Genomic DNA, 56722 nt, shown 5'->3' on the forward strand with positions numbered 1-56722 from the left:
CGGGGCCCCGGCCGCTGGTGTGGGCGCCGCGGGCCCACACGGTCGAGGTCGTGCTTCCGGCGTCCGGCTCCCGGCTCCCCCTGCGCCTCGTCGGCGCCCACGAGCCCGGGTACTGGCGCGCGGACGCCGAGCTCACGCCCGGCACCGACTACCTCTTCTCCGTCGACGGGGGACCGCCGGTCCCGGATCCTTGCAGCGCCTGGCTGCCGCGCGGCCTGCACGGCCCCTCGCGGGTGCTGGACCAGGAGTTCTGCTGGACCGACGGCGCCTGGCGGGGCGTGGACCTCGACACCGGCGCGCTGCTGCGCGTCGACCTGCCCACGTTCACCGCCGCCGGCACCCTCGACGCGGCCGCCGACCTCCTGGAGGACGTCGCGGCGACCGGTGTCCTGGGCGTCGAGCTCTCCCCCGTCGCCGCGCACGACCCCGACCGCGGCCCGGCCGCCGGCGTGCGCCTGTTCGCCGTGCACGAGCCGCTCGGCGGCCCCGGCGCGCTCCACCGGTTCGTGGACCGCGCGCACCGGTGCGGGCTCGCCGTCGTCCTGGACGCGCCCCACCGGTGGGCCGTCGCCGACGACCTCGGCCTGCACGCCTTCGGTCCCTACGCCACCGGTTCGCGGATCGGTCCCCGCACCGGCGCGCGGCCGGGCCCGCCGGGTTCCGACAGCCCGCGGATCAACCTCGACGGCAGCGGGAGCCGCGGCCCGCGCGACTTCCTCGTGGCCGACGCCGAGCGCTGGCTGCGCGACTTCCACGTGGACGGCCTGCTGCTCGACGTCGAGGCGCTCGTGGACCGCTCGGCGGTGCCGTTCCTCGGAGAGCTCGCCGAGGACGTGCACCACCTCGGCGAGCAGCTCGGCCGCCGGCTCCACCTCCTCGTCGACGGGCCGGGGCGCAGCGACCGGCTCACCACCGTCGTGCACGACATCCTCGCCGCGCCGGGCGACGCCGACGCCGTCCAGGACCTGCGTCGGCTCGCGCACGAGGTGTTCCCCCCGACGACGGCACCGTGGCGGCCGCCCAGCCTGCGACGGGCGCACCGCGCCGCGCAGCGGGCCTCCGCGGTGCTCGTGCGCGACCTCACGCGGCTGCCCGCCGCGAACCGCTCCGTCCCGTGGACGCCCGACGCGGGCGAGCCCTCCCTGGAGGCCTCGGGCTCGACCGACGACGACCGGGCGTGCCTGCTGACGTTCGCGATCCTCGCCGGGACGCCGCCGGTGCTCGACACCGAGCACCTCCCCGTCCCCGCCAGGGACGAGCGGGCACGGCGTCTCGTCGACTGGACCAGGACGCTGTTGTCCCTGCGCCCCGCCGCGTCGGAGGACCGAGACCTTCCGGTGGACGTGCGGACCGAGGGGACGACGCTCCTCGGCCGCCGCGGGCGCACCGCCGTCGCGCTGGTCACCGGCACGGAGCCGGCGGACGTCGACGTCTCCTCCCTGCCGGCCGGCACGGAGGTCCTGGCCGCCTGGGACCCCGAGGGGACGACGCTCGCGGACGGCGTCCTGCGGATCCCGCCGCGCGCCCCGGCCGTGCTGCACGCCGGCCCGGTCGAGCCGTAGCGGCCACGGCTCGCCGCGGGCGGGCCGTCACCGAGCCGTCACGACGTCGTCAGCGGCCGTGTGAGGGGGCCGTCACGACGTCGTCAGCGGTCGTCAGGGGGCCGTCACGCCGTCAGGCGCCGACCTTCCTCCGCCAGGGCGCCGAGGCGCGAGAGCGCCCGGAAGTACTTCTTGCGGTAGCCCCCGCGCAGCATCTCGTCGGAGAACAGGTGCTGCGCGCCGTCGCCGGCGAGGAGCACGGGGACGTCGCGGTCGTAGAGGCGGTCGACGAGGACCACGAGACGCAGGGCCACCTCCTGCCGCTGCACGGGGCGCACGCCGGTGAGCGCCACGAGCTCCACGCCGTCGAGGAGGGCGCCGTAGCGGCTCGGGTGCACGGTCGCGAGGTGGGCGAGCAGCCCGTCGAACTCGTCGAGGACCGCGCCGGGGTGGTCGGCCGCCGCGCGCGCGACGACGTCGGCCGCGAGCGGGGACGCCTCGGTCACGACCGCGCGGTGCCGGTAGTCCTCGCCGTCGACGCGCAGCACCTCGAAGCGGGAGGAGAGCGCCTGGATCTCGCGCAGGAAGTCCTCGGCCGCGAAGCGGCCCTCGCCCAGCGCCTCGGGCAGGGTGTTCGACGTCGCGGCGAGGGCGACGTCGCGGTCCGCGAGCTCGCGGAGCAGCCGGGACATCAGCACGGTGTCACCCGGGTCGTCCAGCTCGAACTCGTCGATGCAGACCAGGCGGCGCGTGGCGAGCGCCTCGACCGTGGGGAGGAAGCCCAGGGCGCCCACGAGGTTCGTGTACTCGACGAACGTGCCGTACGCGACCGACCCCTCGCCGAGGGTCGCGGCGACCTCGTGCGCGAGCGAGGTGAGCAGGTGGGTCTTGCCGACGCCGAAGCCGCCGTCCATGTAGACCGCGGGCACCGCGCGACGCCGGCCGAACAGCGCCTTCAGCCCGGAGGACCGGGGCGCCACGATCTCGCGCGCGACCTCCTGCAGGCGGGCGGGCACCGTCGTCTGGCTCGGGTGGGCGGGGTCGGCCCGGTAGGTGGAGAAGCGCGCCTCGGCGAAGTGGCGCGGAGGCACGAGGTCGGCGAGCAGCCGGCCCGGGGAGACGGTCGGGCGCACGGCCGACAGGGACGGCACCGCGCCGCCCCGGGCGGGGGGCGTCGCGACTGCGTCCGCGCCCGTGTCCTGGTCCCGGTCCTCGTCCTGCGTGAGCGTCACGACCGTCAAGGCTACGCCGCGTCAGTACGCTGACCGCTGTGAGATCTGCCACCACGCCCCTCGACCTGCTCGTCCCGGCACCCGAGCATCTCCCGGTCGACCCCGCCGAGACCCGCCTGGCCGCGCTGTACGACGAGGGCACCGGGTCGGGCGTCCGGCTGCGGGCCAACTTCGTCAGCACGGTCGACGGCGGCGCGTGGGGCCCGGACCACCTGTCCGGCTCGATCAACGACGACGCCGACTGGCGCGTGTTCCGCGTCCTGCGCGCCGCGGCCGACGTCGTGCTGGTGGGGGCGGGCACGGCCCGGCACGAGGGCTACACGGCGCTCGACCGGCCCGAGAGCCTGCCCGCCGCCGGCGACCGTCCCCTGGAGCTCGCGCTCGTCAGCCGCTCCGGCCGCGTGCCGCAGCAGCTCGCCGACGGCGACCGGCCGCCGCTGGTCCTCACCGGCGAGGCCGGCGCGCGGACCGCGAGCCGGATGGTCCCCGCCGACCGGGTGCTCACGGTGGCGTCGGCGCACGACCCCGACGAGGTGGACCTGCGCGCCGGCCTCGCCGCCCTCGCCGACCGGGGGCTGCGTCGCGTGCTGTGCGAGGGCGGGCCGACCCTGCTGGCCGCCCTGCTCGCGGAGGACCTGGTCGACGAGCTGTGCGTGACCACGAGCCCGTGCCTCGTCGGGCCGGGACCCTCCCGCATCGTCGCCGCCTCACCCGCCGGGGCCCCCGGCGAGGCCCCTGCGCCGGCCGGGATCCCGGCGACGCCGCCCACGCCCGCCCGCCTCGCGCACCTGCTGCACGCGCCGAGCACGGGCACGCTCGTCGCGCGCTGGCTGCTGCGCTGAGCGATCCCGGGAACGGCGGCGGAGAGGCACGCGTCACGTCCCGGCCCCCGGCAGGCGCCTGGCCTCGCATCCGCGGCCCCGGGTGGCTACGGTGCTGGCATGCCGACGACCGTCGTCCTCACCGAGGACGCCCTCACCGACGCCGACGTGGCGCACATCCTGTCCCTGCACGACGAGCAGGCCGAGCGCTATCGCGTGCTCGTCCCCTCGGACACCGACCGCAACGTGGTCGCCGCGATCATCGACCACCTGTGGGTGGGCGAGCTGCGCGAGGCCGGGCAGGACCTGGTGGGCAAGGAGCCCACGCCCGAGCAGGCGAAGGTGACCGCCGCAGAGCGCCTCGAGCGGTCCCTCGCGGCGCTGCGGGCCGCCGGTGCAGCCGCCGAGGGCACGGTCACCGAGGAGGACCCGCTGCCCGCCCTGAGCGCCGCCGTCGCCGCCCAGGGCGGCCCGGACTCCGTGCAGGACGTCGTCGTGGTGACCTACCCGCACGTGGTCGCCGACACCTTCCGCTCCGACTGGGCGTCGCGCGCGCGCGAGCACCTGCAGGTCCCCGTGCTGCACCTGTACGCCGGGACCAGCGAGATCGGCGACTGAGGCCGGTCCCCTCCGACCCTGACACGCACGAGGGCCCCGTCCGGCGGACGGGGCCCTCGTGCGTGCCGTGCGGCGTGCGGGGCGTCAGCGCACGCGGTGCCCGGCACCCGTGATCGTCGCGCGCACCAGCTCGTCCATGGAGTCGAGGAAGGGCTCCTCGTCGAGCAGGTCGTGGTCGACCGCCGCGACGGACAGCTCCGTGCACCCGAGCACGACGACCGACGCGCCGCGCTCCACGAGCCGGGCCGCCACGCCGCGCAGCGCGTCAGGGTCCGCCGGCCGGCCGGCCTTGACCTGGTCGTAGATCACCGCGTTGACGACGTCCTGGTCCGCCGCGTCCGGGACGACGACGTCGATCCCGTGGGCGGCGAACGCGTCGTCGTACACCTTCGACGCGACCGTGCCCGCCGTGGCCAGCAGGCCGACGCGCCGCAGGCCGGGCACCCGCTCGCGCGCCGCCGCGACCGTCACGTCGATGATCGAGACGAACGGCACCGTCACCGCGTCGAGCACCTGCTGGGTGAAGTAGTGCGCGGTGTTGCACGGCATGACGAGGAACTGCACGCCGAAGTCCTGCAGGCGCCGGGCGTCCCGCGCGAGCACGGGGCCCGGGTCGGCGGGCGACCGCCCGAGCACGAAGTCCGTGCGGTCCGGGATGGTCGCGTGGTTGAGCACGACGAGGTCCACGTGGTCCTGGTCCCGCTCGGCGTCGGTGCGCTGCACCACCCGCTGCAGGAAGTAGGCGGTGGCCAACGGGCCGACGCCGCCGATCACGCCGACGGGGCGGTCGTCGACCGCCCCGTCGGCGTCGTGCCCGGCCTCCGGGGTCACGCGCCCTCCCGGGTGCCCTGCCGTGCGGCCGGGCCGGTCCAGGCGAGGGCCCGCGACTGCGCCACCGGGTAGTGCCTGGCGTACTTGCGGAACTGGTTGAGCTGCGCCACCAGCAGGTACGCGACCCGGCGGGGGTCCCACTCCTTGCGGTACCAGAGCGGGTTGGACGCGCGGCGCGTCAGCTGCAGGCGCCGCGTCCTGGAGCGGATCGCGGGGTCCGCGACGTAGCGCCGCAGCAGGGCGCCCGGCAGCACCGTGTACAGGTGCTCCGTGGTGACCTCGCCGTCGCCGGAGAGCGGGACGTCGGGCCCGAGCGCGGCGCGCGGGTCGGGGTCGAGCCCGCGCAGGTGCTCGTGCACGTAGAACTTCACCGGGTTGGCGCCCGTCGACGTGACGTAGTAGTTCGAGCGGCCCAGGCGCGGGTTGAGCTCGAAGAACACGTACCGGCCGTCGCGCGGGTCGTACTTGAGGTCGAAGTTCGCGACGCCGGTCCAGCCGACGTGCTCGAGCAGGCGGCGCGCCTGCTCCACGACCTCGGGCTGGGTGCCCGTGACGATCGCGGCCGGGTTGCCGAGGGCACCGGGGGCGTGCTCCTCGAGCAGGACGTGCCCGAAGGAGGAGAACCGCACCTTGCCCTGCGCGTCGCTGTAGCAGGTGAGGATCCGCATGCCGGAGTCGTCGCCCGGGATGTAGTCCTGCACCACGAACGAGCCGACGTACCCGGCGTCCTTCACGCGCCCGAGCAGGTCGAGCAGCTCGGCGCGGGTGTCCACGAGGAAGACCTTCTTCTTCCCCGCGAACTCGACGTCGTGGTACGCCGCGGTGCTGGCCGCCTTCGCGATCACGGGGAACGTGAGCCCGCTCGTGTCCGGCTCGCTGCCCGACGCGACGTCGTGCACGACCGTCGTCGGGTGCGCGAGGCCGAGCTCGGCGCACAGGGCCCCGAACTCCTCCTTGTCGGTGAGCCGCAGCAGCAGCTCCTCGCCCACGTAGGGCACCAGGTAGCGGTCCTCGAGGCGGTCGCGGTGCTGCACGAGCATCCGCACCAGCCAGTCGGCGGAGCCCACCACGACCAGGTCGGCGTCGGTGTGCTCGTCCGCGATCCGGCGCAGGCGCGCCACGATCGCCTCGGGGTCGTCGATCCGCGGCTCGGCCACGTGGGTGAGGATGCGCGAGTGCCGCACCAGGCCCGTCGACGCGCCGGACACCACCACGGAGCGCACGCCGTACGCCTCGTGGAACGCCCGGGCCAGGCTGTACGCGCCGATGTCGCCGCCCAGGACGACGGGCTGCAGCCGCCGCTGCGGGGTCTGCGTCACGATGCCTCCTTGGCGCCGGTGGTCGACGACGTGCCGGCCGCGCTGTTGGCCGCGTAGTTCCGGCGCAGCGCGTCGGCCGGGTAGAACTGCCGGTACTTGCGCACGTGGTTGAGCATCGCCGTGAGGACGTACAGGCGGCGCCGCGGCGACGCGTCGGCCTTGTAGCGCAGCGGGTGCACGGTGCGCCCGGAACGCTGCAGCCGCACGACGCGGGCGCGCAGCTCGGGGTCCAGCACGTACGAGCGCAGCAACCGCTTCGGCACGACGGCGTACAGGACCTCGCGGTCCGCCGTCACCGGCTCGCGACGCACGCCGTGCACGACGTCGTCCACCAGCGCCTCGGTCGGGTTCTGCCCGCCCGCGGTGAGGTAGTAGTTGTTCCGACCGATGCGCGGGTTCTGCTCGAAGAACTTGAACACGCCGTCGCGCGGGTCGAGCTTGACGTCGAAGTTCGCGAACCCGCGCCAGCCGGTGTGCTCGAGGATCCGCTGGGCGGCGTCGAGGATCTCGTCGATCGGCTCGACGATCATCGCCGACGGGTTGCCCCGCGCGGCCGGCGTGCGCTCCTCGAGGAGCACCTGCGCCGAGGAGCGCAGCGTGACCCTCCCGCTCGAGTCGGCGTACGCCGTGACCGACCGCATCCGCGTGTCGTCACCCGGGATGTTCTCCTGCACCAGGAAGCGCCCGCGGAAGCCGGCCTCGCGCAGCGAGATCATCAGCCGGTCCAGCTCGGCCGGCGTCGCGATCTCGTAGATCTTCTTCTTCCCGGCGAACTGCACGTCGTGGTAGTCGGCGCTGCTCGCGGGCTTGGCGATGACCGGGAAGTCGAAGCCGACGGGCAGCGGCTCCCAGCCGGGCTCGGCCGCCCGGGCGAAGTCCTGGATCACCGTGGCCGGCGTCGGGATCCCGAGCTCCGCGCACACCTCCTGGAACTCCGCCTTGTCGGAGATCCGGTCGATGAGCGCGGCGTCCGCGAACGGGACGACGTAACCGGCGGCCTCGAGCTCCGTGCGGTGGTGCACGAGCACGCGCACCACCCAGTCCATGTTGGTGAGGAGCACGAGGGTGCGGCCGGGGGCCGACATCCGGCCCGCGACGTCCTGGAGCGCCGCGACGATCTGCTCGGGCGCGGTGCCGGACAGCTCGGTGTCGATGATCTGCGAGTGCGCGATCGGGCCCGGCTCGGCGAAGGCGACGACGGTGGTGCGCACGCCGTAGCGCTCGTGGAACGAGCGGGCGAGGGCGTACACACCGATGTCCGAGCCGACGATGACGGGCTGGAACCCGGGGCCGGCGTCGGTGCTGGTGGTGCTCACGGGTGCGCTCATGCCTCCTGCTCGGAGCGGTCTGCCGACCACTCGGTGTGGAAGGTGCCCTCGCGGTCGGTGCGGCGGTAGGTGTGCGCGCCGAAGAAGTCGCGCTGCGCCTGGATGAGCGCGGCGGGCAGCCGCTCGGCGCGCACGCCGTCGTAGTAGGCGAGGGACGAGGAGAACGCGGGGGTCGGGACGCCGTTGAGGGCGGCCTGCGACACGACCCGACGCCAGGCGGCGAGGCCGTTCCCCACGGCGTTCGTGAAGTACTCGTCCGCGAGCAGCAGCGGCAGCGCGGCGTCGCGCTCGTACGCCTCGGTGATGCGGTTGAGGAAGCGGGCGCGGATGATGCAGCCGCCGCGCCAGATGCGGGCCATGGCACCGCGGTCGATGTCCCAGCCGTACTCGGCGGAGGCGGCGGCGATCTGGTCGAAGCCCTGGCTGTACGCGACGACCTTCGACGCGTACAGCGCGAGGCGCACGTCCTCGATGAAGGCGTCGCGGTCCGCGATCTCCCAGGTCCCGGCATCGGCGGGCAGCGCGGCGCGGCCGGCCTCACGCTGCGGCACGGAGCCGGACAGCGCGCGGGCGAACGTCGCCTCGGCGATGCCGGTGATCGGCACGCCGAGGTCGAGGCCGTTCTGCACCGTCCAGCGGCCGGTGCCCTTCTGCTCGGCCTGGTCGAGCACGACGTCGACGAACGCGCTGCCGGTGGCCGCGTCGACGTGCTGCAGCACGTCGGCGGTGATCTCGATGAGGAACGACTCGAGGTCGCCGGTGTTCCACTCGGCGAAGATCTGCCCGATCTCGGCCGCGGACGCGCCCAGCCCCTGCTTGAGCAGGTCGTAGGCCTCGGCGATGAGCTGCATGTCGGCGTACTCGATGCCGTTGTGCACCATCTTGACGAAGTGCCCGGCGCCGTCGGGGCCGACGTAGGTGCAGCACGGCGTGCCGTCGACCTTGGCCGAGATGTCCTCGAGGATCGGGCCCAGGCTCGCGTACGACTCGCGGGTGCCGCCCGGCATGATCGACGGGCCGTTGAGCGCACCCTCCTCGCCGCCGGAGACGCCGGTGCCCACGAAGTGCAGGCCCTTCGCGCTGAGGTCCTTCTCGCGGCGGATGGTGTCGGGGAAGTGCGCGTTGCCGGCGTCGACGACGATGTCGCCCTCCTCCAGCAGCGGCACGAGCTCGTCGATGACGGCGTCGGTCGCGGCGCCCGCCTTGACCATGATGACGACCTTGCGGGGCCGCTCCAGGGAGGCGACGAAGTCGGCCATCGACTCGGACGGGACGAAGTCGCCCTCGTGCCCGGCGTCGGCGATCAGCGACTGCGTCTTGGCGTACGACCGGTTGTGCACCGCCACCGTGTAGCCGTGCCGCGCGAAGTTGCGGGCGAGGTTGCGGCCCATCACCGCAAGGCCGGTCACGCCGATCTGGGCACGAGCTGTCATCGTTTCCCTGCTTCCGTCGGTTCTCGGTTCGGGTCGGGCGGCCGGGTGGCGGCGACTGGCGCACGCTCCCCGCCCGGGAGCCGGGACCAGCGTAGTCGTCGCGGCGGCCGAGGTGTACGGACCATCACGATCCGGACACGACCGGCCCCCCGGTGCGTCGTTTCACCCGACCGACCGCACCGCGCCGTACGGTGGCTGGCGTGACCGGCGATCGCACGGGTGACTCGAAGCGGGATCCGCAGCAGGATCCCAGGCAGCAGGTGCCCGCCCCGTTCGCGGCCGCGCTGGCGTCCCTGCGCGAGCGGCGGCTGCGCGGCGAGGTGCACCTGGCGGAGATCCCCGGCCCCACGCGCGTGGCCCCGTTCTCGGTGGCCCTCGAGGGCGAGGTCGCCGAGCCCGGGGGCGAGGAGGTCGCCACGGGCCGGTTCGTCGTCCTGCACGACCCTGAGGGGCAGGAGACCTGGCAGGGCACGTTCCGGGTCGTCACGCTGGTGCGCGCCACCCTCGAGCCCGAGCTCGCTGCCGATCCCCTGCTGGCCGACGTCGCGTGGACCTGGGTGACGGAGTCGCTCGACGCCGCGGGCGTGGACGCCCTCGCGGTCGGCGGCACCGTGACGCGCGTCCTCTCCCAGAGCTTCGGCGCGCTGGGCGCCACGCCCGACGCCGTGGACCTCGAGATCCGCGCGTCCTGGACGCCCACCGACACCGACCTCGGGGTGCACCTCGCCGTGTGGGGAGACCTCATGGCGACGGCCGGCGGCCTGCCCCCGCTGCCCGACGGCGTCGCCTCGCTCGCCGCACGCTCGGGCGGTCGCGGGCACCCACGCCCCGGGTCCCGACCGCATACCGTGGGGCCATGAGCTCAGCAGTCCCCCCGACCGCCACCGACGTCGTCCCGCTCACCGAGCCGGCGGACGGCGTCGGGCGCGTCGTCGACACCCCGGCCGCCCTCGACCGCGTGGTCGAGCGGTTCGCGGCCGGCACCGGCCCCGTCGCCGCCGACGCGGAGCGCGCCTCGGGCTACCGCTACGGTCAGGCCACCTACCTGGTCCAGCTGCGGCGCGAAGGCGCCGGCACGGCGCTCCTCGACCCGGTCGCGCTGCCCGACCTGTCGGCGATCGGCGACGCCGTGGGTGACGCCGAGTGGGTGCTGCACGCTGCCTCCCAGGACCTGCCGGGCCTGGCCGAGCACGGGCTGCGGCCGGCGCGCGTCTTCGACACCGAGCTCGCCGCCCGGCTGCTGGGCCTGGAGCGCGTGGGGCTCGCCGCCGTGGTCGCCGAGCTGCTCGGACTGGGCCTGGCGAAAGAGCACTCGGCCGTCGACTGGTCCACGCGGCCGCTGCCCGAGGACTGGCTGCGCTACGCCGCGCTCGACGTCGAGGTGCTGGTGGACCTGCGCGACCGCCTGGCGGAACGGCTGGACGCGGACGGCAAGGCGGAGTGGGCGGCCCAGGAGTTCGAGGCCGAGCGCACCGCGCCCCCGCCGGCACCGCGCGTCGACCCGTGGCGGCGCACGTCCGGCACGCACACGTTGCGCGACCGTCGCCAGCTGGCCGTGGTCCGCAGCCTCTGGCTGGCGCGCGACGCGAGCGCGCGCGCCCGCGACGTCTCCCCCGGCCGGGTGCTGCCGGACCGCGCCATCGTGGCCGCCGCCCGCGCGCTGCCGCGCACCGTGCCGCAGCTCACCGCCCTGCCGGAGTTCGCCGGGAAGGCCACGCGCCGGCGCGCGCCCGCCTGGCAGCGCGCGATCGACGAGGCCCTCGCCCTGCCCGACGACCGGCTGCCGAGCCAGCGCGGCCCGCGCACCGACGGGCCGCCCCAGCCGCGCACCTGGGCCGACCGAGACCCCGTCGCAGCCCGGCGGCTCACGACGGCCCGCGACCTTCTCGCCACGATGTCCGGCGACCTGCACGTGCCCGTGGAGAACCTGCTGCAGCCGGACGCCCTGCGCCGCCTGTGCTGGACGCCGCCGGACCCGGCCCGCTCGGCAGAGATCGCGGAGTTCCTCCGGGGCCGCGGAGCCCGGCCGTGGCAGATCGAGCTGGTCGCGACCCCCCTCGAGGACGCCTTCTCCACCGTCTCCTGACCCCCGACCTGTCAGGACCACACGCAGGTAGTGGTGCTCCTGGCCCTGACAACTCGTGTGAGACGGGGTCTCAGAGTGGTCTATCCTGGTTCCCGGTACTCGCGGTAGCGTGTACCTTGGCGCCGGCCCTACCGGGTCGTCGCCCGAGAGCGGCGTCGCTCGTCGGACGCCGAAGTCCCGACCCCCGCCTGCGGATGGAGCTTCCATGACCACACGGAACCCGGCCCGCCGCGCGCTGCGCGACGTCGTCTTCGTCGAGGGCGTGCGCACGCCGTTCGGCAAGGCCCGGCCCGACGGCCTGTACGCCGAGACCCGAGCCGACGACCTCGTCGTCAAGGCCGTCCGCGAGCTGCTGCGCCGCCACCCCGAGCTGCCGGGCGAGCGCGTGGACGAGGTGGCCATCGCCGCCACCACCCAGCAGGGCGACCAGGGCCTGACCCTCGGCCGCACCGTGGGGATGCTGGCCGGCCTCCCCCAGACCGTCCCGGGCTTCGCCATCGACCGGATGTGCGCGGGCGCGATGACGGCCGTCACGACGACCGCCGCCGGCATCGCGACCGGCAGCGCCGACGTCGTGATCGCGGGCGGCGTGGAGCACATGGGCCGCCACCCGATGGGCTTCGACGCCGACCCGAACCCGCGCTTCCTGTCCGAGAAGCTCGTGGACCCCGAGTCGCTCAACATGGGCGTCACGGCGGAGAACCTGCACGACAAGTTCCCGCACCTCACCAAGGAGCGCGCGGACGCCTACGCCGTCAACAGCCAGGCCAAGTACGCCAAGGCGCTCGCCAACGGCGACGTCGGCCCGGAGCTCGTCCCGGTCGCCGTCCGCTCCGCCGAGCAGGGCTGGGGCCTGGCCACCGCCGACGAGCTCCCCCGCCCCGGCACCACCGTCGAGGGCATCGCGAACCTCAAGACGCCGTTCCGCCCGGGCGGCCGCGTCACCGCGGGCAACGCGTCCCCGCTGACCGACGGGGCCACCGCCGCGCTGCTCGCCTCGGGCGACACCGCCGCCGAGCTGGGCCTGCCCGTCGCGATGCGCCTGGTCTCGTCCGCGTTCGCCGGCGTCGACCCGTCGATCATGGGCTACGGCCCGGTCCCCGCCACCGACCGGGCGCTCGCCCAGGCCGGGCTGACCATCGACGACATCGGCCTGTTCGAGATCAACGAGGCGTTCGCCGTGCAGGTGCTGAGCTTCCTCGACCACTACGGCATCGCCGACGACGACGAGCGCGTCAACCCGTACGGCGGCGCCATCGCCATGGGCCACCCGCTGGCCAGCTCGGGCGTGCGCCTCATGACGCAGCTCGCGCACCAGTTCGCGCAGCACCCCGAGGTCCGGTACGGCATCACCACCATGTGCGTGGGCCTGGGCCAGGGCGGCACCGTGATCTGGGAGAACCCGCACCACGCCGACTACTCCGGCCACACCACCGCGACGACCGCGACGGACGAGGAGAACTGACCACGATGCCCTCGAACACGACCGAGAACACCTCCGGCGTCCGCGCCGAGCGCGTCACGCACTCCCTCGTCCGGGACGTCGAGCTCCCGGGCGGCGCGGGCACCCTCGCGCTCGTCACGCTGGACAACGGCCTCGACCACACCAAGCCCAACACCCTGGGCCCCGAGGGCATGGCCGAGCTCACCGCGGCGCTGACCGCTCTGCAGGAGCGCGCGGGCCGCGGGGAGATCGCCGCCGTCGCCGTCACCGGCAAGCCGTACTTCCTCGCCGCGGGCGCCGACCTGCTGCAGGTCTCCACCGTCACCTCGCACGAGCAGGCGCTCGAGCTGGGCCGGTCCGGCCACGCCGCCTACGAGCTGCTGCACACGATGGGTGTGCCCACGTTCGCGTTCGTCAACGGGCTGGCACTCGGCGGCGGCCTCGAGGTCGCGCTCAACTGCGACTACCGCACGGTGTCGGCCGACGCCCCCGCGCTCGGTCTGCCCGAGACCGGCCTCGGCCTCATCCCGGGCTGGGGCGGCGCCTACCTCGTGCCGCGCCTCGTGGGCATCGAGAAGGCCGTCGACGTCATCCTCACGCGCCCCGCGACGCAGAAGCCGTTCAAGGCGGCCGAGGCCGCGCAGATCGGCCTGGTGGACCAGCTCCTCGAGCCTGCCGACTTCCTCGAGCAGTCGATCCTGTGGGCGTCGCGGGTGCTGCGCGGCGACGTCGAGGTTCCCCGCCGCGAGCTCGACCCGCAGCCGGTGTGGGACGCCGTCGTCGCGGCCACGCGCCAGCGGCTCGACGCCGACGTCGCGGGCTCTCGCCCGGCGCCGTACCGCGCCCTGGACCTGCTCGCGGCGGCCCGCACGGCCACCCGCGCGGAGGCCTTCGCGGCCGAGGACCGGGCGCTGGCCGACCTCATCATGTCCGACGAGATGCGCGCCAGCGTCTACGCCTTCCAGCTCGTCTCGGGCGGCAAGAAGCCCGTCGGCGCCCCGGACAAGAGCCTCGCCCGACCGGTCACCCGGGTCGGCATCGTCGGCGCCGGCCTCATGGCCGCGCAGATCGCCCTGCTCGTCGCGCAGCGCCTCGGCGTGCCCGTCGTCATGCGCGACCTGGACCAGGAGCGGGTCGACAAGGGCCTCGGCTTCGTCCGGTCCACGGTCGAGAAGCTCGTCGGCCGCGGACGGATGGCGCCCGAGGCCGCCGCGCGCATCGTCGCGAGCGTGCACGGCACCACCGACATCGACGAGTTCGCCACCTGCGACGTGGTGGTCGAGGCCGTGACCGAGGTCATGGGCCTCAAGAAGAAGGTCTTCGCCGAGCTCGAGGGCATCGTCCGCGAGGACACGATCCTCGCGACGAACACCAGCGCGCTGTCGGTCACCGAGATGGCGGCCGACCTCCAGCACCCCGAGCGGGTCGTGGGCATCCACTTCTTCAACCCCGTGGCCCAGATGCCGCTGGTCGAGGTCGTCAAGGCCGAGCGGACCTCCGACGAGGCGCTGGCCACGGCGTTCGCCATCACGAAGAAGCTGCGCAAGACGGCGGTGCTCGTGGCCGACCGGCCCGGCTTCGTCGTCAACCGGCTGCTCGTGCTCGTCATGGGCAAGGTCGTCGAGGCCATCGAGAACGGCACGTCCGTCGAGGTGGCCGACACCGCGCTGGCGCCGCTGGGCTTCCCGATGCCGACCTTCGAGCTCTTCGACCTCGTCGGCCCGGCCGTCGGCCTGCACGTGCTCACCTCGCTGCGCGAGGACCTGGGCGACCGGTTCCCGACCTCCCCCGGCCTGGAGAAGCTCGTCGCCGACGGCACGCGCGTCGTGCTCGACCGTCCGGCCCCCGGGCTGCCCAAGCCGGTCGACCCGGCGATCCAGGCCGTCTTCGGCGAGGTGCTCCCGGCAGGCGAGCAGGGCCGGCACGGCACCCCGGTGCTCGACGCCGCGGGCGTGCTGGACTCCGTGCTCACGGCGCTGACGGTCGAGATCGGCCACATGCTCGACGAGGGCGTGGTCGCCGGGCCGCAGCAGATCGACCTGTGCATGATCCTCGGCGCCGGGTGGGGCTTCCACACCGGCGGCATCACGCCGTACCTCGACCGCGCCGGGTACTCGGTGAAGGTCCTGGGCCGCCGGATCCTGCCCGACGGCGCCGCGAACGTCCCCGAGGCCGTCGCCTGACACGCCCTCCTCGGAGACCCGAGCCCCACGGCTCAGGACGCTCCGGTGGCCCGGTCCCTCGTCGGGACCGGGCCACCGGAGCGTGCCTCGACCCGCAGACCTGCGCCGTGGACTACGACGAGGCCGGGCCTCGGACCGCGCGCCGGACCGCCTCGACCGTCCTCGCGACGTCGTCCTCGTCCGTGGACCAGTTGCTCACCGAGACCCGCAGGACGTCCTGGCCGCGCCACCGGGAGCCGGAGATCCATGTCTCGCCGTCGGCGAGGAGCCGCACGCCGGCCGCCCGCGTCAGGGCGTCGTCGTCCAGCGCGAGGCACACCTGGGTGTAGACGACGTCGTTGACCACCTGCACGCCGTCGATGCGCGCCACGCCCTCGGCGATCGCCCGGGCGCGATCCGCCAGCCCTCCGACGAGCCGAGCCAACCCCTCCCGCCCGAGGGAACGCAGCGCGGCCCAGGTGGGCACGCCGCGGGCACGCCGCGAGAGTTCGGGCGCCTTGTCGTAGGGGTTGCCGGGGCCGGGCGCGTCCACGAGGTACGCCGTGTGCACGCCGAACGCGGCGCGCACGGAGGCAGGGTCAGCCACGACGGCGACGCCGCAGTCGTAGGGCACGTTCAGGGTCTTGTGCGCGTCGGTCGCCCAGGAGTCCGCGCCCTCGATCCCACGCACGAGGTGAACGAGGCCGGGTGTCGCGGCCGCCCAGAGGCCGAACGCGCCGTCGACGTGCACCCAGGCGCCGTGGTCGTGCGCGAGCGGGATCGCCTCCGCGAAGGGGTCGAAGGACCCGGAGTGCACGTTGCCGGCCTGCAGGGCCACGATCGTCGGCGTCCCGGGCGACCCCTCGGCGAGCGCGGCGGCGAGGGAGTCCGTGCGCAGCCGGCCCTGGTCGTCGGCCGCCACCTCCGTCGGGGCGCCGAGCCCGAGGTAGCGCAGCGCGAGATCGACGGAGTCGTGGCGCTCGGCACCGACCAGCACGCGCACCGGAGGGCCGCCCGTCAGGCCCCGCTCGTGGACGTCCCACCCCGCGCGGGCGAGCACCGCACCGCGCGCCGCGGCCAGCCCGGTGAGGTTCGCCGTCGTCGCGCCGGTCACGAAGCCCACGTCGGAGCCCGCGGGCAGGCCGAGCGCGTCGAGCACCCACCGTCCCGCCTCCTCCTCGACCGCGACGACGCCCGGCGTGGAGAACCGCATCCCCGCGTTCTGGTCCCAGGCGCTCACGAGCCAGTCGGCGCCCAGCGCCGCGGGCAGGGTGCCGCCCATGACCCAGCCGAAGAACCGGCCCGACCCGATCGCCATCAGGCCGGGCTCGACCCGGGCGGCGAGCTCGTCGACCACGCCCGCCGGCGCGAGCCCCTGATCGGGCAGCGGCCCGGGCAACGTCCGCCCGACGGCGTCCGCGTCGGCGCGCGGCGGGACGGGCCGCTCCCCCACGTCGTCGAGCCAGGCGCGCGCGTGGAGCACGGCGCGGTCGAGCGCGCCGTCGAAGTCCTTGCCTCTGACCGTCATCCGGGTGCTCCTTCGCGACCGGCCTCGGTGCCGCCGCCAGGATACCGAGGGGAATATCACGGGGCGGGACGACGCCTCGGTAGGAGGGAGGGCAGCGCCCGACGCCCGGGACGTCCTCGCCGCGAAGTCCCGGGAGCCGGCGGAAGTGCGCGACGATCACGCACGCGTGTGAGACTTCCCCGCATGAAGCGGACCATGGGTATCGAGGAGGAGTTCCTGCTGGTCGGGGACGACGGAAGGCCGGTCGCACGGGCCAGCGAGGCGCTCGACGCCTCCGGCGTCGACCTGACGAGGTCTCCCGAGACCGGCGGAGGCGCGCTCGAGACCGAGTTCATGGAGGAACAGCTCGAGACGGCGACCCACCCGCGCCACGAGCTCACCGACCTCGCCGCGGAGGTCCGCGCGGGCCGGCAGCGCGCCCAGGCGGCGGCCGACCGGGTCGGGGTGCGCGTCGCGGCGCTGGCCACGTCCCCGTGGCCGTTCGAGGGCACGACGGTGGCGCGGCTGCGCTACCTGGAGGCGCGGGCGGCGTTCGGCCTCACGGCCCGCGAGCAGCTCACCAGCGGCTGCCACGTGCACGTCGCCGTGGCCGACGACGCCGAGGGCGTGGCCGTCCTCGACCGCATCGGGCCGTGGCTGTCCGTGCTGCTCGCGCTGAGCGCGAACTCGCCCTTCTGGCAGGGCGAGGACTCCGGCTTCGCCAGCTACCGCTCCCAGGTGTGGGCGCGCTGGCCCACGTCCGGGCCGGCCCGTTCCTTCGGGTCGCCGGAGGGCTACCGGCAGGCGGTCGACGACCTCGTCGCCACCGGGACGATCCTCGACCAGAACATGGTGTACTTCGACGCCCGGCTCTCCTCCCGCTACCCCACCGTCGAGATCCGCGTCGCCGACGTCTGCCTCGACGCCGACACGGCCACCCTGCTGGGCGCCCTCGCCCGCGGACTCGTCGAGACGGCGGCTCGCGAGGCCTCGGAAGGGCTCGCCGCGCCGGTGCTGCGGCCCGAGCTGCTGCGCACCGCCTCGTGGCGCGCAGGTCGCTCGGGGCTCTCGACGGAGCTGTTGTCGCCGCACACGTGGCAGCCCGCCCCCGCGCACGACGTCGTCGGGCAGCTCGTGGCGCACGTGCGCGCGGCGCTCGCCGACGACGGCGACCTGGACGCGGTCACCGAGCTCCTCGGACGGCTGTGGGCCGGGGGCGGCGGTGCGGCACGGCAGCGCGCGTGGCACGCGGAGTCGGGCGACCTGCGCGCCGTCGTGGACCGCGCCGTCGAGGTCACCCACGCCTGAGCGTGCGGTCCCGCGTCAGTCGTCCCAGCCCATGCGGAGCACCTCGAACGGGGTCGCGTGCTGCACGCCGAGGCGCGGCCCCGTGGCCGACGTCATCCGGGCGAGGAACTCGGCCGGGTCGAAGTGCTCCCACCCGAGACCGTCCAGGTAGGCGGCGTGGGCCCGCAGCGACGCGACGCCGGCGTCGAACGTGTCGGTGACGTCGACCGCGTGCCCCGCGTCGGGCGACCCGGCGACCCACACCTGACGCACGCCGCCCCACGGCTGGAACCCCTCGGCCTCGAGCTGTTCGGTGAAGACCCACCGGTTGCCGGCGTCGCGCACCGCGTCGACGACGGCGCGCCCGGTCGCGACGTGGTCGGCCTGGTTGAGCATCCCGCCGGGGAAGGTCTCGCGGTAGTTGCCGGTGATGACGACCTCCGGCCGGTGCCGGCGCACGGCGCCCGCGATCGCCCGGCGCAGCGGCAGGCCGTACTCGATCACCCCGTCGGCGAACCCGAGGAACTCGACCTCCTCGACGCCGACGGCCCTCGCGGAGGCGATCTGCTCGGCCTCGCGCACCCGGCGCGCCTCGTCGGGGTGCATGCCGTCGATCCCGGCCTCGCCGCTGGTCACCATGCTGTAGACGACCCGCTTGCCCTGGCCCGTCCAGCGGGCGACGGCCGCGGCCGCGCCGAACTCCATGTCGTCGGGGTGCGCCACCACCGCGAGCGCCGTCGTCCAGGTCTCGTCGAGGGGGCGCAGCGGGGCGTCCTCGTCGGCACGGTCGGGTGTCGTCGCCATGCCGACCACGCTAGCGACTCAGTACGTCGTCAGCCCGTGGGCGCGGAAGACGTCGCGCACGGCCTCGGTCGCCTCCGGCGTCGGCGGCTCGGTGCCGTCGAGCTCGTAGGTGCGCCCGAGCTCGGCCCACTTGTCGCGGGCCATCTGGTGGAACGGCAGCACCTCGACGCGCTCGACCGTGCCGGGGCGCACGGCCTCGATGTCCGCCGCGTGCCGGGCGACGGCGACGACGTTCTCCGGGTCGTCGGTGAGGCCGGGCACGAGGACGAACCGCACCCAGACCGTGACGCCGCGCTCGGCGAGGCGGCGGCCGAAGCGGAGCGTGGGCGCCAGGGAGCGTCCCGTCACGCGCCGGTAGGTCTCCTCGTCGCCCGCCTTGATGTCGAGCAGCACCAGGTCCGTGTCGTGGAGCATCGCGTCGGTCGCGTTGGCGCCGAGGAAGCCCGAGGTGTCGAGCGTCGTGTGCACCCCGAGCTGCTTCGCTCCGCGCAGGACCCGCGCGGCGAACGCGGGCTGCATGAGCACCTCGCCGCCCGAGAGCGTGACGCCGCCGCCCGTCGCGGAGAAGATGCCGCGGTAGCGCGCCACGCGGGCCAGCAGGTCCTCGGCGAGGACCGGCTCGCCGTCCTTCATCGCCAGGGTGTCGGGGTTGTGGCAGTACAGGCAGCGCAGCGGGCAGCCGCTGAGGAACACCGTCAGCCGCGTCCCCGGGCCGTCGACGGCGGTCACGAGCTCCCAGGAGTGCACCGAGCCGAGCTCCCCCGAGCGCATCAGCGCCAGGCGGTCGGAGCGGCCCACCTCAGCGGTGTCCACGGTCTCGCTCCCCACGGACCTGATTCCCCCGAGGCCGGCGCCGGCCCGGCGCCGGGAGGGGGCGTCCAGCAACGCCGGGCCGGCAGTCATGGTCAGAGCCCCCCGTGGAAGGTCCGCGACAGCACGTCGAGCTGCTGCTCGCGGGTCAGCCGCACGAAGTTCACCGCGTAGCCGGAGACGCGGATCGTGAGCTGCGGGTACTTCTCCGGGTGCTCCATCGCGTCCTCGAGCGTCTCGCGCACGAGGACGTTGACGTTCATGTGGTAGCCGTCGGCGCCCACCGAGGCGTCGAGCAGGCCGGCGAGGTTCGCGACCTGCTCCTCGCGGGTGCGGCCGAGGCCGGACGGCACGACGGTGTTGGTCAGCGAGATCCCGTCCTGCGCCTGGTCGTAGGGCAGCTTCGCGACGGACAGCGCCGAGGCGAGCATGCCGTGCGTGTCGCGGCCGTTCATCGGGTTGGCGCCGGGCGAGAAGGGCTCCCCTGCGCGGCGGCCGTCCGGCGTGTTCCCGGTCGCCTTGCCGTAGACCACGTTGGACGTGATCGTCAGCACCGACTGCGTGGGCACCGCGTCGCGGTACATCCGGTGGCTGCGGATCTTCGCCATGAACGACTCGACCAGCTCGACGGCGATGGCGTCGACGCGGTCGTCGTCGTTGCCGTAGGCGGGCCAGTCGCCGTCCGTCTCGTAGTCGACGACGATGCCGCGCTCGTCGGTCACCGGGGTGACGGTGGCGTACCGGATGGCCGAGAGGGAGTCCGCCGCGACGGACAGGCCGGCGATGCCGCAGGCCATGGTGCGCAGCACGTCCTTGTCGTGGAGGGCCATCTCGAGCCGCTCGTACGCGTACTTGTCGTGCGACCAGTGGATGCAGTTCAGCGCCTCGACGTACGTCTCGGCGAGCCAGTCCATGGTGCGGTCGAAGCGGGCGCGAACGTCGTCGTAGTCCAGCGGCAGCCCCGGCGCGACGGCGGGGAACGCCGGCGAGACCTGCTTCCCGGTGACCTCGTCCCTGCCGCCGTTGATCGCGTACAGCAGCGCCTTGGCGAGGTTCACGCGGGCGCCGAAGAACTGCATCTGCTTGCCGACGGCCATCGGCGAGACGCAGCACGCGATGGCGGCGTCGTCGCCCCACGCGGGGCGGATCTGCTCGTCCGACTCGTACTGCACCGCGGACGTGTCGATCGACACCTTGGCGCAGAACTCCTTGAACCCCGCGGGCAGCCGAGGGCTCCAGAAGACCGTCATGTTCGGCTCGGGCGCCGGGCCCAGGTTGTACAGGGTCTGCAGGAAGCGGAACGAGTTCTTCGTGACGAGGGGCCGGCCGTCCTCGCCCATCCCGCCGATGGTCTCGGTGACCCAGGTCGGGTCGCCGGAGAACAGCGCGTCGTACTCGGGGGTGCGCAGGAAGCGCACGATCCGCAGCTTGATGACGAAGTCGTCGACGATCTCCTGCGCCTCGGGCTCGGTGAGCCGCCCGGCGGCCAGGTCGCGCTCGATGTAGACGTCGAGGAAGGTCGACGTGCGGCCGAGCGACATCGCGGCGCCGTTCTGCTCCTTCACCGCGGCGAGGTAGCCGAAGTAGAGCCACTGCACGGCCTCGCGCGCCGTCGTCGCCGGGCCCGAGATGTCGTACCCGTACGACGCGGCCATCTCCTTGAGCTCGCCCAGCGCGCGGATCTGCTCCGCGTGCTCCTCGCGCTCGCGCACGACGGACTCGCTGAACGGCTGGACGTCGAGGCCGAGCTTGTCGACCTTCTTCGCGGCGACCAGCTGGTCGACGCCGTACAGGGCCACGCGGCGGTAGTCGCCGATGATGCGTCCGCGCCCGTAGGCGTCCGGCAGGCCGGTGATGACGTGCGAGCTGCGGGCGGCGCGGACGTTCGGCGGGTAGACGTCGAAGACGCCCTGGTTGTGCGTCTTGCGGTACTCGGAGAAGACCTTCTTGAGGTCCTCGTCCACCGGGTAGCCGTAGGTCTTCAGCGCACCCTCGACCATGCGCCAGCCGCCGTTCGGCATGATCGCGCGCTTGAGCGGGGCGTCGGTCTGCAGGCCGACGATCAGCTCCGCGTCCCGGTCGATGTAGCCCGGCCCGTGCGCGGTGATGCCCGCCGGCGTGTGCGGGTCGACGTCGTAGACACCCTTCTCGCGCTCGGCCGGGAACATCGCCGAGAGCTGCTCCCACACCGCCGTGGTGCGCGCCGTCGGTCCCGCGAGGAACCCGTCGCCGCCCGTGTACGGGGTGTAGTTGCGCTGGATGAAGTCGCGCACGTCGGTGCCGTCGCACCACGGTCCCGGGGTGAAGCCCGTCCAGGCGGTGGTCGTGGTGGGTGCCGCGTCGGTGGTCATAGGGAGCCCCCTCCTTCTGAGGTATGACCACAGCCTATTCGTGAATGCCTTCACAAGCGATGCCGAGCGGCTGTGACGTCGCAGACACCGCCGAACCGGTCGCGGGTTCAGTCCAGGACGACGCCGGGAGGGGACGTCGCGAGCGCGAGGGCCGCGCGGGTCGTCGGCGCGACGACGTCGGGCCGGTCCGGCCCGTCCCACGACCGACCGTGGGAGACCCACGCCGTGCGCGTGCCCGCCGCGCGCCCGGCCGCGACGTCGGCGTGCCCGGCGTCGCCGACCATCCAGACCTGGCGCCGGTCCGCGTCCGCCGCACCCAGTCGCTCGAGGGCGATCTCGAGCAGGCGCGGGTCGGGCTTGGCGACACCTTCCTCCCCGGACACCACGACGGCGTCGACGTGGTCGCCGAGGCCGCAGCGCGCGATCTTGCCGCGCTGCTGGGCCGACGTCCCGTTGGTCACGACGGCGACCCGGTGACCCGCGCCACGCAGCGCGTCGAGGGCCGGGAGGACCCCGTCGTACACCCGGACGCCGTCGAGGATGCCGGCGCGGAACCGCCGGATCGCGGCGGGGACGTCGTCGTCCCAGCCGAGGCGGTCGATCAGCACCCGCGCGAGCGCCTCCTTGGAGCCGTGCCCGCCCTCGTCGGCGGCGAGGATCGCGCCCAGATCGGCGGGACCCAGCCCGGCCCTGTCGACCTCGCCCGACGCCCACGCCTCGAACGCCTCGGCGCGGCCCACCAGGGTGTTGTCGAGGTCGAGGAGCCAGATCATGACGGGAGGCTAACGGCCGGGGCGCGGTCGCACCCGGCCGTCTCGCCGCGCGGGCCCCGTGGCGGGTGGCGTCAGTCCCGGGCGAGCACGGCGAGGGCGTCCCGCACTGCGTCCTCGGCCCGCATCCGCTGCTGGCCGAGGATCTGGTCGCGGCTCGCGTGGTCGAGGAAGGCCACCGGGAGGCCGACGTGCACGAACGGCGTGCGCACGCCCTGCTCCCCCGCCCGCTGGGCGGTCATGGCGCCGACCCCGCCGTCGACGACGCCGTCCTCGATCGTGAGCACGAGGTCGTGCTCGCCGGACAGCTTCACCAGCGCCTCGGGCACCGGCAGCACCCACGTCGGCGCGACGACGTCGACCGCCAGGCCGTGCGCGGCCAGGGACTCGCCCGCCGCGAGCGCCGTGCCCACCATCGAGCCCACGCCCACGACGAGGACCTTGCGTCCGTCCGCGCCGGGGGCGGACGGGTGCCGGGCCACCACGTCGACACCGTCGAGCGACTCGAGGGCCGGGAGCGGGTCGGAGAGCGCGCCCTTGGGGTAGCGCACGACGGTCGGCGCGTCGTCGACGTCCACCGCCGCGCGCAGGGCTGCGCGCAGGGTGGGCTCGTCGCGGGGGGCGGCGAGCCGCAGCCCGGGGACGATGCGCAGCATCGCCATGTCCCACATGCCGTTGTGGCTGGCCCCGTCGTCGCCGGTGATCCCGGCCCGGTCGAGCACGAACGTCACGCCCGCCCGGTGCAGCGCGGCGTCCATGAGCACCTGGTCGAAGGCGCGGTTGAGGAACGTGGCGTAGACGGCGACCACCGGGTGCAGCCCGGCGAAGGCCATGCCGGCCGCCGAGGTCGCGGCGTGCTGCTCGGCGATGCCCACGTCGAAGGTGCGGTCCGGGAACTCCTGCGCGAACGGCGCCAGGCCCACCGGGTGCAGCATCGCCGCGGTGATGGCGACGACGTCGGGCCGGTCGCGGCCGATCTTCACGATCTCGTCGGCGAAGACCTTGGTCCAGCCGAACCGCGACGGCGCGACGGGCAGGCCGGTCTCGGGGTGGATCTGACCGACGGCGTGGAAACGGTCGGCGACGTCCTGCTCGGCCGGGGTGTAGCCGCGACCCTTCTCGGTGATGGCGTGCACGATCACGGGCCCGCCGTAGGCCTTGGCCCGGCGCAGCGCCTGCTCCATCGCCGCGACGTCGTGCCCGTCGACCGGGCCGACGTACTTCAGGCCGAGGTCCTCGAACATGCCCTGCGGCGCGACGACGTCCTTGATGCCCTTCTTCAGCCCGTGCAGCCAGTCGTACGCGAAGCGGCCGGGCGCGCCCGTGCGGTGCAGCGTGCGCTTGCCCCACGACAGGAACGCCTCGTAGCCGCGGGTGGTCCGCAGGGTGTCGAGGTGGTTGGCCACGCCGCCGATCGTCGGCGAGTAGGAGCGCCCGTTGTCGTTGACGACGATGACGAGCCGGCGGTCCTGCGACGCCGCGATGTTGTTCAGCGCCTCCCAGGCCATGCCGCCCGTGAGCGCGCCGTCGCCGATGACGGCGGCGACGTGCCGCTCCGGGTGCCCCTGCACGGCGTTGGCCTTGGCCACGCCGTCGGCCCACGACAGCGCGGTGGAGGCGTGCGAGTTCTCGACGACGTCGTGCTCGGACTCGGCGCGCGAGGGGTAGCCGGACATGCCGCCCGCCTTGCGCAGCGCGGAGAAGTCCTGCCGGCCCGTGAGGAGCTTGTGCACGTATGCCTGGTGGCCCGTGTCGAACACGAGGGTGTCCCGCGGGGAGGCGAAGACGCGGTGCAGCGCGATCGTCAGCTCGACGACGCCCAGGTTCGGCCCCAGATGCCCTCCGGTGCGCGACACCTGGTCGACCAGGAAGGCCCGGATCTCCGCCGCGAGCCGCGTCGTCTGCTCCGGCGAGAGCCGGCGGACGTCCTCGGGCGAGCCGATGGTGCTCAGCAGGCTCATGCGTTCCTCCCCGTTCATAGCCACACCACAATAGGCGGTCCGCAGCGTCCCACGAACCGTCGCGCCCCACGTACCGGCGCCGCACGGGGTAGTTTCGACCCTGCCGACGGGAACACGTGACCGCCGGCGAGCGTTCGGCAGAGGGACGACCCAGGAAGCTCGTCCTCTCCCGACACACCTCTCAGGGGACACCTGTGCGCTTTCTCGACGGGCAGCAGCCCACCACCGACCTCACCTACGGCGACGTCTTCATGGTCCCGTCCCGCTCGGACGTGACCAGCCGCTTCGACGTCGACCTCTCCACCGACGACGGCACGGGGACGACGATCCCGGTCGTCGTGGCGAACATGACGGCCGTCGCGGGCCGCCGGATGTCCGAGACGGTCGCCCGCCGCGGCGGCATCGCGATCATCCCGCAGGACATCCCGGTCGACGTCGTCGCCGACGTCGTGGCCGACGTGAAGTCCAAGGACCCGGTCATCGAGACGCCCGTCGTCGTGGCGCCCACGGACACCGTCTCCACGGTGCTGACGCTGCTGGGCAAGCGCGCGCACGGCGCGGCGGTCGTGGTGGCCGACGGCAAGCCCGTGGGCGTCGTCACGGAGGGCGACTGCGCCGCCGTCGACCGGTTCGCCCAGGTGCACCAGGTGATGTCGGACGACGTCGTCGCGCTCGACGCCGCGGCGATCGACGCCGAGGGGCTCGAAGCCACGTTCGAGCGCATGCACGCCGCCAAGATCCACCTCGCGCCCGTCGTGCGCGACGGCGTCCTGGCGGGCGTCCTCACCCGCAAGGGCGCCGTGCGCTCGTCCGTGTACCGGCCCGCGCTCGACGCCGCCGGCCGGCTGCGGATCGGCGCGGCCGTCGGCATCAACGGCGACGTGGCCGCCAAGACCCGCGAGCTGCTCGACGCGGGGGTGGACGTGCTCGTCGTCGACACCGCGCACGGTCACCAGTCGAAGATGCTGCAGGCCCTCGAGGCCGTCCGCTCCGTCGACCCGCAGGTGCCGGTCGTGGCCGGCAACGTCGTGACCGCCGCCGGCGTGCGCGACCTCGTCGCCGCGGGCGCCGACATCCTCAAGGTCGGCGTCGGGCCGGGCGCGATGTGCACCACGCGCATGCAGACCGCCGTGGGCCGCCCGCAGTTCTCCGCCGTGCTCGAGTGCGCGGCTGCAGCGCGCGAGCTCGGCAAGCACGTGTGGGCCGACGGCGGCGTTCGCCACCCCCGCGACGTCGCGCTGGCGCTGGCCGCCGGCGCGTCGCAGGTGATGGTCGGCTCGTGGTTCGCCGGCACGTACGAGTCGCCCGGCGACCTGCACGACGACGGCACGGGCCGCCTGTACAAGGACTCGTTCGGCATGGCCTCCGCGCGGGCCGTGGCGGCGCGCACCGCCGGGGCGGGCACCGCCTTCGGCCGCGCGCGCAAGGCCCTCTACGAGGAGGGCATCTCCACCGGGAAGATGTACGTCGACCCGCTGCGCCCGGGCGTCGAGGACCTGCTCGACGAGATCACCTCGGGCCTGCGCTCCAGCTGCACGTACGCCGGGGCGCGCACGCTCGGGGAGTTCCACGAGCGCGCGCTGGTCGGCGTGCAGTCCGCCGCCGGCTACGCCGAGGGCATGCCGGTCGCCACGAGCTGGTGAGCCGGCCGTGAGGGGGACGGCCGCCGCGCGCGCCCAGCTCGCTGCACTGGCGGCAGACCGCCGCTTCCTGTCCGACTGGGGGCTGGCGCGGGGCGACCTGGACGCCGCGTCCGCGCGCCCCGCGGCCGTCCTCGTGCTCTTCGGGGTGCTGGACGCCCTCGCCGCCGACCACGACGCCCAGGCCCTCGCCGTCGCTCACGACCTCGACGTCCTGCTCCTGGAGCGGGCGGAGACGCTGCGTTCGCATGCCGGGCAGGTCGCGTTCCCCGGCGGGCGCGCGGAGGACGGCGAGGACCCCGTCGACGCCGCGCTGCGCGAGGCGGTCGAGGAGACCGGGCTCGACGCCGCCGGGGTCGAGGTGCTCGGCACGCTCGCCCAGCTCCCGATGCCGGTGAGCAACCACCTGGTCACGCCCGTGCTCGGGTGGTGGGCGCGGCCCACGCCGGTGCGCGTGGTCGACGTCGCCGAGTCGGCGCACGTCTTCCGCGCCCCCGTCGCCGACCTGCTGGACCCGGAGCACCGGGTCACGACGGTGCTGCACCGCGCCGGGCGCACCTGGCGCGGGCCCGGCTTCGAGGTGCTCGACGGCGCGGGCGTGCCCCACCTGGTGTGGGGCTTCACCGCGGGGATCCTCGACGCCGCGTTCGACCGCCTCGGGTGGACCGAGCCGTGGGACCACTCCCGCGAGCGCGAACTCTGAGCCGCTGACGCCCGCGCCGTCGTCGACCCCGTCGCCTGGGATGATGCCCGGGTGCCTGCCGCCGAGATCGACGTCGACGTCCGCCTGACCCGCGCGCTGCTCGCCGAGCAGCACCCCGACCTGGCGGACCGTCCGCTGGAGATCGTCGCCCACGGCTGGGACAACGTCATGGTGCGGCTCGGCGACGACCTGGCGGTGCGGCTGCCACGGCGCGCCCTGGCCGCGCCTCTCGTCGAGCACGAGCAGCGGGCGCTCCCCGCGCTGGCCGCCCGGCTCCGCGCGGCGGCGCCCGACGTCGTCGTGCCTGTGCCCGTCCGTGTCGGGCGACCGAGCACCGCGCTCGGCTACCCGTGGCCCTGGAACGTCGTGCCGTGGGCGGACGGGGTGAGCGCGGAGGCGACGTCCGTGGCCGCCCGCACCGCCTGGGCGGGCACGCTCGGCCGGCTCCTCGCCGCGGTGCACACCCCCGCCCCGGAGGGCGCGCCGCCGAACCCGGTGCGCGGGGTGCCCCTGCGCGAGCGTGCCGAGGCGCGCGAACCCGCCGCCCTCGACGAGCGTCTGGCGGTGGTCCCGGCGGAGGCCCGGGGGGCGGCACGCCGCGTCTGGGAGCGTGCGCTGGACGCCCCCGCGTCCGACGGCCCGCCGGTGTGGCTGCACGGCGACCCGCACCCCGCGAACCTCGTCGTGGCGCCCGGCGCGGGCGGGCGGGCGGACCGGCTGGCCGCCGTCGTCGACTGGGGCGACGTGACGTCCGGCGACCCCGCCTCCGACCTGGGGTCGCTGTGGCTGTGTTTCGACGACGAGGGCCGGGCCGCCTGCCGGGCCGAGATCCAGGCCCTGGCCAACGGCGGCAGCGGCTGGGACGAGGCGACGTGGGCGCGCGCCGCGGGCTGGTCGCTGCTGTACGCGACGAACATGCTCGTGCACCCCGAGCAGCACCCCCGCATGGTGCCGATCGGCCGGCACGCCCTCGCGGCGCTGCTCGACGGCGCTGCCTGAGCGGCGGACGGCATCGCTGCGGCAGACTCGAGGCATGGCCCGCGACACGCAGAAGACCACCTGGAGCGACGCCGACCCGCGCGCGGTCGTCGCCGCCGTCGCGCGCTCCGCGCGCCGGAGGGACGCGGAGACGCTGCTCGCGCTGATGGAGCGTGCCACCGGGCAGCCCGCGCGGATGTTCGGCACCTCGATCGTGGGGTTCGGCGAGTACCGGTACGCCTACGCCAGCGGGCGCACGGGCCACGCGGCCGCCGCCGGGTTCTCCCCGCGGGCGGCGGCGTCGGTCGTCTACCTCTCCGACGGCGTCGAGGCGCACGCCGACGCCCTCGCCCGCCTGGGCCCGCACACCACCGCCGTCGGCTGCCTCTACCTCAAGGACCTCACGCAGGTGGACCTCGGCGTCCTGGAGGAGATCGTCGCCGCGTCCTACGCCACGCTCACGACGGGGACGTACGGGCTGCGGGCGCGCGAGGGAGGCGACCCGACGTCGGCGCCGCGCTGACCCCACCGACGGCCGTCAGCCCGCGGCGACGGCCGCCGGGTCCGCGCCGCGGGCCACGAGCGCCCCCCGCACGGCCGCGAGCGCGCGGTCGTAGACGGCGTCGTCGCCGAGCAGCAGCGAGCCGTCGTTGGCGGCGTTCAGCATCGCCGTGATCTCGAAGGCGAGCTGGTCGACGTCGGTGCCGGCCGCGAGCTCCCCGACCTCCACCGCCAGCTCCGCGTGCCGGCGCAGGTAGGACGTCCAGTCGCGGTGTGCCGTGACGACCGCGTCGCGCACCACCCCGTCCTGCGTGTCGAACTCGACCTCCACCGTGCGGAAGAAGCAGCCGCCCGCGAACACCCGGCGGCGGGAGTAGTCCGACCAGCACCGCACCAGCGACCACAGCCGGGCCAGCCCCGGCCCCGCCACCCGCGCGGGCTCGACGACGGCCTCGACGAACATGCCCCGGGCGTGCTCCACGGCCGCGAGCTGCAGGCCCTCCTTGCCGCCGAACAGGCCTGCGATACCGCTCTTGTTGACCGGCAGCCGCGCGGCCAGGGAGCCGAGCGTGAGGGCCTCGAGCCCGCGGACCGACGCGTCCTGGACGGCGAGGTCGAGGACGGCGCGGCGGGACCGGTCCCCACGCACGCGGCGGCCGTCGGTCGGCGCGTCGCCCGGGTCGCCCGTCGGGGCGTGGGTCGAGCGGCCTGTCGGGGTGGTCGGCGTCTCGGTGCTCACGGGATGAGTGTACGACCGTTCGTTCAGTGTTACTGTGCGAACGTTCGTTCAGATATCTCGTGGCCCTCACCTGGAGGTCGTCGTGCCCTACGTCCCCGCCCCTGTCAGCGCCGGCCTGCGCGCGCTGTCCGCCGTCGCTCCCCCGCTCGCGGTCCGGGTCGCCGCCCGGGCGTTCTGGTACGTCGGCCCGCCCGCCGACGTCCGACCCGCCGACCGCGCCGTGCACGAGCGCGCCCGCCGGGGCGCGGTCCACGTCGACGGCGAGCGCGTCGTGACCTACCGGTGGGGCGACCCCCGGGCGCCCACCGTGCTCCTCGTGCACGGCTGGAAGAGCCGGGCCTCGCGGTTCGCGGGGCTCGTCACGTCACTCGAGGCGGCCGGCCTGGGCGTCGTGTCGTTCGACGGCGTCGCCCACGGCGCGTCGAGCGGCCGGCGCATGTCAGCCCTCGAGCACATGGCGGCGATCCGGGCCGTGCACGACGCCGAGGGGCCGTTCACCGCCGTCGTCGGGCACTCCCTGGGCGCCCTCGCGGCCGGGCTCTCCCTCGCCGACGGACTGCCCGTCGACCGCTTCGTCTCGGTGGCCGCGATGACCGGCTTCGACGCGATCGCGGAGTCTTTCCTGCGCCTGGTCGGGATGCCCGCCGGGCTGCACGACCGGTTCTGCGACCACGTCGAGCGCACCTTCCCGGGCGGCGTGCGCGACGTCCGCTCCCGGATCGACCTCGTCGCGCACCCCGTCCCGGAGCGCGTCGCGACGCTGCTCGTCCAGGACGACGACGACCGCATGTCGCTGCCCACGGGCGCGCCCCTCCTGCACGCGGCGGTGCCGGGCAGCACGCTCCTCACCACCCGCGGCCTCGGCCACAACCGGGTGCTCGACGACCCGGCGGTCGTGGCGGCCGTCGTCGCGCACGTCACGGCGCCCCTGCCCGCCGTCACGCCGTGACGGACGACGGCGCCCCGCCCCTCCGCGCGGGAGGGACGGGGCGCCGTCGGTGCGGGGCCCGTCAGGCGACGAGCGAGCGCAGCACGTACTGCAGGATGCCGCCGTTGCGGTAGTAGTCCGCCTCACCGGGCGTGTCGATGCGCACCACGGCGTCGAACTCGACGGTCGAGCCGTCCGCCTTGGCGGCGGTGACCTTGACCGCCTCCGGGGTGGCGCCGTCGTTCAGCGCGGTGATGCCCGCGATGTCGAACGTCTCGGTGCCGTCGAGGCCCAGCGACTCGGCGTTCTCGCCGGCCGGGAACTGCAGCGGCAGCACGCCCATGCCGATGAGGTTGGAGCGGTGGATGCGCTCGAACGACTCGGTGATGACGGCCTTGACACCCAGCAGCGCGGTGCCCTTGGCGGCCCAGTCGCGCGAGGAGCCGGAGCCGTACTCCTTGCCGCCGAGCACGACCAGCGGGGTGCCCTGCGCCGCGTAGTCCTGCGCCGCGTCGTAGATGGTGTCCTGGGCGTTCTTCACGAAGTTGAACGTGAAGCCGCCCTCGACGCCGTCGAGCAGCTGGTTCTTGAGGCGGATGTTCGCGAACGTGCCGCGAATCATGACCTCGTGGTTGCCGCGGCGCGAGCCGTAGCTGTTGAAGTCGCGGCGGCCCACGCCGCGCTCGGCCAGGTACTTGCCGGCCGGGCTGTCCGCCTTGATGGAGCCGGCGGGCGAGATGTGGTCGGTCGTGACCGAGTCGCCCAGCTTCGCCAGCACGCGGGCGCCGGAGATGTCGGTGACCGGCGACGGCTCGGCGCCCATGCCCTCGAAGTACGGGGGCTTGCGGACGTAGGTGGACTCGCCGTCCCAGGAGAACGTGTCGCCCTCCGGGGTCTCCAGCGCGCGCCACCGCTCGTCGCCGGTGAAGACGTCCGCGTAGTCCTTGGTGAACATGTCGCGGTCGATCGAGGCGTCGATCGTGGCCTGGACCTCCTCCGGCGTCGGCCAGATGTCCCGCAGGAACACCGGGTCGCCGGCCTCGTCGCGGCCCAGCGGGTCGGACTCGAAGTCGAACTCCATCGTGCCCGCGAGCGCGTACGCGATGACCAGCGGCGGCGACGCCAGGTAGTTCATCTTCACGTCGGGGTTGATGCGGCCCTCGAAGTTCCGGTTGCCGGACAGCACCGAGACGACAGCGAGGTCGTGCTCGTTGACCGACTCCGAGATCTTCTCGTCCAGCGGGCCGGAGTTGCCGATGCAGGTGGCGCAGCCGTAGCCGACCAGGTGGAAGCCGAGCTTCTCGAGGTAGGGCCAGAGGCCGGCCTTCTCGTAGTAGTTGGTCACGACCTGCGAGCCGGGCGCCATGGACGTCTTGACCCAGGGCTTCGACACGAGGCCCTTCTCCACGGCCTTCTTGGCCAGGAGCGCCGCCGCGAGCATGACGGACGGGTTCGACGTGTTGGTGCACGACGTGATCGACGCGATCGCGACCGCGCCGTGGAACAGGTCGAACTGCTTGCCCTCGCTGTCCGTCACCGGCACGGTGCGACGCACCTGGGCGTGGGTGGACGGCGAGTCGGAGGCCGGGAAGGACTCCTTCTCGGCCTCGTCCACGGAGTCGATGACCTCGGGGGCGTAGGCCGGCAGGTCGCGGGCGAACGCCGACTTGGCGTGCGACAGCTCGATGCGGTCCTGCGGGCGCTTCGGGCCGGCGATCGACGGCACGACGGTGCCGAGGTCCAGCTCGAGGTACTCCGAGAACCTCGGCTCGACGTAGGACGCCGAGCTCGGGTCGAGCCACAGGCCCTGCTCCTTGGCGTACGCCTCGACGAGCGCGAGCTGCTCGTCGCTGCGGCCCGTGAGGCGCAGGTAGTCGAGGGTGACGTCGTCGATCGGGAAGATCGCGGCGGTCGAGCCGAACTCGGGGCTCATGTTGCCGATGGTGGCGCGGTTGGCCAGCGGCACCTGGGCGACGCCCGCGCCGTAGAACTCGACGAACTTCCCGACGACGCCGTGCTGGCGCAGCATCTGGGTGATCGTGAGCACGACGTCGGTGGCGGTCACGCCGGCCGGGATGGAGCCCGACAGCTTGAAGCCGACGACGCGCGGGATGAGCATCGACACCGGCTGGCCGAGCATGGCCGCCTCGGCCTCGATGCCGCCGACGCCCCAGCCCAGCACGCCGAGGCCGTTGACCATCGTGGTGTGCGAGTCGGTGCCGACGCAGGTGTCGGGGTAGGCGCGCAGCACGCTCTGCCCGTCGACCTCCACCTCGCGGGTCATGATCGTGCGCGCCAGGTACTCGATGTTGACCTGGTGCACGATGCCGGTGCCCGGCGGGACGACCTTGAAGTCGTCGAACGCCGTCTGGCCCCAGCGCAGGAACTGGTAGCGCTCGTGGTTGCGCTCGTACTCGAACTCGACGTTGCGGGCGAAGGCGTCCGCACGGCCGGCGACGTCGATCTGCACGGAGTGGTCGATGACCATCTCGGCGGGGGCGAGCGGGTTGATCCGCTTCGGGTCGCCGCCGAGCTCCGCGACGGCCTCGCGCATCGTGGCGAGGTCGACGACGCAGGGCACGCCGGTGAAGTCCTGCATGATCACGCGGGCGGGCGTGAACTGGATCTCCGTGTCGGGCTGGGCGTCCGGGTCCCAGGACGCGAGGGCGCGCACGTGATCGGCCGTGATGTTGGCGCCGTCCTCGGTGCGCAGGAGGTTCTCGGCGAGGATCTTCAGGGAGTACGGGAGGCGCTCGGCGCCCTCGACGGCGGAGAGGCGGAAGATCTCGTAGGCCTTCCCGCCGACCTCCAGCGTTCCCTTCGATCCGAACGTGTCCACGCTGCTCACTGCGGCTCCTTCTGCGGGGCTGGCCGGCGAGGGCACCGTGCGCGCTGCGGCGCGACGGTTCCGACGCCGTGGTTCTGGGGGGCTCCGCCCAGCGTACGCCGGGCACCTGCTCAGCATAGCCCATATATCTTGACGTCAAGATATCTCGGCGTCAGGTCCCCCGGCCCGGTGCGCGGGCAGATTTCCGTACGGCGCACGGGAACAACCGTCGTGGCCAGCGCGTTGTGCTGCTGCCCTCGACCGGAAGGACGCCCATGCCGTCGCGCACGCCCACGACCTCTGCCGCCCCGTCCGACGCCCGCGCCGCTGTCGCGACCGGCGGCCCGCCCCGGCTGCCCTCGCTCACCGCGCAGGCCGAGCTCCTCCTGGCGCGCGACGTCGTGCCCCCGCAGGCGCTCTCCCCCGCCGCGCTGCGCGACGCCGCCGCGGCGCTGGAGCGCACGGCCCCGGCCGGGTCGCTCCTGGTGGTCCACCCGCGCGTCCTGCCGCCGTCCGCCCTCGCCGGGCACCTGCGCCGCACGACGACGGTCCGCGGACGCGCCGTGGAGCGCGCGGGCTTCGTCGTCGTCGACATGACCGACGCGGACGACTTCGTGCCCGTGCCCGGCGTCGACGTGCCGGACGCCGACGTCTACGCCGTCGCCGGCCCCGACCGGGGCGACGAGATGGCGAACTGGTCGCCCGAGGAGGCGGAGCCGGCGATCGCCGCGCAGGGTCGCAGCCCGCTCACCCTCGCCGAGGGGATCCACTGGGTGCTGCAGTCCCCCGACGTCCTCGCCCGGAACCTCTGCTTCATGACGATCGGCTCCCGGCTGCGCCGGCCGGACGGGACCTACGACGCGCGCACCCCCGCCGTGTGGATCTCGAACGGGACCGGCCGTGACGGCAGCGAGCGGCGCGGCGCCCCCAAGGTCGGCTGGTGCTGGTGGCGCAACCGGCACACGTGGCTCGGCTTCGCGTCCACGGCCGCTCGTCACCCCTGACCCGGGGACGACACCCGTCAGCGGTCGAGGACCGCGACCGCCTCGACGTGATGCGTCATCGGGAACAGGTCGAAGGCGCGCAGCCCGGTGAGCTCGTACCCGTGCCCGGCGAGGTACGCGACGTCGCGGGCGAGCGCCGCGGGGTCGCAGGCGACGTAGACGACGCGCCGCGGGCCGCGGCCGGCGATCGCGTCGACGACGGTCCGGCCGGCGCCGGCGCGCGGCGGGTCCAGCACGACGACGTCCGCGGCGCCCACGTCCGCGCCGGTCGCGTCGCCGTCGGCCAGGACACGGTCGACGGCGCCGAGGTGCAGTTCGACCTGCGGCAGGTCGTGGGCGTTGCGGCGTGCGTCCTTCACGGCGCGGGCGTCGCCCTCGACGGCGACGACGCGGCCCGAGCCACCCACGGCCGCGGCGAGCGGCACGGTGAACAGGCCCGCACCGGAGTAGAGGTCGAGCACGGTCGCCCCGTCGAGGCCGCCCGGGGTCGCGTGCACGGCGTCGAGCACGGCGCCGGCGAGCAGGTCGGGCGCCGCCCGGTGCACCTGCCAGAACCCGTCGCCCGCCACGCGGTAGCGGTGCTCGGCGCCGCCCGCCCGCACCGTCTCGGTGACCGACCGGCGGGCGTTCGGGCGGGTGTCCGCGCGGCCGCGACGCGACGGCACCTCGTCGACCAGGAGCAGGGCGTCCGCGCCGTCGGCCGGTGCCACCAGCTCGAGGCGGGCGCCCGGCCGCCAGCGGCGGCTCCACACGTCCTCGGCGTCCGCGAGCGCCGCGACCGCCTCGGTCGCGAGCGGCATGCCGTCGAGCGGCACCACGTCGTGCGAGCGGAAGCGCCGCATCCCGGCCCGGCCGTCGGCGTCGGCCACGAGGTCGACGCGGGTGCGGTAGCCGAGCCCGCCGCGCTCGTCGTCCCCGGGCGCCCCCTCCACCACGACGTCGCGCTCGAGCCTCGCGAGCCGCTGCAGCTGCTCGACGAGGACGGCGGCCTTCCAGCGGCGCTGCGCGGGCAGCGCCACGTGGGCGAGCTCGCCTCCGCCGACCCCGCCCGGGCCGGCCTCGGGCCAGGCGGACGGGACGCGGTCCGGCGACGCCTCGAGGACGTCGAACGCGTCGGCGCGCCAGAACCGGCTGCCGGTCTCCGTGACGCGTGCGCGGACGCGCTCGCCGGGCAGCGTGTGGCGTACGAAGACGACGCGGCCGTCGAGCCGCGCGACGCAGTGCCCGCCGTGCGCGACAGGGCCGATCTCGAGCTCGACCTCCCGGCCCACCTCGGGGTCCGGTGTGGTGGGACGGGGGCGCGGCGCGGAACGGCGAGGTCGGGGCATGGGCACCATTCTCCCCCGCGCGCGGCCCAGTCAGAACACGGTCAGGACACCGGTCAGAACCGCGGACCGCGGGGCGACGTCCCCTCCAGCCCGGTCTGGCCGGCCGACGACGAGAGCTGCCACGGCACCGACGCCACCACCACGCCGGGCGTGAACAGCAGCCGCCCCTTGAGGCGCAGGGCCGACTGGTTGTGCAGCAGCTGCTCCCACCAGTGCCCGACGACGTACTCGGGGATGTAGACGACCACCAGGTCGCGCGGCGAGTCACGCCGCACGGAGCGCACGTACTTCAGCACCGGCCGCGTGATCTCCCGGAAGGGCGAGTCGAGGACGCGGAGCGGCACCGGGAGGTCCAACGCCTCCCACCTCGCGCGCAGCTCCGCGATCTCCTCGGCGTCCACGCCGACGGTCACCGCCTCGAGCACCGACGGGCGCGACGCCCGCGCGTACGCCACGGCGCGCATCGTCGGCTTGTGGATCTTGGAGACCAGCACGATCGCGTGGACGCGGCTGGGCAGGGCACGCGCCCCGGCCACGTCGTCGAGCTCGAGCTCGGTGCGCACCCGGGCGTAGTGGGCGCGGATCGCCTTCATCAGCGCGAAGAGCACGCCCATCGCCAGGAGGGTGATCCACGCGCCGTGCGTGAACTTCGTCGCCAGCACGATGACGAGCACGGTCGCCGTCATCACGAAGCCGACGCCGTTGACGATCCGGGAACGCTGCATGCGGGCACGCTCGGCGGGGTCGGGCTCCTTGCGCAGCGCCCGCGTCCAGTGCCGCAGCATGCCGAGCTGCGAGAGCGTGAACGACACGAACACACCGACGATGTACAGCTGGATGAGGCGCGTGACCTGCGCGTCGAACGCCACGATGAGGACGATCGCCGCGACGGCGAGCGTGATGATCCCGTTGGAGAACGCGAGCCGGTCGCCGCGCGTGTGCAGCTGGCGCGGCAGGAAGCCGTCCTTGGCGAGGATCGAGCCGAGCACGGGGAAGCCGTTGAACGCCGTGTTCGCCGCGAGCACGAGGATCAGCCCCGTGACGATCGAGATCGCCACGAACGCGGGGGTGAAGCCCTGGAAGACGGCCTCCGCGAGCTGGCTGAGCACGGGGTGCTGGTTGTAGTCGGACGGCAGCGGCTGCCCGCCGGCGGTGAGCTGCTCGTGCGCGTCCTCCACGTACTTCACGCCGGTGGCCTGAGCGAGCAGCAGGATCGAGATCATCATCGTGGCGGAGATGCCGCCCAGCAGGGCCAGGGTGGTGGCCGCGTTGCGCGACTTGGGCTTCCGGAACGCCGGGACGCCGTTGCTGATCGCCTCCACGCCGGTGAGGGCGGCACAGCCCGAGGCGAAGGCCCGGGCCAGGAGGAACGCGCCCGCCAGGCCGGTGAGCCCCTGGTCGAAGCCCGCCTCGGGCGTCATCTCGAAGCCGGCGCTCTCGGCCAGCGGCAGGTCGCCGGCGAAGAACCGGATCGCCCCGACGACGGCGAGGAGGCCGACGAGAGCCATGAAGCAGTAGGTGGGGATCGCGAAGACCGTGCCCGACTCGCGCACGCCCCGCAGGTTCATCACCGTGAGGATCACGACGACCGCCACGGCGAACAGCACCTCGTGGCCGCGGAGGAACGGCAGGGCGGAGGCCGCGTACTGGGCCCCCGACGAGATCGAGACCGCCACGGTGAGGACGTAGTCGACGAGCAGGGCCGACGCGACGCCGATGCCGGCCGACGGCCCGAGGTTCGTCGTCGCCACCTCGTAGTCGCCACCGCCGGAGGGGTAGGCGCGCACGTTCTGGCGGTAGGACGACACCACCACGAGCAGCACGACGACGACGCCGAGACCCACCCACGGGGAGATCGTCGTCGCGGCGATGCCGGCGACCGCCAGGGTCAGGAGGATCTCGTCCGGGGCGTACGCGACCGACGACAGCGCGTCGGAGGCGAAGACCGGCAGGGCGATCCGCTTGGGCAGGAGGGTGTGCCCCAGGTTCTCGCTGCGCACGGGGCGCCCGATGAGGAGCCGTTTGGCAGCGTCCGCGATGTCCGACACGTCGAGCAATGCTATGCCCGCCGTGCCCGGCGGGCGCGCGCGTCCCGTCGCGATGTCGGCGGCGACGTCGGTGGCGACGCCGGCGGCGATGTCGAGGGGCCCCGCGAGGTATAGCGTTTCGCCCGTGCACTTCGTGATCATGGGCTGCGGCCGCGTCGGGTCGACGCTCGCGCAGACGATCGAGTCCCACGGCCACTCCGTGGCCGTCGTCGACCAGAACCCCGACGCGTTCCGCCGTCTGCCGGCCGGGTTCTCCGGGCAGAAGGTGACGGGCGTCGGCTTCGACCGCGACACGCTGGTCCAGGCGGGCATCGAGGACACGTACGCCTTCGCCGCCGTGTCCGACGGCGACAACTCCAACGTGCTCGCCGCGCGGGTCGCGCGCGAGACGTACGGCGTCGAGAACGTCGTGGCCCGCATCTACGACCCCCAGCGCGCGGAGATCTACCAGCGCCTCGGGATCCCGACGGTCGCGACCGTGCGCTGGACGGCCGACCAGGTGCTGCGCCGCATGCTCCCCCTGGGCGCCACCGACGAGTACCGCGACCCGTCCGGGCAGGTGCGCCTCGCGCAGATCGACTACCACCCCGGCTGGGCCGGCCTGACGGTGCACCGCATCGAGGAGGCCACCGGCGCGCGCGTCGCCTTCCTGTCGCGCTACACCGACGGCATCCTGCCGACGCCCGGCTCCGTGCTGCAGGAGAACGACGTGCTGCACGTCCTCATGCGCGCCGACGACGCGGCCTCCGTCGAGCGGGTCCTCACCCACGAGCCGCGGCGGGAGGAGAGCTGATGCGCGTCGTCGTCGCCGGGGCCGGGTCGGTCGGCCGGTCCATCGCCCGCGAGCTCCTCTCGCACGACCACGACGTCGTGCTCATCGACAAGAACCCCGCCGCGATGCGGGTGGCGCAGGTGCCCGAGGCCGACTGGCTGCTCGCCGACGCCTGCGAGCTGTCCTCGCTCGAGGCCGCGGACGTCACGAGCGCCGACGTCGTCGTCGGCGCCACCGGCGACGACAAGGCCAACCTCGTCTTCTCGCTGCTGTGCAAGACCGAGTTCGGGGTGCCCCGCACCGTGGCGCGGGTCAACAACCCGAAGAACGAGTGGATGTTCGACGGCTCCTGGGGCGTCGACGTCGCCGTGTCGACCCCGCGGATCATGACCGCGATGGTCGAGGAGGCCGTGGCGGTCGGGGACCTGGTGCGGATCTTCACCTTCCACCAGTCCGGCGCTGACATCGTGGAGGTGACGCTGCCGGACGACTCGCCGCTCGTGGGCGCCCGCGTCGGTTCCGTCGTCTGGCCGACGGACACGGTGCTCGCGTGCATCGTGCGCGGCGCGCAGCCTCTGGCGCCGACCGCGGACGACACGCTCGAGACCGGCGACGAGCTGGTGCTCGTGATGGGCAGCCAGGCGGACGAGGAGTCGCTCCAGCACCTGCTCAGCCACGGCGCCCCGGCCGTCCCCGCCATCGCGGCGGGCGACCCCCTCGTGGCGCCGGAGCTCGCCGCGGTGGACGGCCTCGGCGACGAGGGACCCGGCGACGACCGCTAGGCGCCCGGTCGGGCCGGCTCGTCCGCCGCGGCCGCGGGCCGGCCGGAGTGCGCGCCGCGCACGACGACCCAGGTGAGCCAGAGCACGAGGCCCCAGAGCGGGACGCCCAGCACCAGGTGGGCGGTGCCCAGCCAGCCGACGCTGTCGGCGAAGTACAGCGGCACCTTGACCGCCAGGCGCACCGCGAACAGCCCCGCCCAGAACCACGTGGCGAGGGTGTAGCGCCGGACCAGCTCCGGGTCCTTGCGCCACGCCACCAGCGCGGCGAGGGGGCTCGGAGCGGCGTCCGGCGCGGTCGCCCCGGACGCGGCGGTCTCGGGCGAACCGGTGCCGGCTGGCCCGGCCTGCGGCTGCTCGCCGTCGGCGTGCCGGGCACGCTCGGCGGCGACGTCGGCGAACCCGCCGCGCACCGCCTCCACCACGAGCCCGACGACGGGCCAGCGCACCGCCAGCGAGACGAGGATGGCCGCGAGGTAGGCGGCGTTGGTCCACAGCCCCCACACGTAGAAGTTCTGGGCCTCGCCGGACTTCCACGCCCAGAACACGCCCACGCCGATGCCGAGCAGCCCGCCCAGGGCCTGCGTGATCGGCGTGCGCTGCGCGAGCCGCGCCACGACGGCGACGAGGGCCGCGCCCACGGAGGCGATCAGCGCCCAGGTCAGGGCACCGCGCTCGTCGCCGCCCATCGACGCGACGACGTAGATGACCACGAAGAGCAGGCCGGGGAGCACCGCCTCGACCACGCCGCGCACGCCGCCGACGGCCTGCCCGAACGAGAACGAGTCGCCCGTGACCGCCCGCACGCCGCGCCCGTCCGCCGCGGGCGCCGCTGACGTCACGGGCTCCGTCGGCCCGGTCGGCTTCCCCGCCGCGGGGTACCCGTCGCTCACTCGCCGGCCCGCGCGCGCAGCTCGTACCGGGGGTTGAACATGGTGCGCCGCCCGTCGATGTCGCACACCAGGCCCTCGACCCGGATGCGGCGCCCCGGGTCGATCCCCGCGATGGCCCGGCGCCCGAGCCACACGAGGTCGAGGGAGCCGGAGCCGTCGTACAGCTCGGCCTCCACGGTCGGGACGCCCTCGCGGGGGCGCAGCACGACCGAGCGCAGCACGCCGGCGGCGCTCGCCCGACGCCGGTCGCCCAGGTCGGCGACCGGCGTGCAGCCGCGGTGGGCCGCGGCCTCGTGGCGCTCCTCGTCGGCGGCGACCTCGTCGGCCGAGGCCAGCGCGTGCCGGACGGCGGTTCGCAGGGACATCAACAGCTCCAGGCTGGTGGACGGGCCGGCCTCGCGGCCGGGTCGCTCACCGGATCTCGGTGATCTCCGGCCCGCGGGTCAGCGGGTCGAACGACGGTGTCTGCGGCGCGGCGCCCTCCGGGCCCGCGGTGGTGTCCTCGCCCGGCGCGTCGCCCTGGCGCGCGCTCTTGGGCAGGGTCAGCGTGAGCAGGTCGCGCGGCGGGCGGGGGTTGCCGTCCCGCACGACGACGACGTTCGCGAACACGGACTCGAGCTGCTTCGCGGCCTCCGGGTCGACCGCGGCGCGCCCGGACAGCACGCCGCGCAGGAACCAGCGCGGCCCGTCCACGCCCACGAAGCGGGCGGGACGCACGGCCGGCTTGCCGTCGGGCCCGGTGGCGGGGATGCGCGCGATGAGCTCTCGCCCGAACGTGCCGGGCACGTCGTCGACCGTGCCGCCCTGGCGTGTGATGGACGACCCGATCTCGGCGCGCACCTCGTCCCAGATGCCCTCCGTGCGGGGGGCGGCGAACGCCTGGACCTGCAGACCGGACCCGTTGAGCGTCGCGGACACCCCGGTGACCTTCTGGGTCTTCTTGTCGACCTCCATGCGCAGCTCAAGGCCGGGCAGGACGGGCAGCCAGACGGCGCCGAGGTCCACGCGCGGGCCCATGCCCGTCACCTGGGTCGAGTCGAACGGGCCGCGCTCGGGACGCTCCCCCGCGGCCCCGTCGCTTCCCGGGTCGGTGGCGGCGTCGGCGCCGGTGGCGGGCGCCACGGCCTCCGCGGCCGCGGGCTCGCGGGCCTCGTCGGTCGCCTTCTGCGACGCGTTGCGCCGGAACAGCCCCACGGAGGATCTCCTTCTCGTCGTCCTGCTCGCCCGGCGGCCGGACGAGCCCTACCCATCTCCCACAGTAGACCGGTTCGCTCACGCCCCCGGTCCGCTCCCGGGGGCGTCAGCCGCCGGCGAAACCGCCGCTCGAACCGAACCCGCCCGCGCCCCGGTGCGACCCGGGCAGCGTCGTCGCCACGAGGAAACGGGCGTGCTCCACCCGCTGCACGACGAGCTGCGCCACGCGGTCGCCCCGGCGCAGCCGCACCGGCTCGGCGACGTCCGTGTTGAGGAGGATCACCTTGATCTCCCCCCGGTAGCCCGCGTCGATCGTGCCGGGGGCGTTCACCACGGTCACCCCGTGCTTCGCCGCGAGGCCGGAGCGCGGGTGCACGAACGCGGCGTACCCCTCCGGCAGCGCGATCGCGACCCCGGTGGGCACGACGACGCGGCCCTGCGGAGGGATCTCGACGTCGACCGTGGTCACGAGGTCCGCGCCCGCGTCGCCCGGGTGCGCGTACGCGGGGGTCGGCACGTCGTCGAGCAGGGTGACGAGGACGTCGACGGTGCTCGGGTCGGTGCTCGGGTCGGTGCTCGGGTCGGTGCTCGGGTCCGTGCTCACGTGGCTGGCGTCGTGGCTCGCGGGCGGCGTCACGGGCTGGCTGGCGGTGTCAGGCACCCGGGAAGCGTAGCCGACCGGCGGACGGCTCACCGGCGTCCCGGACCGGGGCGGGTCCGTGCCGCGGTGCTGGGATGATGGTCCCATGAGCGAGCACGCGGCCCACCCTCCCACCGTCACCGGCCCGGTCTACCGGGAGCGGCTGTCCCCGGGGCCGGCGGCCTGGTGCGGCGCCGTCGGGCTGGGCGTCATCGTCGGGGTGACCCTGTGGCCGCTCGCGCACACGGTCGGTGCCGTGGTCGGCCTGCTCGTCGCGGCCGCCACCCTCGCGGCCCTCGTCGCGACCGCGCCCGTGATCGCGGTGGCCGACGGGCGGCTGCGCGCCGGCAAGGCGCAGATCGCCGTCGACCTCCTGGGCGAGGTCACCACGATGGACGACGCCGAGGCGATGCGGACCGCCCTCGGCCCCGCCCTCGACGCGCGCGCGTTCGTATGCCTGCGCGCGTGGGCGCGCACCGGCGTGCGTGTGGAGCTCGAGGACCCGCTCGACCCGACCCCGTACTGGCTGCTGTCGACCCGGCGTCCGCAGGAGCTGGCCGCGGCGCTCACGCGCTGAGGGCAGGCACCCGTCTCGTCGGCTCCCGTCGTCGCGCCGTCCCGGGGACGACGAAGGCCGTCACGTCCTCGACGTGACGGCCCGTGTCGTCCGTGGTGCTGGTGCCCCGACGCTGCGGTCGGTCAGGCGGCGCACTCCGTGCAGATCATCTGGCCGTTCTTCTCGTAGGCCAGCTGGCTGCGGTGGTGGACGAGGAAGCAGCTCGTGCAGGTGAACTCGTCGGCCTGGCGGGGCAGGACGCGGACCGCGAGCTCCTCGCCGGACAGATCGGCGCCGGGAAGCTCGAAGCCTTCCGCGGCCTCCGTCTCGTCCTCGTCGACGACACCCGACGACTTGTCGGAACGACGCGCCTGGAGCTCCTGGATCGAGTCCTGCTCCACGTCCTCGTCGTTCTTGCGGGGGGCGTCGTAGTCGGTTGCCATCTGTGTGGTCACGCTCCGTGGTGTCGGGATCGGTACGCGCTGATAATGCTCGGTGACCGGGTTTTGTTCCCGGTCGGCCCACGGATTGTGCACCATTTCGGGCGGGCGCGCGACACCACGCGCTGTTCCTCGTGTCACAGCGCGACGATCGGCCGCTGACCTGCGACGACGCACCGCCGCTGCGCGCTGTTCGCCCTCGGCGTGACGGTCGGTCTGACGCAGTTTTTCACCCCGGCGCCCGGGCGTGGAACGACCGAACCTCGTCAGCCGCTCAGCCGCGCGCGCCGTCCTCCGGACGGTCGGCGTCGGCGTCCTCGAGCAACCGGACGAGCTCCGTCACGACCGGGGTCGCGCCCGCGACCGTCATGGCGGCGCCCGGGCCACGACCGTGCAGCCCGCCGACCCACGCCCCGGCCTCCGCGGCCACGAGCGCCCCGGCCGCCAGGTCCCACGGGTTGAGCCCGCGCTCGTAGTAGAGGTCCAGCGCTCCCTCTGCGAGCAGGCACAGGTCGATCGCCGCGGACCCGATCCGCCGGATGTCGCGCACCCGGGGCAGGACGTCGACGAGGACCTCGGCCTGGCGGGCGCGCCGCTCGGGCGCGTACCCGAACCCCGTGCCGACCAGCGACCGCGACAGCGCGTCCGGGCGGCGCACGCGCAGCGGCCGCCCGTCGCGCTCCGCCCCGCCACCCCGTGCCGCGGTCCAGGTGCGTCCGTCGACCACCGAGTGCACGCAGCCTGCGAGCGCCGTCCACCGCCCCGGGTCGGGGGGACCCGCCACAACGGCCACCGAGACGGCATAGGACGCGACGCCGTACACGTAGTTGACCGTGCCGTCGATCGGGTCCAGCACCCACGTGAGCCCGGACGTCCCCGGGACGTCGTCGCCCTCCTCGCCGAGGATCGCGTCGTCGGGCCGCTCCTCGGCCAGCCGCCGGCGCAGCAGCGCCTCGGCCGCCCGGTCCATGTCCGTCACCGGGTCGACGTCGGACGACTTGGTCGCGGCGACCTCGACCCGCTCCGGGCGGCCGTCGCGCACCAGGGCCCCCGCCTCGCACGCGAGGCTGCGGGCCAGCGCCCGCAGCGCCTCGACGTCGACGTCGATCTCGACGTCGATCTCGACACCGGTGCCGGTGTCGCTCCCGTCGGTCTGGTCCCCGTTCGCCGCTCGCTCGTCCACGGCCTACATCTTGCCCGACCGCCGCCCCCACCGGGCGGTCCAGCCGGGGCCGGGGTGCGGCACGGTCCACCCGCGCGCGAGCGACGCGATGCGGAACCCGAAGACGAGGACCACCACCCCGAGGGCGGTCCATACCTGCAGCACGTCCTCGTGCCACAGCAGCGCGGTGAGGCCGGCGCCGACGAGCGCGGGCACGGCGTAGAGCTGGCGGTCCGCGAACACGAGCGGCACCTCGCCCACGAGCACGTCCCGCAGGATCCCGCCGCCCACGGCGGTGAGGACCCCGACCACCACGGAGGCGAGGACGCCCGCGCCGAGGTCGAGCGACTTCGTGGTCCCCTGCAGCACGAAGAGCGACAGCGCGGCGGCGTCGAGCACGAGGATGGAGCGCCGCATCCGCTCCAGGCCCGGGTGGAAGAAGAAGATGATCACGCCCGCGGCGAGCGCGGCCAGCACGAGCCGCCAGCTCGAGATGCCGACCGGGGGCGTGTCGCCGATCAGGACGTCGCGCAGGATCCCGCCGCCGAGCCCGGTCACCCACGCGAGGACCAGGACGCCGAACGCGTCGAACCGCTTGCGCACGGCGGCGAGCCCTCCCGAGACCGCCGCGACGAAGACGGCGACGAGCTCCAGGTAGGAGACGGGGCCGGAGGCGAACGCGTCCACGGGACGCCATCCTCCCAGGCCCGCCCGCCCGGGGCGCGCCAATCGACGGCACACCGACGCGCCTGCGCGGCGCCGCCCCGCGCCGGTGGCACCCTCGAACAGGCGGACCCGCCCCGACGGAGTTCCCGAGGGCGACCTGTGAGGGAGGAAGCATGGCCGAGCTCGAGCTCGTGAGGCTGCACGAGGACGGTGAGCGCCTGGTCCTGCGCGGCCCCGACGGCACCGAGAGCACCCTGCCCATCACGGAGGCGTTGCGCGCCGCGGTGCGACGCGACCGACCGCGCACGGAGGCGCTGCGCGCCCAGGCGGCGACGACCCTGCGCCCGCGCGACCTCCAGGCGCGCCTGCGTGCGGGGGCGTCGGTCGAGGAGCTGGCCGAGGAGTCCGGGCTCCCGGTCGAGCACGTGCAGCGCTACGAGTGGCCCGTGGCCGCGGAGCGCGACCACGTCATCGGTCAGGTGCGCGCCCACCGGCTGCCGGGCGACGACGAGACGACGACGCTCGGGGAGGTCGCCGACACGCGGCTGGCCGCGAGGGGCGTTACGGCCGACCAGGCCCGCTGGTCCGCCCGCCGCGACGGCACCGCGCCGTGGGTGGTCGAGGTGCGGTTCTCCGCCGGCGACCGCGACCGGTCGGCACGCTGGACCTTCGACCCCAAGGGCCGCGTCGTGACACCGCTCGACGACGAGGCGCGCTGGCTCGGCCAGCCGGACGACCCGGTCTCCCCCGACGTGCTGGGCGTGCCCTCGACGAGCGGCCGGACGGTCGCCCCCCGCCGCCACCCCGACGACGACACCACGGCGCTGCTCCTGGACGACCTCGCCGGACGGCGCGGCCAGCGGCCCGGCGACCGCCGGAGGACGCCCGCCCGCGCGGCGGACGACGTCCCGCCCGCGCCGGAGCCGGTTCCCGTCGGCCACGTCAGCGCTCCCCCGGCCGACGCGTCGGCCGGCGCCCCGGAGCCGGAGCACGCCGACCCGGCGGGCGCGAGCGTCGTCGACCTCGGGTCGCGCCGGGCGGGCCTGCGCCCGCCTCCCGACCGTTCGACCCACCCGTCGTCCGCGCGCCGGCCGGTGCCCGGGATGCTGCCGCTCGACCAGGACGACGTCGGGTCCGAGAAGGCCGACGGCGCCACGGACGCGCGCCAGGACCATCACCAGGACGGTCACCAGGACACCCGTTCCGACGTCGTCGACGACGCGCCCGCACCCAGCGGTCCGCCCGCGCAGGGCGCCGCCGGGCCGCAGCCCGCCGCACCGGCGCCCCGGAGCGACAAGCCGGCGGGCGCGCGACGCCCGGGACGCAAGGGCCGCGCGCAGGTGCCGAGCTGGGACGAGATCGTGTTCGGCGGCGGCCGCCCCTCGTCCTGACCGCCGGCCCACCTCCGGCCGACGTCCGGCGGGCTACGCGCCGTCGCCCAGGTCCAGCTGGTCCGTGACCGCCGCGCGACGGCGGGCGTCGGCCTGCGTCATGCGTCGCATGTGGTGACGCCGGCACAGCACCTCGTACGACACCGGCCCGCCGTCGGGCGCCCCCGCGACGTCGCCGACCACCACCTGGTCGCCCTCGACGACCATCACGCCACCGACGGTGCGCGCGTTGTGGGTGGCCCGGGCGCCGCACCAGCACAGGGAGCGCACCTGCAGCTCCTCGACGCGGTCCGCGAGCTCGATGAGGCGGGCGGCGCCGGGGAACAGCCGGGTGCGGAAGTCGGTGGTGATGCCGAAGGCGAAGACGTCCAGCTCCACCTCGTCGACGAGCCGGGCGAGCTGCTCGACCTGCGCCGGGGAGTAGAACTGCGCCTCGTCGCACACGAGGTAGTCGACGACGCGACCAGCCTGCCGCTCGGCGGCCACGACGTCCCAGAAGTCGGTGTGATCGGTGACCTCGCGGGCGTCCACCTCGAGCCCGAGCCGCGACGACAGCCGGGACGTGCCGGCGCGGTCGTCGCGGGTGAAGATCAGCCCGGTCCGCCCGCGCGCCGCGTGGTTGTGGTCGGTCTGCAGCGCCAGCGTCGACTTGCCGCTGTCCATGGTCCCGGAGAAGAAGACGAGCTCGGCCATGGGCCAGATCCTGTCAGACCTCGCGCCTCCCCGGCGTCGTGCCCCGCGCTACTGGCCCACGCGCCCGTCCACACGCTCCCGCAGCAGGTCCGCGTGCCCGCAGTGCCGCGCGTACTCCTCGACGTGGCTGAGCAGCAGCTCCCGCAGCGAGATCGCGCCGCCCGGCTCCGCGCCGAGGTCGGAGAAGCCGGCGTTCGTCGCGCCGAGGTCGTCGATGCCGTCGATCATGCGGTCCGTGGCGGCCATCTCCTCGCGCCAGTGCAGGAACGCCTCGTCGACGACGGCGGGGTCGGCGACGGCGCCGTCCCAGTCGCCGTCGCGGTGGGCCTCGCTGCGGTACAGCCACGGCGCGTCCTCGCCGGTCATGATGCGGCGCACGTGCCGCTCGTCCTCCGTGAGGTGCCGCACCAGGCCCAGCAGCGACATCGTGGACGGCGGCACCGAGCGGCGGGCGAGCTGCTCCGCGTCCAGGTCGGCGCACTTCATCTCGACGGTCAGCCGGTACGAGCGCAGTGCGTCCAGCAGGATCGCCCGCTCGTCGACCAGCTCGACGTCGCTCTCGCGCGGGTCGTCGTCGGGGTCCACCCACATGTCCGGGTAGACGGTGGCGCGGGTCCAGCGGGGCGCGGGGGCCTGCTCGCCGCCCTGATCGAGCTGCTCCATCTCGGCATCGTGGCACCCGGCACGCGGGCGCGCCACGACATTCGGCGCGGCGCGCGCTACGCCTGCGCGACGAGCAGCGGCACGACCATCTCCGCGGGTGTCAGCGACCCGTGCACGCCCGGCATCTCGCGGGCGCCGGACGGGTGCAGGCGCGAGTCGACCACGGTCGCCGCTCCTCGCGCCGCGACCAGGACGTCGCCCACGGCGGGGAGCACGTGGTCGGCCACCGGGCCCAGCCAGCCGGCCGCGACGGCGTCGTCGCGCAGGACGACGAGCGCGTCGTCCCCGAGCACCGCGGCCCAGCGGGCCGCGACGTCCCGCGGGTCGGCGCCGGGCGTGACGTACACGTGGCCCGCGCGCGGCTCGCCGCCGAGGAGCGCGACGTCGCGCGCGAGCTCACGGTGCGCGGCGACGTCGTGCTGGCGGGAGAGGTCCGCCGTCACCTGACCGTGGTCGGCCGTGACGACGACGAGCGTGCCCCTCGGCACGGAGCGCACGAGGCGGCGCAGCTCGGAGTCCGTCTCCTCCAGGGCGTCTCCCCACTGCCACGACTGCGGGCCGTGCTGGTGGCCCGCCTTGTCCACGGCGCCGTGGTAGAGGTACACGAGGCCGGGCGCGCGCAGCTCGCGCACCGTGGCACCCACCTGGGCGTCCAGCCCCTCGGCGGCCAGGTAGCGCGGCCCGCGCAGCGCCGCGCGGGTCATCCCGGAGCCCGCGAACCGGGCGGGGCCGGGCGAGGTGACGCGCACGCCGTCCCGCACGAGCGTCTCGAGCACCGTGGGCTCGCGCTGCACGTCCTCAGGCTCGGCACGCATCGGCCCGGAGAGCTTGGTGCGCCGGTACGGGTCCGACTGCTCGGTCCAGGACACCGTGGTGGCGAGGCCGCCCGTGGCGGGGTTGCGCTGCGTGTAGCCCAGGAGCCCTGTGCGGCCGGGGGCCGTCCCGGTGCCGAAGGTCGCGAGCGCCGCCGCCGTCGTCGAGGGGAAGCTGGAGAGCACCGATCGGCCGTCCGCGGCCAGCGAGCGCAGGAACGGGGCGTGCCCGCCGCGCTCGGCGAGGTTGGCCAGGCCCAGGCCGTCGACGAGGACCACGACCGCGCGCTGCACCTCGGACGGCAGCCCGAGCGCGTCGCGGCAGTCCGCCGACCGCAGCCCGGTCGCCGTCGTGAGGTCCGCCCCGAGGGCGCCCGCGACGGCGGGCAGCACGGCGGCGAGTGAGCCCGTCCCGTAGGAGGGTGCGAGGAGGCCGTCGGGCAGCGCGAGGGTCGCCGTCATCGGGCGGCGCGCCCGCCCGCCCCGGTCGCCGCCGACAGGGAGCGCGAGAACGCGATCGCGCGGCGCAGGGCGTCCCGACCCTCCGCGGCCCCGCTGACGCGTACCACGACGTCGTCGGGCGTGAGCGTGCCGGTGAGGCCGTGGTCGGCCTCACAGTTCGGGTCCGGGCACTGCGCCGGCTCGAGGTCGACGCGGGAGACGGCGCCCCACCCGATCGCGAGCGTGAGCTCGGACGCGCTGTCGCCGGGCCGGTGCTCCGCCGGCTCGTCCACGATGTGCGTCAGCGCGACGGACCGGATCTCGTTCAGCGGCACGGCCTCCGTGGTCGCGGCCGCCGACGACGGGTGGGCGGCGTCGCCCTCGTGGTCGTCGACGTGCGCGGTGACGAGGCGCGTCGGCGTGAGGGCCAGCACGGTGAGGTGCCGGCGCACGGCGTCGTCGAACGTGGTCTCCGCCTGGACGAGGTGGGCGAGCACGTCCTCGTCGGCGAGGGCGACGTCGAGGACGTCCTCCACGAGGTCCGGGTAGTACCCGGCCCGGCGCACGTGGGCGGACAGGTCGGCACGGAGGTTCTCACGGGCGGTCGCATGCGGCACCCGCGCATTCTCCCACCACCCCCGGCGGGAGACCACCATCGCCGGGGCGGGCCGTCCCGTGCGGGTGGTCGTGACCCGAGTCCCCCGCCGGGGCGGCGTCCGGGCGCGCCCACTGGGCGGTGGGCCGGCCCGCACCCCAGCCGCTGCCGGACCCGTCCGCGTGCGCCCGCCAGAACCAGCCGGGCTCCCTGCCGTCCGGCCACCCCTCGGGGCAGTCCTGCCAGGCCTCGAGCCTGCCGCGGGGCGTCAGGTCGAGCAGCGCGAGCGCCGGCATCGTGGCCTCGCAACCTCGCCCCGTGAGCGTGCCGGTGAGGAACACCCGGTCGCCCTGGCGCAGGAAGCACACCCAGGTACCGGAGTTGTCGCCGCGCACGATCTCGTCCGCCCCGCGGGACGCGGGGTCCGCGACCGCGTACCAGTGCTGCGGGTATTCCATGAACTCCACGAACGGCGCGAGCTCGGCGTAGGTCGCCTGCGCGAGCACCGCGAACGACACGCCACGGGCGGTGAGGTAGGCAGGGTCCTGCACGGCGAGGTACGTGAGGGTGCAGCCCGCGCACTGGTCCTCGACCGGCGCGCCCGGGTGCCACATGTGCTGGTAGACGACGAGCTCCTCGCGCCCGGCGAAAAGGTCCAGCAGCGTGGTGGGGCCGTGGTGCCCGACGACGACGGAGCCCGCGTCGACCTCCGTCATCGGCAGGCGGCGGCGGGCGGCGGCGATCGCGTCTCCCTCCCGCGTGTGCGCCTTCTCCCGGACGAGCAGGTCCTCGCGGGTGGCCCGCCAGGCCTCCCGGTCGACGATGGGCGGGACGGCGGGCGCCGAGGCGACGCCCTCGGTCCGGGTCGTGGTCATGGTGCGCTCCTCGCTGGTCGGCTGTCATCAGCACGACGAACGGGGGACGCCCGGACCGACACTCAGCCGGGCATCAGCCGGGCATCAGCCGGGGATCAGCCGGGCAGCGCGCGCCGGGGAGCGTCGGCCCGCTGGGCCCCCGACCGCAGCCGGACGACGGCGTGCAGCACGCTCACGCCGACCGAGCCGACGACTACCGGGTACAGCTCCAGCGACGCGAGCTCGGGGAGGTCGTCGGCCAGCACGGACACGCGCGCGAGCACGTCCTCGAGCGCGTCGATGTCGGCCTCCGGCGCGCCGCCGTACCCGAACAGCCGCGGCGCCGCGCGCACGGTGCGCACCATGGCGGCCACGTCGACGTCGGTCAGGGGCGGGATGCCGTAGGCCACGTCGTCGAGGAGGTCGGTCGCGTCGCCCGCGAGGCCGAAGGACACCTTCGGGCCGAACAGCGGGTCCTCGCCGGAGCGGATGACGCACGGCACCCCGACGGGAGCCATCGCCTGCACCTCCATGGCGGGCTCGTCCTCCCCCAGGACCTCCAGCGCCACCTGTCGCATGCGCTCGACGTCGGCACGCAGCTCGGCGGCGTCCGTGATGTCCAGGCGCACCCCGCCCAGGTCGGTGCGGTGGCGCAGCGCCGTCGACGCGGTCTTGAGGGCGACCGGCCAGCCGAGCGCGTCCGCCGCCGCGACGGCCTCGTCCGCCGTGCGCACGGTCCGCGAGCGCCACAGCCGGACGCCGTAGCAGTCGAGCAGCTCGGCCGTCTCGTCCTGGGTGAGCACCCGCCCGTCGCCGCCCTCGGCGTCGGCGAGCCAGCCCTCGACGAGCCGGCGCGCGCGCCGCGCGTCCATCCCCTCGGGCCGCACGTGGGTGCCGCGGTCCTCCGTGCGCCAGCGCGCGTACGTCACGACCTTGCCGAGCGCCGTCACCGCGTCCTCCGGCGTGGAGAACGCGGGGATCCGCACGGGCGTGCCGTCCGGGCCCGTCGCCGCGAGCTCGTCGGGCAGGCCGCTGAGGCCGAGCATCGACGCGACCGTGGTGCGCCCGGTCCGCGCGGCGGCCTCGGCGACGGCCCGGGCCACGGCTCCGGTGCGCGGCACGACGACGGGCACGTCGACGGCGACGACGACGTCGCACGCCCCCGGCGCGTACAGGGCGTCGGTCACGTGGGCGATCTGCTCGTCGGTGGCGTCCGGCGGCAGGAAGTCGGACGACGCCGCGACGACGAGGCCCGCGGCGGCCGCGGCCTCGGCGACGAGGGCGGCCAGCGCGGCGGACGACGCGAGGATGCCCACCCGGCCGCCGGTCGGCAGCGGCTGGTGCGCGAGCACCTGCGCGACGTCCATGAGCTGGTGGGTGTTCTCGGCGCGGATGACGCCGGACTGCCGCAGCATCTCGTCGAGCAGGCGGCGCGGCGCCCGCGTCGCGCGCACGGCGTGCCCCGGGGGCACGACCTGCCCCGACCGGCCCGCCACCACCACGACGACGGGCTTGACCCCGGCCAGGCGGCGCGCGATCCGGGAGAACTTGCGGGGGTTGCCGATGGACTCGAGGTAGAGGCAGACGACGGCGGTGCGCGCGTCGTCCTGCCAGTACTGCATGAGGTCGTTGCCCGACACGTCGGCGCGGTGGCCCGCGGACAGCAGTGCCGAGACGCCGAGGCCGCGCCGCTCGAGCGTCCGCGTGAGCGTCACGGCGGCGGGCGCCGACTGGCAGAACATCCCGACCACGCCGGCGCGCGGCGACCGCTCCGCGAGGCTCGCGTGCAGCCGCGCGCCCGGCGTCGTGGTGAGCAGGCCGAACGACGCGGGGCCGACCACCCGCATCCCGCCCGCGTGCGCGGCGCGCACCAGCTCGCGCTGCCGGGCCAGGCCGTCCGGCCCCGTCTCCGCGTACCCGGCGGCCAGCACGACGACGCCGCGCACGCCGCGCCCGGCCAGGCGCCGCACCGCGTCGACGGCGTCGTCCGGCGGCACCGACAGCAGGGCGAGGTCGACGCCGTCGTCGGCGTCGCCGTCGCCGCCGCCGCCCGCAGCGCCGCCGTCCGCAGCGCCGTTCGCGCCGCCCTCGACCCCCAGCGCGTCGTCCCACGACGCCGCGACCGCGAGCCCCGGGGCGTCCGGGACCGGCCCGGGGGCGCCGAGCACGGTGAGCCGGGTGTCCCCCGGGTCGGCCGCGGCGGCGTCGACGACGCGCTGCGCGAGGTGGTGCTCTGGCGTCGCTCCCGCCGGCCCGACCGGGCCGGGTCCGACGAGCAGCACACGGCGGGCCGACAGCAGCGCCTGCATCGAGCGCGCCTCGGCGCGGTGCTCGCGGTCGGCCATCACCTCGCGGGAGCGCTCCGTGGGGTCAAGGTCGAACGCGACCGTGACCACGCCGTCGTCGAGGTGCTGGCTCACCGCGTACCCGGCGTCACGGAAGACGGCGAGCATCGACGAGTTCTGCGGCAGCACGTCCGCGGTGAAGCGCCGCACCCCGCGCTCGCGCGCCGCCGCGGCGACGTGCTCGAGGAGGACCGAGCCGAGGCCCTTGCCCTGCATCGCGTCGGCGATGTTGAAGGCCACCTCCGCCTCCGCGGGCGAGACCTTGTCGTACCGGGCGACGCCGAGCACGTCCTCGCGCGGGCGGCCGTCGTCGCAGACGCCGGGGCGCACGGCGACCAAGGCCACCCGGTCGCGCTGGTCGAGGTGCGTGAGGCGGTTCAGCTCCCGGTCCGTGAGCCGGCGCACCGGCGCGAAGAAGCGGAAGTACGCCGAGCGCTCGGACTGCGCCACCTGGAAGCGCTGGATCGCGTCGGCGTCGTCGGGACGCAGCGGGCGCACGTGCATGGTGGTGCCGTCGCGCAGCACGACGTCGGCCTCCCACGCGACCGGGTACTCGGGGTGCTGCCGAGCGTCCTGCCGCTCGTCCGGAGTGTCGGGTACGTCCACCCGAGCAGGCTATCCGGGGCCTGCGACGGCGGCTCGTCGCCGCGCCTGCGCGGCCCTGTGGGCGCCGGCGACTAGAGTCTGGTGCCGTCCGCGGAGGACGCCCGCGCCCCCAGCGAGCACGACACCGAGCACGACACGAGCACGACACGAGCACGACACCGTCCGTCCCGCCGAGCCACCCTTCGAACTCAGGAGCCGCACCGCATGGCGCGCAAGAGCAGCAGCGCACCCGTCACCGACGAGCCGTTCGACGAGAAGATCGTCGACATCGACGTCGCGGCGGAGATGGAGACGTCGTTCCTCGAGTACGCGTACTCCGTCATCTACTCGCGCGCGCTGCCCGACGCCCGCGACGGCCTGAAGCCGGTGCACCGCCGGATCCTCTACATGATGTCGGACATGGGCCTGCGGCCCGACCGCGCGCACGTGAAGTCGTCGCGCGTGGTCGGCGAGGTCATGGGCAAGCTGCACCCGCACGGCGACACCGCGATCTACGACGCGCTGGTGCGCCTCGCGCAGGACTTCTCGATGCGCCTTCCCCTGGTCGACGGGCACGGGAACTTCGGCTCGCTCGACGACGGGCCGGCCGCCCCCCGGTACACCGAGGCCCGGCTCGCCCCGCCGTCGATGGCGATGACCGCCGGGCTCGACGAGGACGTCGTCGACTTCGTCCCGAACTACGACAACAAGCTCACGCAGCCGTCCGTGCTGCCGTCCGCCGTGCCGAACCTGCTCGTCAACGGCTCGTCCGGGATCGCCGTCGGCATGGCGACGAACATGGCGCCCCACAACCTCGTCGAGGTCGTGGCCGCGGCCCAGCACCTCATCACGCACCCGGACGCGACGCTCGACGACGTCATGCGCTTCGTCCCCGGCCCCGACCTGCCCTCTGGCGGCAAGATCGTGGGGCTCGACGGCGTGCGCGACGCGTACCGCACGGGGCGCGGCACCTTCCGCACCCGCGCGACGGCCCGCGTCGAGAACGTCACGCCGCGCCGCAAGGGCATCGTCGTGACGGAGCTGCCCTACGGCGTCGGCCCGGAGAAGGTGATCGAGAAGATCGCCGACGGCGTGAAGGCCAAGAAGATCCAGGGCGTCACGAACGTGCAGGACCTCACGGACCGCACCCACGGCCTGCGCCTGGTCGTCGAGGTGAAGACCGGCTTCGACCCGGACGCCGTGCTGGAGCAGCTGTACCGCACCACGCCGCTCGAGGACTCGTTCGGCATCAACAACGTGGCCCTCGTCGACGGCCAGCCGCGCACGCTCGGCCTGCTGGAGCTGCTGCGCGTGTGGGTGGAGCACCGCATCGACGTGGTGCGCCGCCGGTCGACGTTCCGGCTCGCCAAGCGGCAGGAGCGCCTGCACCTGGTGGAGGGCCTGCTGCTGGCCATCGTCGACATCGACGAGGTCATCCAGGTCATCCGCTCCTCCGACGACGCCGCGGCCGCCCGCGAGCGCCTCATGGGCGTGTTCGACCTGTCGGAGCCCCAGGCCACGTACATCCTCGACCTGCAGCTGCGCCGCCTGACCAAGTTCTCCCGGATCGAGCTGGAGAAGGAGCAGTCGGAGCTGGAGCGCGAGATCGCCGAGCTGCAGGAGATCCTCGCCGACGACGCGCGCCTGCGCGCCGTCGTCAGCGCCGAGATGGGTGAGGTCGCCTCCACCTACGGCACGCCACGCCGCACGGTGCTGCTCGACTCCGCCGGCGGCGCCACCGCCCCCGCGGCGACGAACGGTCGCAGCAAGGCCCCGGCCATCAGCCTGGAGATCGCGGACTCCCCCACCCGGGCGCTGCTGTCCGCCACCGGACTCCTGGCCCGCACGTCGGGCGAGGCCGCGGACGCGCCCCTCGAGCGCGCCGGCCGCCGGCACGCCCACGACGCGATGCGCGGCGACGTCGCGACGACCACCCGCGGCGACGTCGGCCTCGTCACGTCCGCGGGCCGCCTGCTGCGGGTGTCGGTTCTCGACCTGCCCGCGCTGCCCCCGGTCGACGGCCCGCCGTCGCTGTCGGGCGGGATCCCGGTGAGCGAGCTCGTCGCGCTCGCGCCCGGCGAGACGGCGCTGGCCGTGGCCTCCCTGGACGAGGACGCGCCCACCCTGGCCCTCGGCACCGCGAACGGCGTCGTCAAGCGCGTCGCGGCGGGCGACGTGCCCGCGAACCGCGACGAGTGGGACGTCATCGCCCTCAAGGACGGCGACCGGGTGGTGGGCGCCGCACCGGTGGGCGAGGACGACGAGCTCGTCTTCGTCGCCTCCGACGCGAGCCTGCTGCACTTCGACGCCTCCGCCGTGCGCCCGCAGGGCCGGGCCGCGGCCGGCATGGCGGGCATCCGCCTCGGTGCAGGCCAGCAGGTCGTCTTCTTCGGCGTCGCACGGGCGGCGACCCGCGACCTGCACACCGTCGTCACGGTGGCAGGCGCGTCGGGCGCGCTGCCCGGCACGGGCGGGGGCTCGGCCAAGGTCACGCCGTACGAGCTGTACCCCGGCAAGGGGCGCGGCACGGGCGGGGTGCGCGCGCACCGTTTCCTCAAGGGCGAGGACGGCCTCGTCCTGGCCTGGGTGGGCGAGGGCCCCGCCCGCGCCGTCGGCGGCGCCGGCCAGCCCGCCGAGCTGCCGGAGAGCACCGACCGCCGCGACGGCTCGGGCCAGCCGCTCGCCGCGCCGGTCGCGGCGATCGGCTGACGCCGCGACTCAGCGCGCGACGGCGGCGACGACCGCCGCGCCCAGGTCGGCCGGGCGCGAGAACATCGGCCAGTGCCCTGTGGGCAGGTCGACGATCTCGTAGTCGTGCAGCCGCGCAAGCTCGGCGACGAACGGGTGCCCCTCGGCCATGAGGCCGCGCAGCACCTCGCCGGGCATCTCGCAGGCGATGACGGTGGTCGGGACGTCGAGCCGCTGCAGGTCGGTGCTGAGCCGGTGCCCCTCGCGGACGGTGCCGCCTGGCTGCGGGATCGCGCGCGCCCGGAACCGCGCGCGCAGGTCGTCGTCGAGCCCGGCGAGGTCCTGCTCCTCGAACGCGTCCCACGCGGGCAGCTCGTGGTCGACGACGCCGGCCGGGAGCTCGGCGTTCACGGCCTGGCCCTCGGCGAACGGCCCCGAGTCGACGTACACCACGCGGGCCACCCGCCCGGGTCGCCGGTCGGAGGCCGCATACACGAGCCCGCCGCCCGCGGAGTGCCCGACCAGGGCGACGGGCGCGTCGCCCGGGACGGCGTCGATCGCGGCGACGACGGCGTCCACGTGGTCCGCGAGGTGGATGCCGGAGCGGTCGGCGTCGACCGCCTCCATGCCCGGCAGGGTGACGGCGTGGGGCGTGTGCCCCGCCGCCGTGAGCACCGGGACGACGTCGTCCCAGGCCGATCCGTCGAGCCAGAACCCGGGTACCAGGATGATGTCCATGTCCCGAGATTAGGCGTGACATCCGACACGTCGGCTGCTTCACTGCCGCCATGCCGGACCTCGACCCGACCGACCTCCATCTGCCCGACGGTTATGCCTTCACCACCGCCCCCGAGCGGATCGACGCCGACCGGGTGCACGAGCTGCTCGCCGCGCACGCGTACTGGGCCGTCGGCCGCTCCCGCGAGCGGCACCGCGCCGCCATGGCGGGGTCGCGGAACTACGGCGTCCTCGCCGCGACGGGCGACCTCGCCGCCTACGCCCGCCTGGTCACGGACGGCGCGACGTTCGGCTGGCTCGCGGACGTGATCGTCGACCCCGCGCACCGCGGGCACGGGCTGGGCCGCGCCGTCGTCGCGGGGGCGCTGGCCGACATCGAGTCCCTCGGGCTGAAGCGGGTCCTGCTCCGCGCGTCCGACCAGGGCCGGCGCATCTACGAGCGCGCCGGCTTCACGCCCGTCCCCGAGCCCGACAGCTGGCTGCAGCTGCGCGCGAGCACGCCGGCGACCAGCAGCGCCTGACCCGCGACGTAGGTGAGCATCACCCAGAAGCCGGAGGCGGGCGGGTCGAACCAGCCGGTGAACGCGCCCAGCGCGATCATGGCGTCCGACGCCAGGAACACGGCACCGCCCGCTCCGGCCAGCGGGTGCACGCCCGTGGCGAGCACCGCCATCGCCACCAGGCAGACCCCGTACACGACCACGGCGCCCAGCAGCGGGCCGGGCGCGCCGGGGGCGCACGCCACGACGAGTGCGACGGCCGCGAGCGCGTAGGGGGCGAGGAGCGCCGGTCGGCGCGCGACGCTCGCTCGCCG

Annotated in this window: 50 protein-coding genes (1 of these 50 running past the window's edge); 20 read left to right on the forward strand and 30 right to left on the reverse strand. The window is 74.9% G+C overall.

What is annotated here, in order from left to right; translation table 11 throughout:
• Positions 1 to 50: 50 nt before the first annotated feature.
• Entirely contained in the window at positions 51 to 1562 is a 1512-nt protein-coding gene (locus ACFCZN_RS06710) for a hypothetical protein (protein WP_430556248.1), read from the forward strand.
• Between the two features lie 104 nt (positions 1563 to 1666).
• Here ACFCZN_RS06710 and zapE read toward each other — a convergent pair whose 3' ends face one another.
• Positions 1667 to 2773: a cell division protein ZapE gene (gene zapE, locus ACFCZN_RS06715; RefSeq protein WP_429763703.1), complete on the reverse strand. Its 1107-nt coding sequence runs from the start codon at positions 2771 to 2773 to the stop codon at positions 1667 to 1669.
• A 38-nt stretch (positions 2774 to 2811) separates the two neighbouring features.
• Here zapE and ACFCZN_RS06720 point away from each other — a divergent pair, with 38 nt between their 5' ends.
• Entirely contained in the window at positions 2812 to 3615 is an 804-nt protein-coding gene (locus ACFCZN_RS06720) for a dihydrofolate reductase family protein (RefSeq protein ID WP_430556249.1), read from the forward strand.
• Between the two features lie 99 nt (positions 3616 to 3714).
• Entirely contained in the window at positions 3715 to 4212 is a 498-nt protein-coding gene (locus tag ACFCZN_RS06725) for a hypothetical protein (protein ID WP_429763705.1), read from the forward strand.
• A gap of 84 nt (positions 4213 to 4296) precedes the next feature.
• Here the strand turns inward: ACFCZN_RS06725 and ACFCZN_RS06730 are convergent, their stop codons facing one another.
• The 4 genes from ACFCZN_RS06730 to gndA are packed head-to-tail and all read right to left on the reverse strand — an operon-like array spanning position 4297 to position 9123.
• On the reverse strand, positions 4297 to 5043 hold the full coding sequence (locus ACFCZN_RS06730) for an aspartate/glutamate racemase family protein (RefSeq protein WP_430556250.1): 747 nt from the start codon (positions 5041 to 5043) through the stop codon (positions 4297 to 4299).
• Positions 5040 to 6362, reverse strand: a complete 1323-nt coding sequence (locus tag ACFCZN_RS06735) for a carboxylate--amine ligase (protein WP_430556251.1) — start codon at positions 6360 to 6362, stop codon at positions 5040 to 5042. Before ACFCZN_RS06735 ends, ACFCZN_RS06730 begins: the two co-directional genes overlap by 4 nt.
• The gene (locus ACFCZN_RS06740; protein ID WP_430556252.1) at positions 6359 to 7690 is read right to left on the reverse strand and encodes a hypothetical protein; all 1332 of its coding nucleotides are present in this window, start codon (positions 7688 to 7690) and stop codon (positions 6359 to 6361) included. The genes ACFCZN_RS06735 and ACFCZN_RS06740 overlap by 4 nt, the downstream gene beginning before the upstream one ends.
• Positions 7687 to 9123, reverse strand: coding sequence for an NADP-dependent phosphogluconate dehydrogenase (gene gndA, locus ACFCZN_RS06745; RefSeq protein ID WP_429763709.1), 1437 nt, complete (start codon positions 9121 to 9123; stop codon positions 7687 to 7689). The genes ACFCZN_RS06740 and gndA overlap by 4 nt, the downstream gene beginning before the upstream one ends.
• 200 nt (positions 9124 to 9323) lie before the next feature.
• Between gndA and ACFCZN_RS06750 the strand changes: the two genes are divergently transcribed.
• The 4 genes from ACFCZN_RS06750 (at position 9324) to ACFCZN_RS06765 (ending at position 14836) form a co-directional block, all read left to right on the forward strand.
• Positions 9324 to 9983, forward strand: a complete 660-nt coding sequence (locus ACFCZN_RS06750) for a DUF3000 domain-containing protein (RefSeq protein WP_430556253.1) — start codon at positions 9324 to 9326, stop codon at positions 9981 to 9983.
• Positions 9980 to 11209: an HRDC domain-containing protein gene (locus tag ACFCZN_RS06755; RefSeq protein ID WP_429763711.1), complete on the forward strand. Its 1230-nt coding sequence runs from the start codon at positions 9980 to 9982 to the stop codon at positions 11207 to 11209. The genes ACFCZN_RS06750 and ACFCZN_RS06755 overlap by 4 nt, the downstream gene beginning before the upstream one ends.
• 205 nt (positions 11210 to 11414) lie before the next feature.
• Positions 11415 to 12674: a thiolase family protein gene (locus tag ACFCZN_RS06760; protein WP_429763712.1), complete on the forward strand. Its 1260-nt coding sequence runs from the start codon at positions 11415 to 11417 to the stop codon at positions 12672 to 12674.
• Positions 12675 to 12679: 5 nt separating this feature from the next.
• On the forward strand, positions 12680 to 14836 hold the full coding sequence (locus tag ACFCZN_RS06765) for a 3-hydroxyacyl-CoA dehydrogenase NAD-binding domain-containing protein (RefSeq protein ID WP_430556254.1): 2157 nt from the start codon (positions 12680 to 12682) through the stop codon (positions 14834 to 14836).
• A 112-nt stretch (positions 14837 to 14948) separates the two neighbouring features.
• Here the strand turns inward: ACFCZN_RS06765 and ACFCZN_RS06770 are convergent, their stop codons facing one another.
• Positions 14949 to 16343, reverse strand: coding sequence for a pyridoxal phosphate-dependent decarboxylase family protein (locus ACFCZN_RS06770; RefSeq protein WP_430556255.1), 1395 nt, complete (start codon positions 16341 to 16343; stop codon positions 14949 to 14951).
• A gap of 183 nt (positions 16344 to 16526) precedes the next feature.
• On the opposite strand from ACFCZN_RS06770, the gene ACFCZN_RS06775 reads away from it, so the two are divergent.
• Entirely contained in the window at positions 16527 to 17630 is a 1104-nt protein-coding gene (locus tag ACFCZN_RS06775) for a glutamate--cysteine ligase (RefSeq protein WP_430556256.1), read from the forward strand.
• 15 nt (positions 17631 to 17645) lie between these two features.
• Here ACFCZN_RS06775 and ACFCZN_RS06780 read toward each other — a convergent pair whose 3' ends face one another.
• From ACFCZN_RS06780 to dxs, 5 genes are all read right to left on the reverse strand, one after another.
• Positions 17646 to 18413: a PIG-L deacetylase family protein gene (locus ACFCZN_RS06780; RefSeq protein ID WP_430556257.1), complete on the reverse strand. Its 768-nt coding sequence runs from the start codon at positions 18411 to 18413 to the stop codon at positions 17646 to 17648.
• 18 nt (positions 18414 to 18431) lie between these two features.
• Positions 18432 to 19316 (reverse strand): pyruvate formate-lyase-activating protein, encoded by an 885-nt coding sequence (gene pflA / locus ACFCZN_RS06785; protein WP_430556258.1) that lies wholly within the window; start codon positions 19314 to 19316, stop codon positions 18432 to 18434.
• A 2-nt stretch (positions 19317 to 19318) separates the two neighbouring features.
• Positions 19319 to 21574 (reverse strand): formate C-acetyltransferase, encoded by a 2256-nt coding sequence (pflB, locus tag ACFCZN_RS06790; protein ID WP_430556259.1) that lies wholly within the window; start codon positions 21572 to 21574, stop codon positions 19319 to 19321.
• 107 nt (positions 21575 to 21681) lie between these two features.
• Positions 21682 to 22347: an HAD family hydrolase gene (locus ACFCZN_RS06795; protein WP_430556260.1), complete on the reverse strand. Its 666-nt coding sequence runs from the start codon at positions 22345 to 22347 to the stop codon at positions 21682 to 21684.
• 71 nt (positions 22348 to 22418) lie between these two features.
• Entirely contained in the window at positions 22419 to 24305 is a 1887-nt protein-coding gene (gene dxs / locus ACFCZN_RS06800; RefSeq protein WP_430556261.1) for a 1-deoxy-D-xylulose-5-phosphate synthase, read from the reverse strand.
• 194 nt (positions 24306 to 24499) lie between these two features.
• Between dxs and ACFCZN_RS06805 the strand changes: the two genes are divergently transcribed.
• The 4 genes from ACFCZN_RS06805 to ACFCZN_RS06820 are packed head-to-tail and all read left to right on the forward strand — an operon-like array spanning position 24500 to position 28149.
• Positions 24500 to 25948, forward strand: coding sequence for a GuaB1 family IMP dehydrogenase-related protein (locus ACFCZN_RS06805; RefSeq protein WP_429763721.1), 1449 nt, complete (start codon positions 24500 to 24502; stop codon positions 25946 to 25948).
• A gap of 7 nt (positions 25949 to 25955) precedes the next feature.
• On the forward strand, positions 25956 to 26648 hold the full coding sequence (locus ACFCZN_RS06810) for an NUDIX hydrolase (protein ID WP_430556262.1): 693 nt from the start codon (positions 25956 to 25958) through the stop codon (positions 26646 to 26648).
• A 51-nt stretch (positions 26649 to 26699) separates the two neighbouring features.
• Positions 26700 to 27647: an aminoglycoside phosphotransferase family protein gene (locus ACFCZN_RS06815; RefSeq protein ID WP_429763724.1), complete on the forward strand. Its 948-nt coding sequence runs from the start codon at positions 26700 to 26702 to the stop codon at positions 27645 to 27647.
• A 34-nt stretch (positions 27648 to 27681) separates the two neighbouring features.
• On the forward strand, positions 27682 to 28149 hold the full coding sequence (locus tag ACFCZN_RS06820; RefSeq protein ID WP_430556263.1) for a DUF1801 domain-containing protein: 468 nt from the start codon (positions 27682 to 27684) through the stop codon (positions 28147 to 28149).
• Between the two features lie 15 nt (positions 28150 to 28164).
• Here the strand turns inward: ACFCZN_RS06820 and ACFCZN_RS06825 are convergent, their stop codons facing one another.
• Complete coding sequence (locus ACFCZN_RS06825) at positions 28165 to 28866, reverse strand: TetR/AcrR family transcriptional regulator (RefSeq protein ID WP_430556264.1); 702 nt, start codon at positions 28864 to 28866, stop codon at positions 28165 to 28167.
• A gap of 82 nt (positions 28867 to 28948) precedes the next feature.
• Here ACFCZN_RS06825 and ACFCZN_RS06830 point away from each other — a divergent pair, with 82 nt between their 5' ends.
• Entirely contained in the window at positions 28949 to 29815 is an 867-nt protein-coding gene (locus ACFCZN_RS06830; RefSeq protein ID WP_430556265.1) for an alpha/beta fold hydrolase, read from the forward strand.
• Positions 29816 to 29876: 61 nt separating this feature from the next.
• Here the strand turns inward: ACFCZN_RS06830 and acnA are convergent, their stop codons facing one another.
• Entirely contained in the window at positions 29877 to 32642 is a 2766-nt protein-coding gene (gene acnA, locus ACFCZN_RS06835; protein WP_430556266.1) for an aconitate hydratase AcnA, read from the reverse strand.
• Between the two features lie 254 nt (positions 32643 to 32896).
• On the opposite strand from acnA, the gene ACFCZN_RS06840 reads away from it, so the two are divergent.
• Positions 32897 to 33625, forward strand: coding sequence for a DUF5701 family protein (locus ACFCZN_RS06840; RefSeq protein WP_430556267.1), 729 nt, complete (start codon positions 32897 to 32899; stop codon positions 33623 to 33625).
• A 17-nt stretch (positions 33626 to 33642) separates the two neighbouring features.
• Here the strand turns inward: ACFCZN_RS06840 and ACFCZN_RS06845 are convergent, their stop codons facing one another.
• Positions 33643 to 34953 (reverse strand): class I SAM-dependent RNA methyltransferase, encoded by a 1311-nt coding sequence (locus ACFCZN_RS06845; RefSeq protein ID WP_430556268.1) that lies wholly within the window; start codon positions 34951 to 34953, stop codon positions 33643 to 33645.
• A gap of 53 nt (positions 34954 to 35006) precedes the next feature.
• Entirely contained in the window at positions 35007 to 37001 is a 1995-nt protein-coding gene (locus ACFCZN_RS06850) for an APC family permease (RefSeq protein ID WP_429763799.1), read from the reverse strand.
• Positions 37002 to 37140: 139 nt separating this feature from the next.
• Here ACFCZN_RS06850 and ACFCZN_RS06855 point away from each other — a divergent pair, with 139 nt between their 5' ends.
• Positions 37141 to 37794 carry a potassium channel family protein gene (locus ACFCZN_RS06855; protein ID WP_430556376.1) on the forward strand — a complete coding sequence of 218 codons (654 nt, stop codon included), beginning with the start codon at positions 37141 to 37143 and terminating at the stop codon, positions 37792 to 37794.
• Positions 37794 to 38555: a potassium channel family protein gene (locus ACFCZN_RS06860; protein WP_430556269.1), complete on the forward strand. Its 762-nt coding sequence runs from the start codon at positions 37794 to 37796 to the stop codon at positions 38553 to 38555. The genes ACFCZN_RS06855 and ACFCZN_RS06860 overlap by 1 nt, the downstream gene beginning before the upstream one ends.
• On the opposite strand, the gene ACFCZN_RS06865 is transcribed toward ACFCZN_RS06860, so the two are convergent.
• From ACFCZN_RS06865 to dut, 4 genes are all read right to left on the reverse strand, one after another.
• Positions 38552 to 39394 carry a DUF3159 domain-containing protein gene (locus ACFCZN_RS06865; protein WP_430556270.1) on the reverse strand — a complete coding sequence of 281 codons (843 nt, stop codon included), beginning with the start codon at positions 39392 to 39394 and terminating at the stop codon, positions 38552 to 38554. The genes ACFCZN_RS06860 and ACFCZN_RS06865 overlap by 4 nt on opposite strands.
• A 47-nt stretch (positions 39395 to 39441) precedes the next feature.
• Positions 39442 to 39810, reverse strand: a complete 369-nt coding sequence (locus ACFCZN_RS06870) for an OB-fold nucleic acid binding domain-containing protein (RefSeq protein WP_429729800.1) — start codon at positions 39808 to 39810, stop codon at positions 39442 to 39444.
• Positions 39811 to 39856: 46 nt separating this feature from the next.
• Positions 39857 to 40639, reverse strand: a complete 783-nt coding sequence (locus tag ACFCZN_RS06875; RefSeq protein WP_430556271.1) for a DUF3710 domain-containing protein — start codon at positions 40637 to 40639, stop codon at positions 39857 to 39859.
• A gap of 106 nt (positions 40640 to 40745) precedes the next feature.
• The gene (gene dut / locus ACFCZN_RS06880; RefSeq protein WP_430556272.1) at positions 40746 to 41300 is read right to left on the reverse strand and encodes a dUTP diphosphatase; all 555 of its coding nucleotides are present in this window, start codon (positions 41298 to 41300) and stop codon (positions 40746 to 40748) included.
• Positions 41301 to 41385: 85 nt separating this feature from the next.
• On the opposite strand from dut, the gene ACFCZN_RS06885 reads away from it, so the two are divergent.
• Positions 41386 to 41856, forward strand: a complete 471-nt coding sequence (locus tag ACFCZN_RS06885) for a DUF3093 domain-containing protein (protein WP_430556273.1) — start codon at positions 41386 to 41388, stop codon at positions 41854 to 41856.
• A 122-nt stretch (positions 41857 to 41978) separates the two neighbouring features.
• Here the strand turns inward: ACFCZN_RS06885 and ACFCZN_RS06890 are convergent, their stop codons facing one another.
• The 3 genes from ACFCZN_RS06890 to ACFCZN_RS06900 form a co-directional block, all read right to left on the reverse strand.
• On the reverse strand, positions 41979 to 42278 hold the full coding sequence (locus ACFCZN_RS06890) for a DUF4193 domain-containing protein (RefSeq protein ID WP_429729811.1): 300 nt from the start codon (positions 42276 to 42278) through the stop codon (positions 41979 to 41981).
• A 271-nt stretch (positions 42279 to 42549) separates the two neighbouring features.
• Positions 42550 to 43395: an inositol monophosphatase family protein gene (locus ACFCZN_RS06895; RefSeq protein WP_430556377.1), complete on the reverse strand. Its 846-nt coding sequence runs from the start codon at positions 43393 to 43395 to the stop codon at positions 42550 to 42552.
• A gap of 66 nt (positions 43396 to 43461) precedes the next feature.
• Entirely contained in the window at positions 43462 to 44124 is a 663-nt protein-coding gene (locus ACFCZN_RS06900) for a trimeric intracellular cation channel family protein (protein ID WP_430556274.1), read from the reverse strand.
• Between the two features lie 152 nt (positions 44125 to 44276).
• On the opposite strand from ACFCZN_RS06900, the gene sepH reads away from it, so the two are divergent.
• Positions 44277 to 45494 carry a septation protein SepH gene (gene sepH, locus ACFCZN_RS06905; protein ID WP_430556275.1) on the forward strand — a complete coding sequence of 406 codons (1218 nt, stop codon included), beginning with the start codon at positions 44277 to 44279 and terminating at the stop codon, positions 45492 to 45494.
• Between the two features lie 33 nt (positions 45495 to 45527).
• Here the strand turns inward: sepH and ACFCZN_RS06910 are convergent, their stop codons facing one another.
• From ACFCZN_RS06910 to ACFCZN_RS06935, 6 genes are all read right to left on the reverse strand, one after another.
• A complete protein-coding gene (locus tag ACFCZN_RS06910; RefSeq protein WP_429763737.1) occupies positions 45528 to 46187 on the reverse strand; it encodes a thymidine kinase in 660 nt (219 codons plus the stop codon).
• Positions 46188 to 46235: 48 nt separating this feature from the next.
• A complete protein-coding gene (locus ACFCZN_RS06915) occupies positions 46236 to 46850 on the reverse strand; it encodes a DinB family protein (RefSeq protein WP_429763738.1) in 615 nt (204 codons plus the stop codon).
• A 56-nt stretch (positions 46851 to 46906) separates the two neighbouring features.
• Entirely contained in the window at positions 46907 to 48124 is a 1218-nt protein-coding gene (locus tag ACFCZN_RS06920; protein WP_430556276.1) for an alkaline phosphatase family protein, read from the reverse strand.
• Positions 48121 to 48720: a DUF5998 family protein gene (locus tag ACFCZN_RS06925; RefSeq protein WP_429763740.1), complete on the reverse strand. Its 600-nt coding sequence runs from the start codon at positions 48718 to 48720 to the stop codon at positions 48121 to 48123. Before ACFCZN_RS06925 ends, ACFCZN_RS06920 begins: the two co-directional genes overlap by 4 nt.
• A complete protein-coding gene (locus ACFCZN_RS06930; protein ID WP_430556277.1) occupies positions 48698 to 49573 on the reverse strand; it encodes a DUF899 family protein in 876 nt (291 codons plus the stop codon). Before ACFCZN_RS06930 ends, ACFCZN_RS06925 begins: the two co-directional genes overlap by 23 nt.
• Positions 49574 to 49668: 95 nt before the next feature.
• A complete protein-coding gene (locus tag ACFCZN_RS06935; protein WP_430556278.1) occupies positions 49669 to 52503 on the reverse strand; it encodes a GNAT family N-acetyltransferase in 2835 nt (944 codons plus the stop codon).
• A 204-nt stretch (positions 52504 to 52707) separates the two neighbouring features.
• Between ACFCZN_RS06935 and ACFCZN_RS06940 the strand changes: the two genes are divergently transcribed.
• A complete protein-coding gene (locus ACFCZN_RS06940; RefSeq protein ID WP_430556279.1) occupies positions 52708 to 55191 on the forward strand; it encodes a DNA topoisomerase (ATP-hydrolyzing) subunit A in 2484 nt (827 codons plus the stop codon).
• Positions 55192 to 55200: 9 nt separating this feature from the next.
• Here ACFCZN_RS06940 and ACFCZN_RS06945 read toward each other — a convergent pair whose 3' ends face one another.
• The gene (locus ACFCZN_RS06945) at positions 55201 to 55908 is read right to left on the reverse strand and encodes an alpha/beta fold hydrolase (protein WP_429763744.1); all 708 of its coding nucleotides are present in this window, start codon (positions 55906 to 55908) and stop codon (positions 55201 to 55203) included.
• Positions 55909 to 55958: 50 nt separating this feature from the next.
• On the opposite strand from ACFCZN_RS06945, the gene ACFCZN_RS06950 reads away from it, so the two are divergent.
• Positions 55959 to 56429, forward strand: a complete 471-nt coding sequence (locus ACFCZN_RS06950; RefSeq protein WP_429763745.1) for a GNAT family N-acetyltransferase — start codon at positions 55959 to 55961, stop codon at positions 56427 to 56429.
• On the opposite strand, the gene ACFCZN_RS06955 is transcribed toward ACFCZN_RS06950, so the two are convergent.
• A protein-coding gene (locus tag ACFCZN_RS06955; protein ID WP_429763747.1) for a lysoplasmalogenase crosses the window boundary here: on the reverse strand, positions 56342 to 56722 show its 3' portion. 369 nt of this gene lie beyond the right edge of the window; the window shows 381 of its 750 coding nt (coding positions 370-750); its start codon lies beyond the right edge, outside the window — the gene reads right to left on this strand; it ends in the stop codon at positions 56342 to 56344. The genes ACFCZN_RS06950 and ACFCZN_RS06955 overlap by 88 nt on opposite strands.

The sequence above is a fragment of the Isoptericola sp. NPDC056134 genome, from assembly GCF_042264825.1.
Classification (GTDB): Bacteria; Actinomycetota; Actinomycetes; order Actinomycetales; family Cellulomonadaceae; genus Isoptericola; species Isoptericola nanjingensis.

Coding starts and splice junctions, on each gene's coding strand:
- ACFCZN_RS06945 (WP_429763744.1), bottom strand. CDS start 55,908: ATGGACATCATCCTGGTACCCGGGTTCTGGCTCGACGGATCGGCCTGG.
- gndA (WP_429763709.1), bottom strand. CDS start 9,123: ATGACAGCTCGTGCCCAGATCGGCGTGACCGGCCTTGCGGTGATGGGC.
- ACFCZN_RS06910 (WP_429763737.1), bottom strand. CDS start 46,187: ATGGCCGAGCTCGTCTTCTTCTCCGGGACCATGGACAGCGGCAAGTCG.
- ACFCZN_RS06930 (WP_430556277.1), bottom strand. CDS start 49,573: ATGACCACGACCCGGACCGAGGGCGTCGCCTCGGCGCCCGCCGTCCCG.
- ACFCZN_RS06845 (WP_430556268.1), bottom strand. CDS start 34,953: ATGCCCCGACCTCGCCGTTCCGCGCCGCGCCCCCGTCCCACCACACCG.
- ACFCZN_RS06860 (WP_430556269.1), top strand. CDS start 37,794: ATGCGCGTCGTCGTCGCCGGGGCCGGGTCGGTCGGCCGGTCCATCGCC.
- ACFCZN_RS06725 (WP_429763705.1), top strand. CDS start 3,715: ATGCCGACGACCGTCGTCCTCACCGAGGACGCCCTCACCGACGCCGAC.
- ACFCZN_RS06890 (WP_429729811.1), bottom strand. CDS start 42,278: ATGGCAACCGACTACGACGCCCCCCGCAAGAACGACGAGGACGTGGAG.
- ACFCZN_RS06820 (WP_430556263.1), top strand. CDS start 27,682: ATGGCCCGCGACACGCAGAAGACCACCTGGAGCGACGCCGACCCGCGC.
- ACFCZN_RS06885 (WP_430556273.1), top strand. CDS start 41,386: ATGAGCGAGCACGCGGCCCACCCTCCCACCGTCACCGGCCCGGTCTAC.
- ACFCZN_RS06740 (WP_430556252.1), bottom strand. CDS start 7,690: ATGAGCGCACCCGTGAGCACCACCAGCACCGACGCCGGCCCCGGGTTC.
- ACFCZN_RS06840 (WP_430556267.1), top strand. CDS start 32,897: ATGCCGTCGCGCACGCCCACGACCTCTGCCGCCCCGTCCGACGCCCGC.
- ACFCZN_RS06765 (WP_430556254.1), top strand. CDS start 12,680: ATGCCCTCGAACACGACCGAGAACACCTCCGGCGTCCGCGCCGAGCGC.
- ACFCZN_RS06920 (WP_430556276.1), bottom strand. CDS start 48,124: ATGACGGCGACCCTCGCGCTGCCCGACGGCCTCCTCGCACCCTCCTAC.
- ACFCZN_RS06950 (WP_429763745.1), top strand. CDS start 55,959: ATGCCGGACCTCGACCCGACCGACCTCCATCTGCCCGACGGTTATGCC.
- ACFCZN_RS06870 (WP_429729800.1), bottom strand. CDS start 39,810: ATGTCCCTGCGAACCGCCGTCCGGCACGCGCTGGCCTCGGCCGACGAG.
- ACFCZN_RS06770 (WP_430556255.1), bottom strand. CDS start 16,343: ATGACGGTCAGAGGCAAGGACTTCGACGGCGCGCTCGACCGCGCCGTG.
- pflB (WP_430556259.1), bottom strand. CDS start 21,574: ATGACCACCGACGCGGCACCCACCACGACCACCGCCTGGACGGGCTTC.
- dxs (WP_430556261.1), bottom strand. CDS start 24,305: ATGAGCCTGCTGAGCACCATCGGCTCGCCCGAGGACGTCCGCCGGCTC.
- ACFCZN_RS06780 (WP_430556257.1), bottom strand. CDS start 18,413: ATGGCGACGACACCCGACCGTGCCGACGAGGACGCCCCGCTGCGCCCC.
- ACFCZN_RS06760 (WP_429763712.1), top strand. CDS start 11,415: ATGACCACACGGAACCCGGCCCGCCGCGCGCTGCGCGACGTCGTCTTC.
- ACFCZN_RS06915 (WP_429763738.1), bottom strand. CDS start 46,850: ATGGAGCAGCTCGATCAGGGCGGCGAGCAGGCCCCCGCGCCCCGCTGG.
- ACFCZN_RS06795 (WP_430556260.1), bottom strand. CDS start 22,347: ATGATCTGGCTCCTCGACCTCGACAACACCCTGGTGGGCCGCGCCGAG.
- ACFCZN_RS06855 (WP_430556376.1), top strand. CDS start 37,141: ATGGGCTGCGGCCGCGTCGGGTCGACGCTCGCGCAGACGATCGAGTCC.
- ACFCZN_RS06775 (WP_430556256.1), top strand. CDS start 16,527: ATGAAGCGGACCATGGGTATCGAGGAGGAGTTCCTGCTGGTCGGGGAC.
- pflA (WP_430556258.1), bottom strand. CDS start 19,316: ATGACTGCCGGCCCGGCGTTGCTGGACGCCCCCTCCCGGCGCCGGGCC.
- ACFCZN_RS06755 (WP_429763711.1), top strand. CDS start 9,980: ATGAGCTCAGCAGTCCCCCCGACCGCCACCGACGTCGTCCCGCTCACC.
- ACFCZN_RS06940 (WP_430556279.1), top strand. CDS start 52,708: ATGGCGCGCAAGAGCAGCAGCGCACCCGTCACCGACGAGCCGTTCGAC.
- sepH (WP_430556275.1), top strand. CDS start 44,277: ATGGCCGAGCTCGAGCTCGTGAGGCTGCACGAGGACGGTGAGCGCCTG.